Annotated in this window: 61 protein-coding genes and 1 pseudogene (2 of these 62 only partly in view); 11 read left to right on the forward strand and 51 right to left on the reverse strand. The window is 60.0% G+C overall.

Going from position 1 to position 56,299, the window contains the following annotated elements:
• The 4 genes from pyk to IB246_RS17820 form a co-directional block, all read left to right on the forward strand.
• On the forward strand, positions 1–546 hold the final stretch of the coding sequence (gene pyk, locus IB246_RS17805; RefSeq protein ID WP_008039869.1) for a pyruvate kinase. The gene continues 870 nt to the left of window position 1, outside the view; 546 of the gene's 1,416 nt are visible here — the last part of the coding sequence; its start codon lies beyond the left edge, outside the window; the stop codon is at positions 544–546.
• A 152-nt stretch (positions 547–698) separates the two neighbouring features.
• Complete coding sequence (locus IB246_RS17810; RefSeq protein WP_008039867.1) at positions 699–1,613, forward strand: urea transporter; 915 nt, start codon at positions 699–701, stop codon at positions 1,611–1,613.
• Positions 1,614–1,634: 21 nt separating this feature from the next.
• A complete protein-coding gene (locus IB246_RS17815) occupies positions 1,635–2,459 on the forward strand; it encodes an ion transporter (RefSeq protein WP_008039865.1) in 825 nt (274 codons plus the stop codon).
• A gap of 93 nt (positions 2,460–2,552) precedes the next feature.
• Positions 2,553–3,548: a sulfate ABC transporter substrate-binding protein gene (locus IB246_RS17820; RefSeq protein ID WP_008039863.1), complete on the forward strand. Its 996-nt coding sequence runs from the start codon at positions 2,553–2,555 to the stop codon at positions 3,546–3,548.
• A 178-nt stretch (positions 3,549–3,726) separates the two neighbouring features.
• Here the strand turns inward: IB246_RS17820 and IB246_RS17825 are convergent, their stop codons facing one another.
• On the reverse strand, positions 3,727–4,344 hold the full coding sequence (locus tag IB246_RS17825) for a hypothetical protein (protein ID WP_008039861.1): 618 nt from the start codon (positions 4,342–4,344) through the stop codon (positions 3,727–3,729).
• Between the two features lie 214 nt (positions 4,345–4,558).
• Between IB246_RS17825 and IB246_RS17830 the strand changes: the two genes are divergently transcribed.
• From IB246_RS17830 to IB246_RS17850, 5 genes and pseudogenes are all read left to right on the forward strand, one after another.
• Positions 4,559–5,764, forward strand: a complete 1,206-nt coding sequence (locus IB246_RS17830; RefSeq protein ID WP_008039859.1) for an MFS transporter — start codon at positions 4,559–4,561, stop codon at positions 5,762–5,764.
• Between the two features lie 186 nt (positions 5,765–5,950).
• Positions 5,951–6,670, forward strand: a complete 720-nt coding sequence (locus IB246_RS17835) for an SDR family oxidoreductase (RefSeq protein WP_008039857.1) — start codon at positions 5,951–5,953, stop codon at positions 6,668–6,670.
• 39 nt (positions 6,671–6,709) lie between these two features.
• Positions 6,710–6,979: pseudogene (locus tag IB246_RS17840) on the forward strand (LysR substrate-binding domain-containing protein); the annotation flags it as partial.
• 81 nt (positions 6,980–7,060) lie between these two features.
• Entirely contained in the window at positions 7,061–7,528 is a 468-nt protein-coding gene (locus IB246_RS17845; protein ID WP_008026802.1) for a helix-turn-helix domain-containing protein, read from the forward strand.
• Complete coding sequence (locus tag IB246_RS17850; RefSeq protein WP_032832516.1) at positions 7,525–8,100, forward strand: PIN domain-containing protein; 576 nt, start codon at positions 7,525–7,527, stop codon at positions 8,098–8,100. The genes IB246_RS17845 and IB246_RS17850 overlap by 4 nt, the downstream gene beginning before the upstream one ends.
• A 56-nt stretch (positions 8,101–8,156) precedes the next feature.
• Here the strand turns inward: IB246_RS17850 and IB246_RS17855 are convergent, their stop codons facing one another.
• The 10 genes from IB246_RS17855 to ccmA all read right to left on the reverse strand — a co-directional run bounded on the left by IB246_RS17855 (position 8,157) and on the right by ccmA (position 15,525).
• Positions 8,157–8,561, reverse strand: coding sequence for a hypothetical protein (locus IB246_RS17855; RefSeq protein WP_008039842.1), 405 nt, complete (start codon positions 8,559–8,561; stop codon positions 8,157–8,159).
• 14 nt (positions 8,562–8,575) lie between these two features.
• Positions 8,576–9,778 carry a c-type cytochrome biogenesis protein CcmI gene (gene ccmI, locus IB246_RS17860; RefSeq protein WP_008039841.1) on the reverse strand — a complete coding sequence of 401 codons (1,203 nt, stop codon included), beginning with the start codon at positions 9,776–9,778 and terminating at the stop codon, positions 8,576–8,578.
• Positions 9,771–10,244, reverse strand: coding sequence for a cytochrome c-type biogenesis protein (locus IB246_RS17865; RefSeq protein ID WP_008026812.1), 474 nt, complete (start codon positions 10,242–10,244; stop codon positions 9,771–9,773). Before IB246_RS17865 ends, ccmI begins: the two co-directional genes overlap by 8 nt.
• The gene (locus IB246_RS17870; protein ID WP_008039840.1) at positions 10,241–10,777 is read right to left on the reverse strand and encodes a DsbE family thiol:disulfide interchange protein; all 537 of its coding nucleotides are present in this window, start codon (positions 10,775–10,777) and stop codon (positions 10,241–10,243) included. Before IB246_RS17870 ends, IB246_RS17865 begins: the two co-directional genes overlap by 4 nt.
• Positions 10,774–12,762, reverse strand: a complete 1,989-nt coding sequence (locus IB246_RS17875; protein WP_008039839.1) for a heme lyase CcmF/NrfE family subunit — start codon at positions 12,760–12,762, stop codon at positions 10,774–10,776. The genes IB246_RS17870 and IB246_RS17875 overlap by 4 nt, the downstream gene beginning before the upstream one ends.
• 3 nt (positions 12,763–12,765) lie before the next feature.
• Positions 12,766–13,221: a cytochrome c maturation protein CcmE gene (ccmE, locus tag IB246_RS17880; RefSeq protein WP_008026817.1), complete on the reverse strand. Its 456-nt coding sequence runs from the start codon at positions 13,219–13,221 to the stop codon at positions 12,766–12,768.
• Positions 13,218–13,394: a heme exporter protein CcmD gene (gene ccmD / locus IB246_RS17885; RefSeq protein WP_008026820.1), complete on the reverse strand. Its 177-nt coding sequence runs from the start codon at positions 13,392–13,394 to the stop codon at positions 13,218–13,220. Before ccmD ends, ccmE begins: the two co-directional genes overlap by 4 nt.
• Positions 13,391–14,146, reverse strand: a complete 756-nt coding sequence (locus tag IB246_RS17890) for a heme ABC transporter permease (RefSeq protein WP_008026821.1) — start codon at positions 14,144–14,146, stop codon at positions 13,391–13,393. Before IB246_RS17890 ends, ccmD begins: the two co-directional genes overlap by 4 nt.
• 78 nt (positions 14,147–14,224) lie before the next feature.
• Positions 14,225–14,893 (reverse strand): heme exporter protein CcmB, encoded by a 669-nt coding sequence (ccmB, locus tag IB246_RS17895; RefSeq protein WP_008026823.1) that lies wholly within the window; start codon positions 14,891–14,893, stop codon positions 14,225–14,227.
• Positions 14,890–15,525, reverse strand: a complete 636-nt coding sequence (ccmA, locus tag IB246_RS17900; RefSeq protein WP_008026825.1) for a cytochrome c biogenesis heme-transporting ATPase CcmA — start codon at positions 15,523–15,525, stop codon at positions 14,890–14,892. The genes ccmB and ccmA overlap by 4 nt, the downstream gene beginning before the upstream one ends.
• A 196-nt stretch (positions 15,526–15,721) precedes the next feature.
• Here ccmA and IB246_RS17905 point away from each other — a divergent pair, with 196 nt between their 5' ends.
• A complete protein-coding gene (locus IB246_RS17905; protein WP_008039838.1) occupies positions 15,722–17,296 on the forward strand; it encodes a flagellar hook-length control protein FliK in 1,575 nt (524 codons plus the stop codon).
• Positions 17,293–17,622: an EscU/YscU/HrcU family type III secretion system export apparatus switch protein gene (locus IB246_RS17910; protein WP_008026830.1), complete on the forward strand. Its 330-nt coding sequence runs from the start codon at positions 17,293–17,295 to the stop codon at positions 17,620–17,622. Before IB246_RS17905 ends, IB246_RS17910 begins: the two co-directional genes overlap by 4 nt.
• 421 nt (positions 17,623–18,043) lie before the next feature.
• On the opposite strand, the gene IB246_RS17915 is transcribed toward IB246_RS17910, so the two are convergent.
• The 40 genes from IB246_RS17915 to IB246_RS18110 form a co-directional block, all read right to left on the reverse strand.
• Positions 18,044–18,436 carry a DUF2802 domain-containing protein gene (locus IB246_RS17915; RefSeq protein ID WP_008039837.1) on the reverse strand — a complete coding sequence of 131 codons (393 nt, stop codon included), beginning with the start codon at positions 18,434–18,436 and terminating at the stop codon, positions 18,044–18,046.
• Positions 18,437–18,922 (reverse strand): chemotaxis protein CheW, encoded by a 486-nt coding sequence (locus tag IB246_RS17920; RefSeq protein WP_008024622.1) that lies wholly within the window; start codon positions 18,920–18,922, stop codon positions 18,437–18,439. It abuts the gene before it with no gap.
• A gap of 74 nt (positions 18,923–18,996) precedes the next feature.
• A complete protein-coding gene (locus IB246_RS17925; protein ID WP_008039836.1) occupies positions 18,997–19,941 on the reverse strand; it encodes a CheW domain-containing protein in 945 nt (314 codons plus the stop codon).
• A 1-nt stretch (position 19,942) separates the two neighbouring features.
• The gene (locus IB246_RS17930) at positions 19,943–20,731 is read right to left on the reverse strand and encodes a ParA family protein (RefSeq protein ID WP_008039835.1); all 789 of its coding nucleotides are present in this window, start codon (positions 20,729–20,731) and stop codon (positions 19,943–19,945) included.
• A gap of 39 nt (positions 20,732–20,770) precedes the next feature.
• A complete protein-coding gene (gene motD / locus IB246_RS17935) occupies positions 20,771–21,661 on the reverse strand; it encodes a flagellar motor protein MotD (RefSeq protein WP_008024618.1) in 891 nt (296 codons plus the stop codon).
• A 15-nt stretch (positions 21,662–21,676) separates the two neighbouring features.
• Positions 21,677–22,417, reverse strand: a complete 741-nt coding sequence (locus tag IB246_RS17940) for a flagellar motor protein (RefSeq protein ID WP_008039834.1) — start codon at positions 22,415–22,417, stop codon at positions 21,677–21,679.
• Positions 22,417–23,547 carry a protein-glutamate methylesterase/protein-glutamine glutaminase gene (locus IB246_RS17945; RefSeq protein ID WP_008039820.1) on the reverse strand — a complete coding sequence of 377 codons (1,131 nt, stop codon included), beginning with the start codon at positions 23,545–23,547 and terminating at the stop codon, positions 22,417–22,419. Before IB246_RS17945 ends, IB246_RS17940 begins: the two co-directional genes overlap by 1 nt.
• 50 nt (positions 23,548–23,597) lie before the next feature.
• Complete coding sequence (locus tag IB246_RS17950) at positions 23,598–25,871, reverse strand: chemotaxis protein CheA (RefSeq protein WP_008039818.1); 2,274 nt, start codon at positions 25,869–25,871, stop codon at positions 23,598–23,600.
• A 55-nt stretch (positions 25,872–25,926) separates the two neighbouring features.
• On the reverse strand, positions 25,927–26,715 hold the full coding sequence (locus IB246_RS17955) for a protein phosphatase CheZ (RefSeq protein WP_008039817.1): 789 nt from the start codon (positions 26,713–26,715) through the stop codon (positions 25,927–25,929).
• A gap of 22 nt (positions 26,716–26,737) precedes the next feature.
• The gene (locus IB246_RS17960) at positions 26,738–27,109 is read right to left on the reverse strand and encodes a chemotaxis response regulator CheY (protein ID WP_008006721.1); all 372 of its coding nucleotides are present in this window, start codon (positions 27,107–27,109) and stop codon (positions 26,738–26,740) included.
• A gap of 167 nt (positions 27,110–27,276) precedes the next feature.
• On the reverse strand, positions 27,277–28,017 hold the full coding sequence (gene fliA, locus IB246_RS17965) for an RNA polymerase sigma factor FliA (protein ID WP_007894214.1): 741 nt from the start codon (positions 28,015–28,017) through the stop codon (positions 27,277–27,279).
• Positions 28,014–28,844 carry a flagellar synthesis regulator FleN gene (gene fleN / locus IB246_RS17970; RefSeq protein WP_008001746.1) on the reverse strand — a complete coding sequence of 277 codons (831 nt, stop codon included), beginning with the start codon at positions 28,842–28,844 and terminating at the stop codon, positions 28,014–28,016. The genes fliA and fleN overlap by 4 nt, the downstream gene beginning before the upstream one ends.
• 116 nt (positions 28,845–28,960) lie before the next feature.
• Entirely contained in the window at positions 28,961–30,289 is a 1,329-nt protein-coding gene (flhF, locus tag IB246_RS17975) for a flagellar biosynthesis protein FlhF (protein WP_008024604.1), read from the reverse strand.
• 11 nt (positions 30,290–30,300) lie between these two features.
• Positions 30,301–32,430: a flagellar biosynthesis protein FlhA gene (gene flhA, locus IB246_RS17980; protein ID WP_008039816.1), complete on the reverse strand. Its 2,130-nt coding sequence runs from the start codon at positions 32,428–32,430 to the stop codon at positions 30,301–30,303.
• 257 nt (positions 32,431–32,687) lie between these two features.
• Positions 32,688–33,827: a flagellar biosynthesis protein FlhB gene (flhB, locus tag IB246_RS17985; RefSeq protein ID WP_008039815.1), complete on the reverse strand. Its 1,140-nt coding sequence runs from the start codon at positions 33,825–33,827 to the stop codon at positions 32,688–32,690.
• Between the two features lie 3 nt (positions 33,828–33,830).
• A complete protein-coding gene (gene fliR / locus IB246_RS17990) occupies positions 33,831–34,616 on the reverse strand; it encodes a flagellar biosynthetic protein FliR (protein WP_008039814.1) in 786 nt (261 codons plus the stop codon).
• Positions 34,617–34,619: 3 nt separating this feature from the next.
• Positions 34,620–34,889 (reverse strand): flagellar biosynthesis protein FliQ, encoded by a 270-nt coding sequence (gene fliQ, locus IB246_RS17995; protein ID WP_008024593.1) that lies wholly within the window; start codon positions 34,887–34,889, stop codon positions 34,620–34,622.
• A complete protein-coding gene (gene fliP / locus IB246_RS18000; RefSeq protein ID WP_008039813.1) occupies positions 34,886–35,644 on the reverse strand; it encodes a flagellar type III secretion system pore protein FliP in 759 nt (252 codons plus the stop codon). Before fliP ends, fliQ begins: the two co-directional genes overlap by 4 nt.
• A complete protein-coding gene (gene fliO / locus IB246_RS18005; protein WP_008039812.1) occupies positions 35,644–36,087 on the reverse strand; it encodes a flagellar biosynthetic protein FliO in 444 nt (147 codons plus the stop codon). Before fliO ends, fliP begins: the two co-directional genes overlap by 1 nt.
• A complete protein-coding gene (gene fliN, locus IB246_RS18010; RefSeq protein WP_008039811.1) occupies positions 36,088–36,546 on the reverse strand; it encodes a flagellar motor switch protein FliN in 459 nt (152 codons plus the stop codon).
• A 69-nt stretch (positions 36,547–36,615) separates the two neighbouring features.
• Positions 36,616–37,584, reverse strand: a complete 969-nt coding sequence (gene fliM / locus IB246_RS18015; RefSeq protein ID WP_008024584.1) for a flagellar motor switch protein FliM — start codon at positions 37,582–37,584, stop codon at positions 36,616–36,618.
• A 9-nt stretch (positions 37,585–37,593) separates the two neighbouring features.
• Positions 37,594–38,094: a flagellar basal body-associated protein FliL gene (gene fliL / locus IB246_RS18020; protein WP_008039807.1), complete on the reverse strand. Its 501-nt coding sequence runs from the start codon at positions 38,092–38,094 to the stop codon at positions 37,594–37,596.
• Between the two features lie 237 nt (positions 38,095–38,331).
• Positions 38,332–39,711 (reverse strand): flagellar hook-length control protein FliK, encoded by a 1,380-nt coding sequence (locus tag IB246_RS18025; protein ID WP_008039805.1) that lies wholly within the window; start codon positions 39,709–39,711, stop codon positions 38,332–38,334.
• Positions 39,712–39,793: 82 nt separating this feature from the next.
• Positions 39,794–40,162: an Hpt domain-containing protein gene (locus tag IB246_RS18030; protein ID WP_008039803.1), complete on the reverse strand. Its 369-nt coding sequence runs from the start codon at positions 40,160–40,162 to the stop codon at positions 39,794–39,796.
• Between the two features lie 30 nt (positions 40,163–40,192).
• Positions 40,193–41,896, reverse strand: coding sequence for a fused response regulator/phosphatase (locus IB246_RS18035; protein ID WP_032832517.1), 1,704 nt, complete (start codon positions 41,894–41,896; stop codon positions 40,193–40,195).
• Between the two features lie 5 nt (positions 41,897–41,901).
• Positions 41,902–42,207, reverse strand: a complete 306-nt coding sequence (locus IB246_RS18040; protein WP_008039800.1) for an STAS domain-containing protein — start codon at positions 42,205–42,207, stop codon at positions 41,902–41,904.
• Positions 42,208–42,421: 214 nt separating this feature from the next.
• Positions 42,422–42,871, reverse strand: a complete 450-nt coding sequence (gene fliJ / locus IB246_RS18045; RefSeq protein WP_008024572.1) for a flagellar export protein FliJ — start codon at positions 42,869–42,871, stop codon at positions 42,422–42,424.
• Positions 42,872–42,877: 6 nt separating this feature from the next.
• The gene (gene fliI / locus IB246_RS18050) at positions 42,878–44,236 is read right to left on the reverse strand and encodes a flagellar protein export ATPase FliI (RefSeq protein WP_192226042.1); all 1,359 of its coding nucleotides are present in this window, start codon (positions 44,234–44,236) and stop codon (positions 42,878–42,880) included.
• The gene (gene fliH, locus IB246_RS18055; RefSeq protein ID WP_008035210.1) at positions 44,226–45,026 is read right to left on the reverse strand and encodes a flagellar assembly protein FliH; all 801 of its coding nucleotides are present in this window, start codon (positions 45,024–45,026) and stop codon (positions 44,226–44,228) included. Before fliH ends, fliI begins: the two co-directional genes overlap by 11 nt.
• Positions 45,027–45,033: 7 nt before the next feature.
• Positions 45,034–46,053 (reverse strand): flagellar motor switch protein FliG, encoded by a 1,020-nt coding sequence (fliG, locus tag IB246_RS18060; RefSeq protein WP_003184041.1) that lies wholly within the window; start codon positions 46,051–46,053, stop codon positions 45,034–45,036.
• On the reverse strand, positions 46,046–47,833 hold the full coding sequence (gene fliF, locus IB246_RS18065; protein WP_008044586.1) for a flagellar basal-body MS-ring/collar protein FliF: 1,788 nt from the start codon (positions 47,831–47,833) through the stop codon (positions 46,046–46,048). The genes fliG and fliF overlap by 8 nt, the downstream gene beginning before the upstream one ends.
• 15 nt (positions 47,834–47,848) lie before the next feature.
• Positions 47,849–48,178 (reverse strand): flagellar hook-basal body complex protein FliE, encoded by a 330-nt coding sequence (fliE, locus tag IB246_RS18070; RefSeq protein WP_008044594.1) that lies wholly within the window; start codon positions 48,176–48,178, stop codon positions 47,849–47,851.
• Positions 48,179–48,392: 214 nt separating this feature from the next.
• Positions 48,393–49,778, reverse strand: coding sequence for a sigma-54-dependent transcriptional regulator (locus IB246_RS18075; RefSeq protein ID WP_008044596.1), 1,386 nt, complete (start codon positions 49,776–49,778; stop codon positions 48,393–48,395).
• Positions 49,779–49,783: 5 nt separating this feature from the next.
• A complete protein-coding gene (locus IB246_RS18080; protein ID WP_008044598.1) occupies positions 49,784–51,007 on the reverse strand; it encodes a sensor histidine kinase in 1,224 nt (407 codons plus the stop codon).
• Positions 51,008–51,117: 110 nt separating this feature from the next.
• Positions 51,118–52,593 carry a sigma-54 dependent transcriptional regulator gene (locus tag IB246_RS18085; protein WP_008044600.1) on the reverse strand — a complete coding sequence of 492 codons (1,476 nt, stop codon included), beginning with the start codon at positions 52,591–52,593 and terminating at the stop codon, positions 51,118–51,120.
• 173 nt (positions 52,594–52,766) lie between these two features.
• Positions 52,767–53,063, reverse strand: coding sequence for a hypothetical protein (locus tag IB246_RS18090; RefSeq protein ID WP_008044601.1), 297 nt, complete (start codon positions 53,061–53,063; stop codon positions 52,767–52,769).
• Between the two features lie 10 nt (positions 53,064–53,073).
• Positions 53,074–53,469: a flagellar export chaperone FliS gene (gene fliS / locus IB246_RS18095; RefSeq protein ID WP_008044602.1), complete on the reverse strand. Its 396-nt coding sequence runs from the start codon at positions 53,467–53,469 to the stop codon at positions 53,074–53,076.
• 129 nt (positions 53,470–53,598) lie between these two features.
• Positions 53,599–55,032, reverse strand: a complete 1,434-nt coding sequence (fliD, locus tag IB246_RS18100; RefSeq protein WP_192230097.1) for a flagellar filament capping protein FliD — start codon at positions 55,030–55,032, stop codon at positions 53,599–53,601.
• An 82-nt stretch (positions 55,033–55,114) separates the two neighbouring features.
• Positions 55,115–55,480 carry a flagellar protein FlaG gene (locus tag IB246_RS18105; RefSeq protein WP_008044605.1) on the reverse strand — a complete coding sequence of 122 codons (366 nt, stop codon included), beginning with the start codon at positions 55,478–55,480 and terminating at the stop codon, positions 55,115–55,117.
• A gap of 72 nt (positions 55,481–55,552) precedes the next feature.
• Positions 55,553–56,299, reverse strand: the 3' portion of a protein-coding gene (locus IB246_RS18110; RefSeq protein WP_008044606.1) for a flagellin domain-containing protein. It continues 99 nt past the right edge of the window; 747 of the gene's 846 nt are visible here — the last part of the coding sequence; its start codon lies beyond the right edge, outside the window; its stop codon occupies positions 55,553–55,555.

Genomic DNA, 56,299 nt, shown 5'->3' on the forward strand with positions numbered 1-56,299 from the left:
GAAGTCACCGATGTGGCCAACGCCGTGGCCGAAGGCGCCGATGCGGTGATGCTGTCAGCGGAAACCGCGTCCGGCGAATACCCGATAGAAGCTGTGCAGATGATGAGCAAGATCATCCGCCAGGTGGAAAACGGTCCGGACTATCAGACGCAACTGGACGTCAGCCGGCCGAAAGCCGAGGCGACCGTTTCCGATGCGATCAGCTGTGCGATTCGTCGCATCAGTAACGTGTTGCCGGTGGCGGTGCTGGTGAACTACAGCGAGTCCGGCACGTCGAGTCTGCGAGCGGCGCGGGAACGGCCGACGGTGCCGATTCTGAACCTGACGCCGAACCTGCAAACCGCCCGCCGCTTGACCGTGGCGTGGGGGGTGCATTCGGTGGTCAATGATCGTCTGCGCCAGGTGGATGAGGTGTGTTCGACAGCGCTGGAGATTGCGCAGGCGCAGGGCATGGCGCAGCGCGGGGACACTTTATTGATCACGGCGGGTGTGCCGTTTGGGCAGCCTGGGTCGACTAACTCTTTGCGTATCGAGACGTTGATCTAGAGCGCCCATACCGGCCTCATCGCCAGCAGGCTGGCTCCCACATTGGTTTTGTGTCGATAACGAAATCAAGACTGAACGCAGATTCAGTGTGGGAGCCAGCCTGCTGGCGATGCTGGCGACTCGGTTTCACTGAAACACCCACAGACTTCATCATGCCTGCCAACCACTTCAACACCCACTGCCCCGATTGGGCGACTGCCCTGCTCAACGGCTTCAGCCAGATTTTCCTCCAGCGCCATCCGCTGTTTGGTCTGTTGTGCCTGCTCGCCATTCTATTCACCGCACCGGCCCTGCTCGGCGGTGCGCTGCTGGGCGGTGTCGCCGGTTTGCTCACCGCGCAACGTCGCCACTACGCCAAGGCCGATCGTCAGGCCGGGCTGTTCAGTTACAACGGTGTCCTGCTCGGTTTGCTGCTGAGCCTGTATTTCCCCTGGTCCGCGCTGTTGCCACCGCTGATCATTGCTGCGGGCGGATTGAGCGCGATGCTCACTCAGCAGTGGCTCAAACGCATCCGGGTCAGCCAATACCTGCCGGCCTATACGGCGCCTTTCGTGGGATTGGGCTGGTTGCTGCTGTGCTTCGCCACCCCCTCGACCGAAGCTCATTTGATCGAAGTCAGTGCGTTGAACATGCTCCTCGCCCCCCTGAAAGGCCTCGGCCAGGTGATGTTCCTCGGTCATCCGCTGGCCGGTGCGATGATTGCCGTGGGTTTGCTGATCGCTGATCGCCGCGCATTCTGCTGGGCGATGCTGGCGTCTGTCGCGGGCATGGGCTGGAGCCTGCTGCATCAAGACGTCTATAGCGCATTGATCGGCCTCGGTGGCTATAACGCCGTACTCGCCGCCCTCGCCCTCAGCTCGCTGCGCCAGCAACCGTGGCTGCCGCTCATCGGCATCGCAGCGGCGCTGTTGCTGACGCCGGTGTTTGCCGCCATCGGTCTGCCAACGCTGACCGCGCCGTTTATCCTCGCCTGCTGGCTGATCCGCACGGTTATGCAAATGTTCGGCAAAACCACCGTCGCCGGTACGCCTTGCACTCTGGAGGAGAATCACCCTAGGCTGCGCTGATTCTCGATTCAGGCGTTATCCATGGACAGCAGCAAAAACTGGCGTGAAGACCTTTACGTCATGGTTTTCCAGAGCGACACCAAGGCCGGGCGGCGCTTCGACGGCATTCTGCTGTTGATCATCCTCGCCAGCATCGTCATCGTGATGCTCGACAGCATCGACACGATTCATCAGAACTACGCCAACGTGTTGGCGTACATCGAGTGGGGCTTCACGGTCATTTTCGCCATCGAATATGGCCTGCGCCTGTACTGTTCGCCCAAGCCGCTGCGTTATGCGTTCAGCTTCTATGGGCTGGTGGATTTGCTGGCGATCGTGCCCGGCATCCTCGCGCTGTATTACGCCGATGCGCAGTACCTGCTGATTATCCGGATCATCCGGATGCTGCGGATTTTCCGTGTGCTCAAGCTCAGTCCGTACCTCAAGCAAGCCAATTACCTGATGTTGGCGCTGCGTGGCAGCAAGCAGAAGATCGTGGTGTTTCTGGTCAGCGTCTGCACGCTCGTCACGGTGTTCGGCACGCTGATGTACGTGATCGAAGGCCCGGAGCATGGCTTCACCAGCATTCCAAAAGGCATCTACTGGGCTATCGTGACGCTGACCACCGTCGGCTTCGGCGACATCGTGCCGAAGACGCCCCTGGGCCAGGTGATTTCGTCGCTGGTGATGATCACCGGTTACTCGATCATCGCCGTGCCCACCGGGATTTTCACCGCCGAACTGGCCAACGCCATGCGTGGCGAACAGTTGCAACACGACTGCCCGGTGTGTAAGAAAAACAGCCACGAGCACGGCGCTGCATTTTGCTCGCGGTGCGGCAATGTGTTGTTCAAAAAACTGGAATAAGCAAAGTGCTTTTTAATCTTTAAAGGACTATACGAGCCCGGTTATAGTCGCTGGCAAATTGCCTCATATTTAAATTAGAACAAGGAATGCGCAGTGAAAAAACTCTTTGGCGCCTCACTTCTGGCCGCTGGCCTGGCATTGACCAGCGTGGCTCAGGCTGCACCGACCCTGCTCAACGTTTCCTACGACGTGATGCGCGATTTCTACAAGGACTACAACGCTGCCTTCCAGAAACACTGGCAAGCCGAGCACAACGAAAACATCACCCTGCAGATGTCTTTCGGCGGTTCGAGCAAACAGGCGCGCTCCGTGATCGACGGCCTGCCGGCTGACGTCATCACCATGAACATGGCCACCGACATCAACGCCCTGGCGGACAACGGCAAACTGGTGCCGGACAACTGGGTCACCCTGCTGCCGAACCACAGCGCGCCGTTCACCTCGGCCACGGTTTTCATCGTCCGCAAAGGCAACCCGAAAGCCCTGAAAGACTGGCCGGATCTGCTCAAGGACGGTGTGCAGGTGATCGTGCCGAACCCGAAAACCTCGGGCAACGGCCGCTACACCTACCTTTCGGCCTGGGGTTATGTGCTGAAGAACGGCGGTGACGAGAACAAGGCCAAGGCCTTCGTCGGCAAGCTGTTCAAGCAAGCACCGGTGCTGGATACCGGTGGTCGTGCGGCTACCACTACCTTCATGACCAACCAGCTCGGCGACGTGCTGGTGACCTTCGAAAACGAAGCGGAAATGATTGCCCGCGAATTTGGCCGTGATCAGTTCGAAGTGATCTACCCGAGCGTCTCCGCTGAAGCCGAGCCGCCAGTGGCCGTGGTCGACAAAGTGGTCGAGAAGAAAGGCACCCGCGCGGCGGCCGAGGAATACCTGAAGTACCTGTGGTCGCCGGAAGGCCAGGAAATTGCTGCGGCAAACTACCTGCGTCCGCGTGACCCGGCGGTACTGGCCAAGTACACCGACCGCTTCCCGAAAGTGGATTTCCTGTCGGTAGAGAAAACCTTCGGTGACTGGCGCACCGTGCAGAAGACGCACTTCAATGATGGTGGGATCTTTGATCAGATTTATGCTCAGTAAACGCTGATAGCCCAATGAAAAAGGCGACCTGAGAAGGTCGCCTTTTTTGTTTTTGTGTTCGCTGAAGTTCCCTGTGGGAGCGAGCCTGCTCGCGATGGCGGTGGGTCAATCACATTGATGGTGACTGATACACCGCCATCGCGAGCAGGCTCGCTCCCACAGGGAACTTCACCTGTCATCACATCGGCGGCGTGACACCGTCCTTGCCAGCCGAGATGGATTGGGCGGTCAGCGTTCCATCGGCACTCTGGGTCACAAACGTCACGATCTTCACACCCACCTTCAGCAAGCTGCGATCCCCCGGCACCAGGTTCACGATCGGCACATCCTCCGGCACCAGAATCTTCTGCTGTCCGCCCTTGTAGTTGACGGTCAACACCCGACCATTACTGACCACCAGATCACCGACGCTGCCGTTGGTCATGCTGCTGCCCTTGACCAGGTCGAAGGGTCGATGGCCGTCGCCACTGCCGGCCAGCTCCGGCGGAAAGGCGTGGACTTCCAGCGCTTTGAGGGAGCCATCTTCCTGCGCAATGGCCGCCGAGCCGATGTAGCTGCCCGGTTTGATGTCTTCGATATTGGCCAGCGTGACGGCGCGGATTTTGGTGTCCTTGGTCAGGTTGATGACCACGTTTTCGCCGCTGTTGACGTGGACTTTCAACACGTCGGGGCTGACCCCGGTGATCTCGCCACGTACGCCGATGCGCATGCCCGGTGCGTCCGCAGCCTGGGCGAGGCTTGCCATGAACAATCCGATCAAAGTGCCGCGAATCAGGTAACGGAACATCGCGTTCATGAAAGTGCCTTCCGGTGATGGGTCGTAAGAGAGAACATAAGCACGCTATCGAACAAGATGTAAGTGAATGTATCATCGGATCTTGAAATTCAGGCGCAGGTTCCAGCGCCACTCATTCCGCAAAGGAATGATTGCTATCACTCCAATCCCTCTTCCGCCGACTCGGCCTGCCACTTAGCCTTCACGCATTCCTTTCTGTTCAGCGAGACACGTTATGAACTCAGCGACTCAGGTGCCCCACGGTGCCGCGACAATGACCAAAGGCATGGTGCTGCTGTTTGCCTTCTGCTGCGGCGCCATCGTTGCCAACATTTACTACGCGCAACCGATCATCGGCCTGATCGCGCCCGACATCGGCCTGACCAGCACCATGGCCAGCCTGATCGTTTCGCTGACCCAGATTGGCTACGCGCTGGGCCTGTTCTTCCTGGTGCCGCTGGGTGACCTGCTGGAAAACCGCCGACTGATGATCATCACCACCGTGGTGGCGATTGCCAGTCTGTTGGGCGCCGCGTTCACCGATCAGCCGAATGTGTTTCTGCTGATCTCGTTGCTGGTGGGTTTCAGCTCGGTGTCGGTACAGATCCTGATTCCACTGGCCGCGCACCTGGCACCGGAGGAATCTCGCGGTCGAGTGGTCGGCGGGATCATGGGCGGTTTGCTGCTGGGGATCCTGTTGGCGCGACCGGTGTCCAGCGTCGTGGCTGACCACTTCGGCTGGCGTGCGATGTTTGTGATTGCGGCGGTGTTAATGGCGGCCATCAGCATCGTGCTGGCCGTGACCATTCCCAAGCGCCAGCCTGATCACAGCGCCTCTTATGGCCAGTTGCTCGGTTCGCTGTGGACGCTGCTGCGCCAGCAACCGGTATTGCGCCAGCGCGCGTTTTATCAGGGCTGCATGTTCGCCACGTTCAGCCTGTTCTGGACCGCCGTGCCACTGGAGTTGGCACGTAATCATGGCTTGTCGCAAACCCAGATCGCGATTTTCGCCCTGGTCGGCGCCATCGGAGCCATCGCCGCGCCCATCGCCGGTCGACTCGCCGATGCTGGCCACACCCGCATCGCTTCGCTGCTGGCGCTGCTGTTCGCCAGCCTGAGCTTCCTGCCAGCATTCATCCATCCGGCCTACAGCGTCATCGGCCTCGCCGTCACCGGCGTGGTGCTCGACTTCTGCGTACAGATGAACATGGTCCTCGGCCAACGGGCGGTCTACGCCCTCGACGCCAAAAGCCGCAGTCGCCTGAACGCGTTGTACATGACCAGCATCTTCATCGGCGGCGCGTTTGGCTCCTCGGTAGCCAGTGCGGTGTACGAACACGGCGGCTGGTTGTGGATCGTGATTGTGGGTAGTGCGTTTCCACTGTTGGCGTTGTTGCGGTTTTTGAGTGTTTCGCAGGAGCGTTCGCTGGCAACGGCATAGATATCCAAAAGCTTCGCGGGCAAGCCTCCCCGAGAATGAATGCTTTCGCTCTGCGTCAGCAATCACCCCGAGGTATTCCCGGTTTACACTCAGCGTCCGGAGCCTGAAGCGATGCGGGATGTGGTTCGCGGTTGACCGGTTCAAATGCCGCCTGACCTGCGGCATGTTTTGTTCAAGGAGTGTGCAATGACCCGACGTACTTTTCTCATCACCGGCGCCAGCAAAGGTATTGGCCGCGCGGTGGCCGAACACCTGGACCGCGCCGGACACCGGGTGGTCGGCATTGCCCGCACGCCTGACCTGAGTTTTCCCGGCATCCTGTTTCCGCTGGATTTGAGCGACAGGGCACTCACTCAGGAAGTGCTGGCGGACCTGGCCGGGACTTACGAGTTCGATGGGCTGGTCAACAACGTCGGCCTGGTACGCCCGCAAGTGTTGGGAGAAATCGACCTCGATACGTTCGATGACGTAATGCGGGTCAACCTGCATTCAGCGTTGCAGGCCACCCAGGCGCTGCTGCCGAACATGCGCGCCAAGGGTTGGGGTCGGGTGGTGAACATTTCCAGCCTGACGGTGCTCGGGATTACCCAGCGCACGGCGTATGCCGCGGCAAAAGCGGCGTTGATCAGCTTCACCCGCTCCTGGGCGCTGGAACTGGCGCAAACCGGCGTGACGGTGAACGCCGTGGCACCGGGACCGACGGAAACGGAACTGTTCCGCGCCAACAACCCGCCGGGAAGCGAGGACGAGGCGCGTTATCTGGCCGGTGTGCCGATGGGGCGCCTGGGACAACCGCAAGAGATTGCCGCGGCGATTGCATTTTTGCTGTCAGAACAGAGCGGGTTCATCACCGGCCAGACGCTGTTTGTAGACGGTGGTTCTTCAATAGGCAAAGCGGCGTTCTGACCCACAACACAGGTCCCTGTAGGAGCGGTCCGGCTGCTTGAAGAACAAACCGTCACCGTCAGCGGCAGGATTCGTGTCAGCGCCGCGCAAGGTCTGCGTGAAGCGGCGCTGGCCCATCAAGGGCTGACCATGGCGTCGGCATGGATGTTTGCACCGGAGCTGGCCAGCGGAGTGGTCAGGGAGGTGATGACGAAGTGGACGCTGCCGGTTCAGGAGCTGTGGGCGGTGTTTCCAACCGGGCGGATGGCCAGCGCCAAGGCTCGGGCGTTTGTGGAGTATGTGCAGGGGTTGTTGGTAAAAAGGGTCTGAGAGCACCTGTTTCGTTTATTGCGATTTTCGATTATTTCGAATAGCCTGCCAGCTTCGCTTACTCAGAAGGCTGGAACCATCATGTCACCCACCCTCCATCCGACGATAAACCTCCCGCTGGAGCGCGAAGTGCAGGCTGCTATTGAAGGTCAGCGCGCATTGGCGGCCTACCTTGCCACTCAATTCGAAACACAGCGCATCCAGATTTTCGACGAACAGAATGAGGCTCACAGCGTCGAATTACCCACTTCGGCTCTTCGTTTGCTAGTCGATATCCTGGAAGCGCTCGCTGCGGGCAATGCTGTCAAAGTAGTCCCGGTTCACGCTGAACTGACGACGCAGGAAGCGGCTGATCTGCTTAACGTCTCACGCCCGCACCTGATCAAACTGCTCGAATCCGGCGACTTGTCCTACCACAAAACCGGCAAGCACCGACGTGTGCGCTTTGCCGATTTGATGGACTATAAAAACCGGCGCGATACCGCCAGCGAGCAAGCAATGATGCTGCTCGCCGAGCAGGCACAAGCGTTAAGGACAGGATACGAGTGAGGCACTCCTCTTTTACCGCTGTATATGACGCATGTGTGCTGTACCCCGCGCCCCTGAGAGATTTTTTGATGTGGCTTGCACTCTCCGGACGTTTTAGAGCGAAATGGACAATGGAGATACACAACGAATGGAAACGCAATTTGCTCAAAAACCGTCCGGATCTGACCACAGGACAACTGAACCGCACGTCCGAACTGATGGATCAGGCATTACCCGACGCTTGCGTGTCCGGTTACGAAGAGCTTATTGAAGGATTGACGCTACCCGACGTCGATGATCGACACGTCCTGGCTGTTGCCATTCACTGTAATGCCAGCGTCATCGTCACCTTCAACCAGAAAGATTTCCCCTGCACCGCCCTGAGCCCCTTCGGTATTGAGGCTCAGCATCCTGACGAGTTCGTCGATAACCTTTTTGATCTCGATCCGGCGGCAGTAATCGAGGCGGCACAACGGCAGCGCAAGCAGCTGAAGCTGCCGCCAATGGATGTCAGTAGTTACCTTGAACTTCTGCTGCGTCAGGGCCTGGTTCAATCGAGCAAGGCATTGACCGAGTACCGCGCCATTCTCTGAACGTCCTTCACAGACTCCAGACAGCAAAACGGCGATCCGTAGATCGCCGTTTCCATTTACTGCCCGAATTGCCGTCCCAACCCACCCGGCACGCCATGGATGTCCGTGTCTTCCCATGGCCCGTTCGGGCTGATCGAGCGGCTCCAGCCGTTGTTCCAGCGGTAGTACGTGCGCTGGCGGTAGAAGGTGTTGGTCTGGTCATCGAGCACATATACGCCGAGCTTCTGATCCCAATGGCTGTTACCGCCCGGTGGCGGTGCGAAGCTGGCCGAGGTGCGTGGCATCGGTTTGGCGGGCTTGGCCGGAATACTTGGCTTGCCTGGCGTCGGTGTCGTTGACGGCGTCGGGCGGGGCTGCGACGGCGGGATCGGTGGCAGCGACGTCGGCTCGGGGCGCTGGACCGCACACGCGCTTAACCCCAAAACCAGACTGAGCAGGGTAATACGAGCAATGGCGGTCATGGCGGTGGTTCCTGTTATTTGTCTGGGCTGTCGATGGTCAGTTTTTGCGCCGCGGTGGTGCTGCTGGCCAGAGGCTGGCTGCGACCGATCCATTCGCCGGCAGTCGGTTGGCCGGCCCGTGAGATTCGCGCAACCAGTTGGACTTCAGGAAAGTTCGACAGTTTCAACTGCGGCATCATTGCGTCGGCATCGCCCAGTTCCACGGTCGCCGGCAAGTCAGCCACGGTCAGGCGTTTGGCGGCCAATGGTGCTGGAGGCCCCGAGGTGGCGCGGGCGAAAATGAACACGCTGTCACCCGGCTGAACCTTGGCCTTGAGCTCTGGCGCCAGATCGACGCTGACCTTGAGCAGCGCCGCAACCTTGGGCGCAGGTGCCTGGGCAACCTTGCCGCCGCTGGCTTCGAGTTTCTCGGTAGCCCGGGCAATACCGCCTTGCAGTGCAGCGCGGGAGCCGTCTTCCGGTGGCAGTTGCACCAACAGGCGATTCCAGTAATCGATGGCGTCCTGATAATGCGCGCTTTCAAACGCGGCGATACCGAGCAGGCCAAGGCTGGTGACTTCCTTCGGATCGGCTTTCAGCGCTTCGTCGGTGAGGGCCTGAACCTTGTCCGACCACTTCTTGCCATCGGCGAAGTACTGGGCTTGCGCCCATTGGCCGAGCAGTTCCGGCTGACGACCGGCCAGGTTCACCGTGCGCTCGAAGATCTTCGCCGCGTCGGCGGGACGATCCTGCGCCATGTAAGTACGACCCAGGAAGTACAGGCCTTCGGCCGAATCCGGTTGAGCGGCGACGGCGCGTTCCAGACGGCGGGTCATCTCTTCCATCGACTGCGGTGCCTGGGAGAATTCGCGGGTCAGTTCGACCTTGTCGCTCGCGCCGAAATGCAGGTAGAGCCCAAGCCCCAACACCGGCACCAGAATCGCCGCTAGCAATGGCAACGGTTTGCCCAGACGTGCCGCGCGCGGTGCATCGGCGCCTTCGGTGTCGGCGAGCAACTCACGAGCAGCTTCGGCGCGGCCGGTTTCCAGTTGCGCAGCGTTGAGCACGCCCTCTTCCTGCTCGGTTTGCAACTCAGCCACGCGCTCTTGATACAGCGCGACGTTCAGGGCAGTACGATCCTCTTCCAGCTGGGCGCGGCGGCCACGCAGAACGGGAATCAGCAGAAAACTCAGGGCAACCAGAAGCAGCAGACCTGCAGCGAGCCAGAAATCAATCATTCTTGGTTTTATCCAACAGTTGATCGAGGCGCTCGCGCTCCTCGGCAGAAAGCTCATCCTTGGCATCAGCGCGTTGGACGCGACGACGGCGGACGATCACGGCGATGATCACAAAACCGCCCAACAGCAGGCCGGCGGGGCCGAACCAGAGCAAGGCAGTCTTGGCGTTGAGTGCGGGTTTGTAGCGGACGAAATCACCGTAGCGATCGACCATGAAATCGATGATCTGCTGATTGTCCTTGCCCTCGCCCAGCATGCGGAAAATCTCTTTGCGCAGGTCGGCGGCGATCGGTGCGTTGGAATCGGCGATGTCCTGATTCTGGCACTTGGGGCAACGAAGCTCTTTGGTCAGCTCGCGAAAACGCTCGCGATCACCTTCTTTGGCGAACTCATAGGTGTCGATGGCCGCGTGCGCCACGCCGGCCATGCTCAAGCCCAATACAGCGGCAGCTATCCAGCGCTTCATGGCTTGGCCTCGTCCACCAGCGCCTGATACTTGGCCGCCAGTTTTTCGCGCCAGACCTGCTCGTCGATCACGCCGACGAATTTGTCGCGGATGATGCCCTTGGCGTCGATGAAGAAGGTTTCCGGAGCGCCGTATACGCCGAGGTTCAGGCCCAACGTGCCTTCGTCGTCACGGATGTCCAGTTGATAGGGGTTGTGGAACTCCACCAGCCACTTCAAGGCATCCGCATTGATGTCCTTGTAGTTGATGCCGTAGATCACCACGCCCTTCTCGGCCAGCTTGTTCAACACCGGGTGCTCGACCCGGCAGGAAATGCACCAGGTGCCCCACACGTTGACCAGCGCCGGTTTACCGAGAATATCTGCCTTGGTCAGGGTCTTGTCGCCCTGCACCGCGGGCAGGGAAAACTCCGGGAACGGCTTGCCGATCATTGCCGAAGGCAGCTCGGCCGGGTCCAGATAGAGCCCGCGATAAAGGAAAACAGCCACCACCAGAAAAACCGCCAGCGGCAACAGCATCAACCAACGTCTCATGCAGTCGCTCCCGTCATGCCCAATGCTTCACGCACGCGGCTTTTCACCTTGACCCGATAACGACGATCCAGCGCCGCCAACAGCCCGCCCAAACCGGTCAGCAGACCGCCAAACCAGATCCAGCGCACGAACGGTTTGACGTGCACGCGCACGGCCCAGGCGCCATCCCCCAGCGGTTCGCCGAGTGCGACATAGAGGTCGCGGGTGAACCCGGCGTCGATCCCGGCTTCGGTCATCACCGAGTTCTGCACGGTGTACAGGCGTTTTTCCGGGTGCAATACGCTGATTTCCTTGCCGTCGCGGATCACCCGTACGGTGCCTTTGTCGGAGGTGAAGTTCGGGCCTTCAAAGTGCTTGGCGCCTTCGAACACGAACTGATAACCACCCAGGTCCATGGACTCGCCCGGTGCCAGGCGCAGGTCACGTTCGGCGCTGTTCTGGCTCGACAGCACAACACCGAGCGCGCACACGGCGATACCCAAATGCGCTAGCTGCATGCCCCAATAGCTGCGAGTCAGGGTCGGCAGGCCTTTGATCAGGCCTTTGTGGCGGGTCTTGTCGAAGATGTCGCGGATACCGGCCAGCAACACCCAGGCGGCCAGCATGAAAGTCGCGATCACGGCCCAGTTGAAATCGCCATAAGCGACGCCAGCCACCATGGCCAGCGCGGCGCTGCCGAGCAACACCGGGGTCAGCATGCTCATCAGCCATTTGACCGGAGTGTCTTTCCAGCGCACCAGCATGCCAACTGCCATCACCACCATCAGCAAAGCCATCAACGGAATGAACAGCGCGTTGAAGTACGGCGGGCCGACCGACAGCTTGGCGCCGGTCATTGCATCGAGAATCAGCGGGTACAAGGTGCCGAGCAGGATCATCGACGCCGCTACCACCAGCACCAGGTTGTTGCCCAGCAGCAAGGTTTCACGAGACCAGAGGTTGAAGCCGACATGGCTCTTCACCACCGGCGCGCGCAGGGCAAACAGCGTCAGCGAGCCGCCCACCACGAACAGCAGGAAAATCAGGATGAACACGCCGCGCTCGGGATCGGAGGCAAAGGCGTGAACCGAGGTCAGCACGCCAGAACGCACCAGGAACGTACCCAGCAAGCTCAACGAGAACGCAGCGATGGCCAGCAACACGGTCCAGCTCTTGAACACGCCACGTTTTTCCGTGACCGCCAACGAGTGGATCAACGCAGTGCCCACCAGCCAAGGCATGAAGGAGGCGTTTTCCACCGGGTCCCAGAACCACCAGCCGCCCCAGCCGAGTTCGTAGTAAGCCCACCACGAACCGAGGGTGATGCCGATGCCGAGGAAGGCCCAGGCGACGATGGTCCATGGACGCGACCAACGCGCCCACGCTGCATCGAGTCGACCGCCGAGCAATGCCGCGATGGCGAACGCGAAGGCCACGGAGAAACCGACGTAGCCCATGTACAGCATCGGCGGGTGAACGATCAGGCCGATGTCTTGCAGCAGCGGGTTGAGGTCACGACCGTCCGCCGGAATCTGCGGCAGGATCCGTGCGAACGGGTTGGAGGTGAGGATCAGGAACAGCAGGAAACCGGTGCTGATCATGCCCATCACCGCCAGCACCCGCGCCAGCATGACTTGCGGCAACTGCCGGGAGAACACCGACACGGCGAAGGTCCAGCCGCCGAGGATCAATGCCCACAACAGCAACGAACCCTCATGCGCGCCCCACACTGCACTGAACTTGTAGTACCACGGCAAGGCGCTGTTGGAGTTGCTGGCGACGTAGGCGACGGAGAAGTCGTCGGCCATGAACGCATAGGTCAGGCAACCGAAAGCGAACAGCAGAAACGCGAACTGCCCCCAGGCGGCCGGCTGGGCCAGGCTCATCCACAAACGATCACCGCGCCAGGCACCGAGCAACGGCACCACCGCCTGAACCAGCGCGAAACACAGCGCCAGAATCATGGCCAGATGGCCGAGTTCAGGAATAAAGATTCCAGACGTCATCGATCAACCCTCCTTCGCGGGCGTTGGAGCAGATTGACCACTGTCTTTCAAAGCCTTGGTCACTTCCGGCGGCATGTATTTCTCATCGTGCTTGGCCAGCACTTCGTCAGCCACCACCACGCCATCGGCGTTCAATTTGCCCAGCGCAACGATGCCCTGCCCTTCGCGGAACAGGTCCGGGAGGATGCCGCGGTAACTGATGGTCACGGACTTGTTGAAGTCGGTAACGATGAATTTCACGTCCAGCGAATCGCCGGAGCGTTGCAGCGACCCCTTCTCGACCATGCCGCCCGCACGGATACGCGTGTCTTGCGGCGCTTCGCCGTTGGCGATTTGCGTCGGGGTGTAAAACAGATTGATGTTCTGCTGCAGGGCGCTCAGGGCCAGACCGACGGCAGCGCCGACACCGACCAGGATCGCGAGAATGATGATAAGACGCTTTTTGCGCAGCGGATTCACTTGCCGTTCTCCCGGCGCAGACGACGCGCCTCTTGTTGCAGATACCGCTTGCGGGCCAGGATCGGCGCCGCCACGTTGAGGGCCAGCACTGCCAGGCTGATGCCGTAGGCTGACCAGACATACAGGCCGTGATGGCCCATGGCGAGGAAGTCGCCAAATGAAGCAAAAGTCATCGAGCGGCCTCCAGGCTGTTCTGCACTTCGGCTTTCACCCAACTGGCGCGGGCCTCGCGCTTGAGCACTTCAAGGCGCATGCGCAGCAGCAAGACCGCGCCGAAGAAACAGTAGAAACCCAGCACCGTCAGCAGCAATGGCAGCCACATTTCGACCGGCATCGCCGGTTTTTCGGTGAGGGTGAAGGTCGCGCCCTGGTGCAGGGTGTTCCACCACTCCACCGAGTATTTGATGATCGGGATGTTGATCACGCCGACAATCGCCAGCACCGCGCAGGCCTTGGCCGCGCTGTCACGATTGCTGATGGCGTTGCCCAGCGCAATGAGACCGAAGTACAGAAACAGCAGAATCAACATGGACGTAAGTCGTGCATCCCAGACCCACCACGAACCCCAGGTCGGCTTGCCCCAGATCGCGCCGGTGACCAGCGCCACGGCGGTCATCCAGGCACCGATGGGCGCCGCGCATTGCAGGGCGACGTCGGCCAGTTTCATTTTCCACACCAGCCCGACGATGCCGCACACCGCCAGCATCACGTAGACCGACTGCGCCAGCATGGCGGCGGGAACGTGAATATAGATGATGCGAAAGCTGTTGCCTTGCTGGTAGTCCGGCGGCGCGAAGGCCAGGCCCCAAACGACACCAATGCTGATCAGCAGCAACGCTCCGATGCTCAGCCACGGCAGCAGTTTGCCGCTGATGCCATAAAACCATTTGGGTGAGCCGAGCTTATGAAACCAGGTCCAGTTCATTACTGTTTCCATCACGGTTGCTGCTCGTTATCACAAGCAGCCTAGGGTCTTTACTGGTTAAAATTTAACCAGACCTCATTATTCGCCGACGCTGATCTTCAGGCCAGCAGCTATTGCAAAAGGTGTCAGGGTTATCGCCAGGGCGGTCAGGCTACCAAGCCACAGGAGATAACCGATCGCCGGCATGCCCTGCAATGCCGCCTGCAAGGCGCCACTGCCGAGAATCAACACCGGGATGTACAACGGCAGAATCAGCAGCGCCAGCAACAAGCCGCCCCGCTTCAAGCCTACCGTCAGGGCCGCGCCCACCGCACCGAGCAGGCTCAGCACCGGTGTACCCAGCAACAGGGAAAGCAGCAACACGGGCAGACAGGCGGTGGGTAAACCGAGCATCAACGCCAGCAGTGGAGCGAGCAAAACCAGTGCCAGACCAGAGAAGGCCCAGTGTGCCAGTACCTTGGCCAAAACCAGAAGAGGCAGGGGGTGCGGCGAAAGGACCCACTGCTCAAGGGAACCGTCTTCGAAATCACTGCGGAAAAGCCCGTCCAGCGAGAGCAAAACCGATAAAAGGGCTGCCACCCAGACCAGTCCCGGAGACAAGGTTTGCAACAATTGAGACTCGGGACCGACCGCCAACGGGAACAGCGAAACCACGATCGCGAAGAACACCAACGGATTGGCCAATTCCGCCGGACGGCGGAACAACAAGCGAGCCTCACGGGCGACCAACAGGCCGAAAACACTCATACGGCCCAATTCCCCAGATCAATGTCGCGATAGCCGGTCGGCATTCGACTCAGCGTGTGGTGCGTGGTCAGTACCACCATGCCGCCACGCTCACAGTGCGCGGCCAGGTGTTCTTCGAGTTGCGCCACGCCTTGCTTGTCGAGCGCAGTGAACGGCTCGTCGAGGATCCACAGCGGCGGGCTGTCCAGATACAACCGTGCCAGGGCCACGCGGCGTTGCTGACCGGCGGACAGGGTGTGGCACGGAACATCTTCGAAACCGCGCAGTCCGACAGCAGCAAGCGCTGCCCAAATGGCTTCATGGGAGGCCGGTTGATGCAGCGCGCAGAGCCAGCTGAGGTTTTCTTCGGGGGTCAGCAGATCCTTGATGCCCGCGGCATGACCGATCCACAGCAGATTGCGCGCCAGTTCGCTGCGTTGTTCGTTCAGCGGCTGGCCATTGAGCAGCACTTGACCGGCGGTCGGTTGCATCAGGCCCGAAAGCAAACGCAAAAGGCTGGTTTTGCCACTGCCGTTGGGGCCGCTGATTTGCAACATTTCGCCACTGGCCAGTCTCAATTCGAGATTTTCGAAGAGCAGTCGAAGGTCTCGCTCACAAGCAAGGGCAACGGTTTGCAGGACAGGACTGGTCAAGAGATCACGGGCCTTTACGGTTCAAGTCGGCGGCGGAACGGCCGCTAAAGAGATGCAGCATAGATGCATTGGCGGCCTGTTCTAGAGAGCTGCGTCAAACAAATGCAATGTTTTCGCCACTCTGTGAAAGACGGGCGGCATTATACATGCCATGCCCCACTCTAAAGAGGGCAATTTCCTCAGGTTGTGACCGCGTATGACAGGCGAAATGAACATCCTCCCGCTACCACCGACCACGCCCGCGACGTCGCGCCCGCAGGTGGTGAGTGGCGAACTGCTCAAGCTGCTGACGCCGATGGAGGGCCTGATTACCGTCGGGCAGACCGCCAAAGCCGAAGTGCTGTCGCTGAAGCAGGCGGATCAGTCCTTTCAACTGCTGCTCAAGGTCACCCTTGAAAACGGCCGTCAGACCACGGTTCAGGCCACCAGCAGCCAACCGTTGCCACAGGGCACGAACCTGGCAATTACCCAGCCATCGGCCGGCAACCTCGCCGTGACGGTGCAACAAGCCATTGCCTCCAGCGTCGCCACCCTCACCCGCATCGACACCACACAACTGCCGGTGGGCACCCTGCTGCAAGGCAAAGTGCTGACCTCCCAGGTGCTGCCGCAAGTGCCGGGCCAGCCGACGGTGTTTCGTTCGATGGTGAGCTTGCTCAATACGGCGCTGAGCGGCAGCACCCTGAACATCGACAGCCCGACGCCGCTACGCATCGGCACTTTGCTGAGCGCGCTGGTGCAAGACACCCAGACCCTGAAATTCGTCCCGCTGAGCAGCCGCCAGGAACAACTGGCCGTCACCCAACAACTGGTCAGCCAACAGAGCCGCCAGGGCTCGCTGGACGGATTACTGAAACTGCTGCAAAACCTGCCAGTCTCGAATCAGACGTCCAGCGACCTGCGGGCCGCCGTGGACAAGTTGCTCGCCGGCCTGCCGGACGTGCAGCAACTCAGCACGCCAAAAGGCCTGGCCCAGGCGCTGGCCAATAGCGGGCTGTTCCTTGAAGCGAAACTGCTCGCCGGGACGAATCCGACGCTGGCACCGGACATGAAAGGTGATTTGCTGAAGTTGATCGCGCAACTGACACCGGGGTTGCCGGCCAACACCAACCTCAATGCGATCATCGCTGCCAACACGCTGGCCCAGACCATGCCTAGCTTTGTGCGTAGCGCCCTGGGCATGCTCGGGCAGGTCAGTGCCAAACCGCAGCCGACCAGTTTTCCTCTGCCGGAACGCTTCCTGCAGAGCGCGGACGGCGAAGGTGATCTGGAGCACTTGCTGCGTCTGGCGGCAGCGGCGGTTTCACGCCTGCAAAGCCATCAACTGTCGAGCCTGGAGCAAACCGGCGTCACAGACGACGGTCGGCTGATGAGCACCTGGCAGCTGGAAATCCCGATGCGCAATATGCAAGACATCGTGCCGTTGCAGGTCAAGTTCCAGCGCGAGGAAGCACCGGAGAAAGAACAACCCAATGAACGCCGTGACGAACGCGAGCCCAAGCAACAACTGTGGCGCGTCGAGTTGGCGTTCGACATGGAGCCGTTGGGGCCGTTGCAGATTCAGGCGCAGTTGATCAACGGCAGTCTGTCCAGCCAGCTGTGGGCCGAGCGGCCGTACACCGCGAGTCTGATCGAGAGCAATCTTGTCGGGCTGCGCGAACGCTTGCTGGCATCTGGCCTGAATGTCGGCGATCTCGATTGCCACCTTGGCACACCGCCGCAAGGTCCTCAAACCCGTCTGGAACAACGCTGGGTCGACGAAACCGCATGAGAAATCCCGATACTCCACGCCAGGCCATCGCCCTCAAGTACGACGGTACCCACGCCCCTACCCTCACGGCCAAGGGCGACGAGGAACTGGCGGAAGAAATCCTCAAGATTGCCCGCGATTATGAAGTACCGATCTACGAAAACGCCGAGCTGGTGAAATTGCTCGCGAGGATGGAGCTTGGGGACAGTATTCCGGAGGAGTTGTATCGCACGATCGCCGAGATCATTGCGTTTGCCTGGAATCTGAAAGGCAAGTTTCCGGCGGGACATGACCCGAGTGCGCCGATGATCGAGAAGGACATCACCGATCGCGGGGATGATTACTGAGGTTTCAAAGACGCCATCGCTGGCAAGCCAGCTCCTACAGTTTTTTGTGGTGTAGCACGAACCTGTGAACACCACTGACCTGTAGGAGCCGGCTTGCTGGCGAGGTGGCCCTGAGGCTTGCACCGCCCTTTCGGACGCCATCGCTGGCAAGCCAGCTCCTACAGTTTTTTGTGGTGTAGCACGAACCTGTGAACACCACTGACCTGTAGGAGCCGGCTTGCTGGCGAGGCGGCCCTGAGGCTTGCACCGCCCTTTCGGACGCCATCGCTGGCAAGCCAGCTCCTACAAGTGCGCCGTCGTGTGAAAAATCCGGGAACACACCAAACTCTGTAGGAGCCGGCTTGCCGGCGAAGCGGCCTTGAGTCTTGCAGCGCCCTTTTTGGCCACCATCGCCAGCAAGCCGGCTCCTACAAAAGCTATGTCAGTTCTTGTGCAGCTTGCTCATCAACTCCGCCTCAGCCTGGGTCAAGCCGCAGGACTGAGTCAGTTCATCGACGCTCGCGCCCATTCCGACCAGGCGCGCTGCCTGGGCAAACGACAGGCTCGACGGGTCGCGCTGTTCAAGCTGAGCCAGCTTGTCCGGCAACGGCCCGACCACCGCGCGCAGCTCGTGCAGGTCTTCCCCCATGCGCACGCTGCCGTTCTGGTAGTTGTCAACGCGTTTGCCCAGGTCCTTGATGCGCTGATCGCGCAGCGCATCGCCCTCGGCCTGTTGCGCAGCGATCCGCCGCTGACCGCGAATGTACGCCAGAAACATTGCCAGCGTGCCTGCCCAGAAGAGGAACAGGACAATGACCGCAACCTCAAGAATCAATCAGATACTCTCCAGTTCCGACCATTCTTCTTCGCTCATCATCTTGTCCAGCTCGACCAGGATCAGCAATTCGTTGTTCTTGTTGCACACGCCTTGAATGAACTTGGCGGACTCTTCGTTACCCACGTTCGGCGCGGTTTCGATTTCCGACTGACGCAGGTAAACCACTTCAGCCACGCTGTCGACCATGATCCCGACCACTTGCTTGTCGGCTTCGATGATGACAATCCGGGTGTTGTCGCTGATCTCGGCATTCATCAGGCCGAAGCGCTGACGGGTGTCGATTACGGTAACCACATTGCCGCGCAGGTTGATGATGCCCAGCACGTAGCTCGGGGCACCCGGGACCGGGGCGATTTCGGTGTAACGCAGGACTTCCTGAACGCGCATCACGTTGATGCCGTAGGTTTCATTGTCCAGCTTGAAGGTTACCCATTGCAGGATCGGATCTTCGGAACCTTTTGCAGACGACGCCTTATCATTCATACCCTGACCCCTCGAAAAACCGCCCTAGCGGTGTGTGTTCAGTGCGATGGCAAGTCACTTGCCCCGCGTGTTTTTTATGTCGGTTTGTGAGACGGCTTGCCGCCGCCCATGTGCTTCGCCCCACCGCTGGCGATCAGCTCGGCCAGTTCGGAAACGTCGAGCAACGCACACATGTGTTCAATCACCGTGCCCGCCAGCCATGGCCGTTGACCCCGGTGGGTGCGCCATTTGATTTCGTTCGGGTCCAGGCGCAACGAGCGGCTGACCTGATGCACTGCAAGCCCCCACTCGTAGCCCTGAACCGAAATAACGTATTGCAGGCCCTGACGGAAGTCATCGCGATAGCGGTCGGGCATGACCCAACGGGCGGTATCGAGCACTTTCAGGTTGCCGGCCTGGCTCGGCAGGATTCCGAGGAACCATTCCGGCTGACCGAACAGCGGTGTCAGTTCCTGACCGGCCAGGGAATAAATCGAGCCGAGGCACACCAGCGGCACCGCCAGGGTCAACCCGGCGACATCGAACAACAGGCATTCGAACGGCTCGGCGGCCCACGCAGGACGGCCGTTGGTTTCCACTGGCGGCGGCGTGTTGCTCGGCGGCAGATGGACTTCGACGATCGGCGGCACGAGCGCTTGCAACTGCGGTGCGGTCGGCGGGACCAGCTCTTGTAGCAGCGGAGCGGTCGGCGGAACCAGCGCTTGCAGCAGCGGTGCGATGGTAGATACCGGCGCCAGGGCCGGGACCGGCGCCTCCATCAGCGCCACCGGGGCTTTCACCACAGGTGCGGTGACCGGCGCGGCAACGGCTGGCGGTTTCTCGGCCGGCTTCTGCGCATCGCGCGCCTGCTCTTCAAGCACCGCGGCCTGGAATTCGTCCAGCGCCGCTTCAACCTCGACCACCTCGGGAATCGCTTCGATTTCCGGCGGCAACTCTTCGGTTGCGTCCATCAACAAGCTGTCCAGATAGGACTGGAGCGCAAGTTGCGGACGGGAAGTGATTTTTACCGGGCGATTCATCTCACGCCACCTGCGCAACGGATTGCTGCGTCAGCAAGTGCTTGAGCAGCGCGCGATAGGCCAGCACGCCGCGGCTCTTGCCGTCGAATTGCGAAGGCGTCACGCCGGCACGGCTGGCGTCGCGCAAACGCGTATCGACCGGGATGTAGCCTTGCCAGATTTCTTCCGGATACTTGTCGCGCAACACCCGCAAGGTCCCGAGCGACGCCTGCGTGCGCCGGTCGAACAGGGTCGGCACGATGTTGAATGCCAATGGCTGCTTACGCGAACGGTTGATCATCGCCAGCGTATTGACCATGCGCTCCAGGCCTTTGACCGCCAGGTGCTCGGTCTGCACCGGAATCACCAATTGCTGACTGGCCGCCAAGGCATTGACCATCAGCACGCCGAGCAACGGCGGGCTGTCGATCACCGCGTAATCGAAGTCCTGCCACAATTGCGCCAGGCTCTTGGCAATCACCAGCCCCAAACCACTCTGCCCCGGCGACTGGCGCTCAAGCGTCGCCAGCGCGGTGCTGGACGGCAACAGGGAAATACTCGCGTGACTGGTGGGCAACAGCAATTGACCGGGCAAGCCTTGCGGCACGCTGCCCCGGTGCAGGAACAGGTCGTAGCTGCTGTGTTCCAGGCTGTCGGGGTCGTAACCGAAGTAGCTGGTCATCGAGCCGTGGGGATCGAGATCGACCACGACCACGCGCTTGCCCGCCTCAGCCAGCAACCCGGCTAAAGCGATAGAGGAAGTGGTTTTACCAACACCACCCTTTTGATTGGCAACGGCCCAGACTCTCATTCGGATTGTTCCTCCCGGTCGATTCGACCGGGAAATAGCTCAACGTGTTAATGCGGGTGACGGAGAATTGACGGCGCTCTCTCGTCCCGGCGACTTGACTGGTGCAGGTGCAGTTTGTGTGCCAGCACGCTTCAACGCGGCATCCGGTTGCGCATGAGCGGTTCCGGTGCCGGTAAGGCTGCGACGGACATCAAGATTTCGTGACACCACCAACACCACACGACGGTTGCGCGCACGGCCTTCGGCGGTCGCGTTGTTGGCCACCGGCTGGAATTCGCCGTAACCCACCGACGCCAAACGACCAGGATTTACCCCCTGCATCGCCAGCATCCGCACGATGCTCGCCGAACGGGCCGAGGACAGCTCCCAGTTGGTCGGGTATTGCGCGGTGCGGATCGGTTGATCGTCGGTGAAACCTTCGACGTGAATCGGGTTGTCGAACGGCCTCAGGATCACTGCGACTTTATCGATGATGTTGAATGCCATGTCGCTGGGCATGGCATCGCCGCTGCCGAACAACAGGCTGGAATTGAGTTCGATCTCGACCCACAGCTCGTTGCCGCGAACGGTCATCTGGTTGGAGCTGATCAAGTCGCCGAACGCGGCGCTGATGTCATCGGCAATGCTTTTCAGCGGATCGCTGGCACCGGCGATGCCGGCGTCGACCTGTTCGCTGTCCTTGACCAGCGGCTTGGCCGGGGTCACGGTTTTCGGACGCTCTTCACCGATGGGGATCGGCTGGAGCGAACGATCCGAATCGGTGAACACGCCGATCAACGCTTGCGAGATGATCTTGTACTTGCCTTCGTTGATCGAAGAGATCGAGTACATCACCACGAAAAAGGCGAACAGCAACGTAATGAAGTCGGCATAGGAAACGAGCCAGCGTTCATGGTTTACATGTTCTTCAGGTTGTCGACGGCGTGCCATAGTCCATGTCTCCCATCAATCCATGAAGCCCTGAAGCTTCAACTCAATAGAGCGAGGGTTTTCACCTTCGGCGATCGACAGGATGCCTTCCAGCAACATTTCGCGATAACGCGACTGACGCATTGCAACGGATTTGAGTTTGGCGGCAATCGGCAACAGCACCAGGTTGGCACTGGCGACGCCGTAGATGGTGGCGACGAAGGCCACGGCGATGCCGCTGCCCAGTTGCGACGGATCGGCCAGGTTGCCCATGACGTGGATCAGGCCCATCACCGCACCGATGATGCCGATGGTCGGCGCGTAGCCGCCCATGCTTTCGAAGACTTTGGCGGCTTCGATGTCGCGGCTTTCCTGTGTGTAGAAATCCACTTCCAGAATGCTGCGAATCGCTTCCGGCTCAGCGCCGTCCACCAACAGTTGCAGGCCTTTGCGCGAGTAGGCGTCAGGCTCGGCGTCGGCGATACCTTCCAGACCGAGCAGACCTTCCTTGCGGGCGGTCAGGCTCCAGTTCACCACGCGGTCAACACCGCCGGCCAGGTCCACGCGCGGCGGGAACAGGATCCAGCCAACAATCTGCATGGCGCGCTTGAACGCGCTCATCGGCGATTGCAGCAGCGCCGCGCCGACGGTCCCGCCGAGCACGATCAACGCTGCCGGACCGTTGGCCAGCGCGCCGAGATGGCCGCCTTCAAGGAAGTTGCCACCGATGATGGCGACGAACGCCATGATGATCCCGATAAGGCTGAGTACGTCCATCAGATGCACGCCTCGACCAGGTGCTTGCCAATGTCGTCGAGACCGTACACCGCATCGGCGAGTTCGGCTTTGACGATGGCCATCGGCATGCCGTAGATCACGCAGCTGGCTTCATCCTGAGCCCAGATCGAGCTGCCGCCCTGCTTGAGCAGGCGCGCGCCTTCACGACCGTCGGCGCCCATGCCGGTCAGTACCACCGCCAGAACTTTGTCACCGTAGGACTTGGCAGCCGAACCGAACGTAATGTCCACGCACGGCTTGTAGTTCAGACGTTCGTCGCCCGGCAGGATTTTCACCGCGCCACGGCCGTCGATCATCATTTGCTTGCCACCCGGCGCCAGCAGCGCCAGGCCCGGACGCAGGATGTCGCCATCCTCGGCTTCCTTGACGCTGATGCGGCAGAGCTTGTCCAGGCGCTCGGCGAACGCCTTGGTGAAGGCGGCCGGCATGTGCTGGATCAACACGATCGGGGCCGGGAAATTGGCCGGCAGCTGGGTCAGAACCCGTTGCAGGGCAACCGGGCCGCCCGTGGACGTACCGATGGCAACCAGTTTGTAGGCTTTGCGTTTCGGCGCTGGCGACGATGGGCTGGCTGCGAATGTGCGAGCCGGGGTCGGTGCCGGTGCCGGACGAGCAGGTGCGCTGCTGCCATAACTGCCGATGCTGGAAGGCGCAGGTGTCGGCGCGGGTGCAGCGACCGGTGCCGGCGCGCTGTAGGCGCTGACACGACGGTTACTGCGCGAGATGCTGAGAATCTTCTCGCACAGCAGTTGCTTGACCTTCTCGGGATTGCGCGAGATGTCTTCGAAATTCTTCGGCAGGAAATCCACCGCGCCGGCATCCAGCGCGTCCAGGGTGACCCGGGCGCCTTCGTGCGTCAGCGAGGAGAACATCAACACCGGGGTCGGGCAGCGCTGCATGATGTGCCGCACTGCCGTGATGCCATCCATCATCGGCATCTCGTAGTCCATGGTGATCACGTCCGGCTTGAGGGCCAGGGCCTGATCGATCGCCTCTTTTCCGTTGGTCGCCGTACCGACGACCTGGATATTCGAATCCGCTGAAAGAATTTCCGAGACGCGGCGGCGGAAAAACCCCGAATCGTCCACCACCAGGACTTTGACTACCATAAACACTCCGTTAGGCGGGGGCGAGGCTTCGTCGCCCCGCTCCCCCAGAATCAAATACGCCGTGCGGCGTAACGCTTGAGCATGCTCGGAACATCGAGAATCAGCGCAATGCGACCGTCACCGGTGATGGTGGCGCCCGACATGCCCGGGGTTCCCTGGAGCATTTTGCCCAATGGCTTGATGACCACTTCTTCCTGGCCGACCAGTTGATCGACAACGAAGCCGATCCGCTGGGTGCCCACCGAAAGGATCACCACATGGCCTTCACGCTGCTCTTCGTGAGCGGCGGAGCTGACCAGCCAGCGCTTGAGGTAGAACAGTGGCAGCGCCTTGTCCCGCACGATCACCACTTCCTGGCCGTCCACCACGTTGGTGGTCGACAGGTCGAGGTGGAAGATCTCGTTGACGTTCACCAGAGGGAACGCGAACGCCTGGTTGCCGAGCATGACCATCAGCGTCGGCATGATCGCCAGGGTCAACGGGACCTTGATGACGATCTTCGAGCCCTTGCCCTTGGTCGAGTAGATATTGATGGTGCCGTTGAGCTGGGCGATCTTGGTTTTCACCACGTCCATGCCCACGCCACGACCCGACACGTCGGAAATCTCGGTCTTGGTCGAGAAACCCGGTGCGAAGATCAGGTTGAAGCAGTCGGATTCGCTGAGGCGGTCTGCCGCATCCTTGTCCATCAAACCTTTCTTCACCGCGATGCCGCGCAACACGTCGGCGTCCATGCCCTTGCCGTCATCGGAGATGGACAGCAGGATGTGGTCGCCTTCCTGTTCAGCGGACAAAATCACTTTGCCGCTGCGCGGTTTGCCCATCGCTTCGCGATCGGCCGGCTCTTCGATACCGTGGTCGACCGAGTTGCGCACCAAGTGGACCAGCGGGTCGGCCAGGGCCTCGACAAGGTTTTTGTCGAGGTCGGTTTCTTCGCCGACCAGTTCCAGGTTGATCTCTTTCTTGAGCTGGCGAGCCAGGTCGCGAACCAGACGCGGGAAGCGCCCGAAGACTTTCTTGATCGGTTGCATCCGGGTCTTCATGACCGCGGTTTGCAAGTCGGCCGTGACCACGTCGAGGTTCGACACGGCTTTGGACATGGCTTCATCGGCGCTGTTGGCACCCAGGCGAACCAGGCGGTTACGCACCAGTACCAACTCGCCGACCATGTTCATGATTTCGTCGAGACGCGCGGTGTCGACCCGCACGGTGGTCTCGGCTTCGCTGGCCGGTTTTTCCGCAGGCGGCGCGGCCGCTGCACGGGCAGGCGCCGGTGCAGCAGCAGCGGCGGCAGGTTTCGGTGCAGCGGCGGCAGCAGGCTTCGCTGCTTCGGCTTTTGGCTCGGGCGCCTTGGCGACAGGTGCCGGGGCCTTGGCGACGGGCGTAGCTACCGAAGAGGCGGCGGAACCGGTGCCGACTTCAGTGAACTTGCCTTTGCCATGCAATTCGTCGAGCAGTGATTCGAACTCGTGATCCGAGATCAGATCGCCGCCAGCCGCTGCTGCGGTTGGCGCAGCCGGGGTCGGTACCGAGGCAATGGCCGATTCCAGCGCGTCGACGGCAAAGTTGCCCTTGCCGTGCAGCTGATCGAGCAGTGCTTCGAACTCATCGTCAGTAATGTCGGAACTGTCACCTGGCGCTTTCGGCGCAGCCGGTGCGGCAGGCGCAGCGGGTGTTGCCACCGCGTCGACGGCGAACTGGCCTTTGCCGTGCAACTGATCGAGCAACGACTCGAACTCGGCATCGGTGATTTCATCGCTGGTCGCGGCATCGCCGGCCGGCAGCGCAACAGCGGCCGGGGCCTCAGCCTGAGCCTTGACGGCGTTCAGCGAGTCCAGCAGTTGTTCGAATTCGTTATCGGTGATGTCGCCTGATTCGGCTTCGGCAGCCGGCTCTTCCACCACTTCAGCCACAGGTGCGGCTTGATCGGCGGTTTGCGGCTCGGCCAGACGGGCCAGGGCTGCAAGCAATTCAGGCGTGGCGGCCGTTATCGGGCCGCGCTCGCGGACTTCGCTGAACATGCCGTTCACCGCGTCCAGCGCTTCGAGAACCACGTCCATCAATTCCGAATCGACGCGACGTTCACCCTTGCGCAGGATGTCAAACACGTTCTCGGCGATGTGACAGCACTCCACCAGCTCGTTGAGCTGGAGGAAGCCGGCGCCCCCTTTTACAGTGTGAAAACCGCGAAAAATTGCATTGAGCAAGTCCGCATCATCCGGTCGGCTTTCAAGCTCGACCAGCTGTTCGGACAGTTGCTCTAGAATCTCGCCGGCCTCAACCAGGAAATCCTGAAGGATCTCTTCATCGGCGCCGAAGCTCATTAAGGGGGTGCTCCTAAAGGTCTAAAAACCTAAAAAACCTAAAATGCTAAAAAATCTAAAATCCTAGGCTGGATAACAAATCGTCCACATCGTCCTGACCGGACACAACGTCTTCTCTTTTATCGGCATGAATCTGCGGACCTTCACCCTGAGAGAGATGTTTTTGCGGATCTTTTTCTGCAAGCATCGCTTCACGGTCATGTTCGATGCCCGCAAAGCGGTCCACCTGACTGGCCATAAGCACGAGCTTGAGCAGGTTGCTTTCAACTTCAGTGACCAATTGGGTCACACGCTTGATCACCTGACCGGTGAGGTCCTGGTAATCCTGAGCGAGCAGAATGTCGTTGAGGTTGCTCGACACCGCGCGGTTGTCCGCGCTGCTACGTGCCAGGAAACCATCGACACGCCGTGCCAGTTCACGAAACTCCTCAGCCCCGACTTCGCGACGCATGAACCGCCCCCAGTCCGTGCTCAGCGCCTGAGCTTCATCGCTCAGGCTGTTGACCAGCGGCGTGGAGTTTTCGACCAGATCCATGGTGCGGTTGGCTGCGGCCTCTGTCAGCTTGACAACGTAACCCAGACGCTCGGTGGCATCTGTGATCTGGGACACTTCCTCGGCTTGCGGCATGTGCGGGTCAATCTGAAAATTGACTATCGCACTGTGCAGCTCGCGGGTGAGCTTGCCCACTTCCTGATACAGGCCGCGGTCACGGGTCTGGTTGAGCTCATGGATCAGTTGCACAGCGTCGCCGAACTTGCCTTTTTCAAGGCTTTCGACCAGTTCGACCGCGTGTTTTTTCAGGGTCGATTCAAAATCGCCCTGTGAAGATTCGTTTTGGTCCATAGCTTCCCCGTGGCGCAGTTTCTCAACCGATGCGTTCGAAAATCTTCTCGATTTTTTCTTTCAACGCCTGGGCCGTGAAGGGTTTGACCACATAGCCGTTTACGCCGGCCTGGGCCGCTTCGATGATCTGCTCGCGCTTGGCCTCAGCGGTCACCATCAGCACTGGCAGGTGCTTGAGCTTTTCATCGGCGCGCACGTGGCGCAGCAGATCGATACCGGTCATGCCAGGCATGTTCCAGTCCGTTACCAGAAAGTCGATGCTTCCGCTGTTGAGAACCGGAATGGCGGTGATGCCATCGTCAGCCTCGACCGTGTTGGTGAACCCAAGGTCACGCAACAGGTTTTTTATGATCCGCCGCATCGTTGAGAAGTCATCAACGATGAGGATTTTCATGTTCTTGTCCAATTCGACCTCCAAGCAGTCTTAAACGCGCCCAGCACCTGGACGCGCCATTTCAATCAATCCGGCAAAGCACTCAATGACTGTCTGGAGCACAACAGATCGAGACCGGCGCAGTTCAACACCACACCAGCCAAGTTCGCAGTGTCCCCACACTGCCTTCAGCGCGCTCGCCACTCCCCCAAACGCCCCCGCAAACGGGCCGCGCACTGGCTGTGTAACTGGCTGACCCGAGATTCGCTGACCCCCAGGACCTCACCGATTTCCTTGAGATTCAACTCTTCGTCGTAGTACAGCGCCAACACCAGTCGCTCACGCTCCGGCAAATTGGCAATCGCGTCCGCCAGCGCTGCCTGGAAGCGTTCATCTTCCAGATCGCGCGACGGCTCGAGATGAGCACTCGCGCCATCCTCATGCAGCCCTTCGTGTTCGCCGTCCTGCAACAGGTCGTCGAAACTGAACAAGCGGCTGCCCAGGGTGTCGTTCAAAATCCCGTAGTAATCGTCGAGACTCAATTGGAGTTCGGCCGCAACTTCGTGATCTTTAGCGTCACGACCGGTTTTAGCTTCAATCGAGCGAATTGCGTCGCTGACCATGCGGGTATTGCGGTGGACCGAACGTGGCGCCCAGTCCCCTTTGCGCACTTCATCAAGCATGGCGCCGCGGATCCGGATGCCCGCGTACGTCTCGAAACTCGCGCCTTTGCTGGCGTCATATTTGGTGGATACTTCAAGCAGGCCGATCATCCCGGCCTGGATCAGGTCTTCGACCTGGACACTGGCTGGCAGTCGCGCCAGCAGGTGGTAAGCAATGCGTTTGACCAGTGGCGCGTAACGCTCGATCAGCTCGTACTGCGCGTCACGCGCCGACTTCTTGTAGAGGTTGTAACCGCTGGCTGTCATAGCACGGGTCCTGCCGTTTGTTGCACGAGGCGCTCGACGAAAAACTCCAGGTGCCCACGCGGGTTGGCAGGCAGCGGCCAGGTATCGACCTTTTGTGCGATGGCCTTGAAAGCCAGGGAGCACTTGGAACGAGGGAAGGCTTCATAGACCGCGCGCTGCTTCTGCACAGCCTTGCGCACGCTTTCGTCGTACGGCACCGCACCAACGTATTGTAAGGCGACGTCGAGGAAGCGGTCCGTGACCTTGGTCAACTTGGCGAACAGGTTGCGGCCTTCCTGCGGGCTCTGGGCCATGTTGGCCAGGACGCGGAAGCGGTTCATGCCGTAGTCGCGGTTGAGCAGTTTGATCAGGGCGTAGGCATCCGTGATCGAAGTCGGCTCATCGCAGACCACCAGCAAGACTTCTTGCGCGGCGCGAACAAAACTGACTACCGAGTCACCAATACCCGCAGCGGTGTCGATCACGAGCACGTCGAGGTTGTCGCCGATATCGCTGAACGCCTGGATCAGGCCGGCATGCTGGGCCGGACTCAGATGAACCATGCTTTGTGTACCGGACGCGGCCGGGACGATGCGGATGCCGCCTGGCCCCTGCAACAACACGTCGCGCAGCTCACAGCGGCCTTCGATGACGTCGGCCAGGGTACGTTTGGGTGTCAGTCCCAACAGGACGTCGACATTCGCCAGCCCCAGATCGGCGTCCAGCAGCATGACGCGCCGGCCGAGCTCAGCTAGAGCCAGGGACAAGTTCACTGACACATTAGTCTTCCCGACGCCACCTTTGCCGCCGGTCACCGCGATCACCTGTACGGGATGCATGCTGCCCATGTTATTTCTTTACCTTGTCTTGCATAGACGGAGGCCACATTACTGGCTGCGCGTTCATCAACTGAACAATGCATGGCAGACCATCGATGTAGGTACAAAAACTGTTCATTAATACCTCAGCCAACCTGCTTGGTCGGGCTGTGATAAATATCAGCGAACATGTCAGCCATGGCTTCTTCGCTGGGTTCTTCCTGCATTTGCACGCTAACGGCGCGACTGACCAACTGATGACGACGCGGCAGATGCAGATCATCCGGAATACGCGGTCCATCAGTCAGGTAAGCCACCGGCAATTCATGACTGATCGCCAGGCTCAACACCTCGCCCAAGCTTGCCGTCTCATCCAGTTTAGTCAGGATGCAGCCAGCCAGCCCGCAGCGCTTGTAACTGTGATAAGCGGCGGTTAGAACCTGTTTTTGGCTGGTGGTTGCCAGAACCAGATAATTTTTTGATTTGATGCCACGACCGGCCAGGCTTTCGAGCTGCATGCGCAATGCCGGATCGCTGGCCTGAAGGCCCGCGGTATCGATCAGCACCACGCGCTTGCGCAGCAAAGGATCCAGCGCCTGCACCAGGGACTGGCCCGGATCGACGTGCGTCACCGACACATTGAGGATCCGGCCGAGGGTCTTGAGTTGTTCCTGAGCACCGATGCGGTAGCTGTCCATGCTCACCAGCGCGATGTTCTGCGCGCCGTACTTGAGCACGTAACGGGCCGCGAGCTTGGCCAGGGTGGTGGTCTTGCCCATGCCGGCCGGGCCGACCATGGCAATCACGCCGCCCTCTTCCAGTGGCTCGACTTCCGGTGTGGCGATCATCCGCGCCAGGTGCGCCAGCAACATGCGCCAGGCCTGACGAGGTTCATCAATGTCGGTAATCAGCTCCAGCAGATCGCGGGACAACGGACCGGACAAACCGATGCGTTGCAGGCGGCGCCAAAGGTTGGCCTGGGCCGGGCGGCTGCCTTGCAACTGATTCCAGGCCAGCGAACCGAGTTGTACTTCCATCAGTTCGCGCAGGCTGTTGAGTTCGAAACGCATCGAGTCGAAGGCACGCGGGTCAACACCGGTCGCGGCAGGCGCGGGGGCCGGTGCCGGACGACGAGGTTCAGCGTAGGTCGGCTCGATCAGCGGCTCGGCGGCAGTCAGCGGCAGGCCGGCGAACAACTGGCGATTGGTGGACTTGTCGCTCTCGCCATCGCTGCGCAGGCTCAGTTCGGCCTGGGCGGTGACGATCCGCGACTGGGTCTTGCGCAGCTCATCCTCGAGTTCCATGTTCGGAACACGCGGGGCCAGCGCCGACAGTTTGTAATCCAGAGCGGCCGTCAGCTCGACACCACCGGCGATCCGGCGGTTGCCAATGATGGCGGCATCAGCGCCCAGCTCATCACGAACCAGCTTCATGGCCTGACGCATATCGGCGGCGAAAAAACGCTTAACTTGCATAAACCACTACCTCAGCCGTTGGGCCCTACTGTCGCAACGATGGTCACTTGCTTGTTGTCAGGGATTTCCTGGTAAGCCAACACATGCAAACCCGGGACTGCCAGTCGGCCGAATCGCGACAGCATCGCGCGAACCGGGCCGGCCACCAGCAGAATCACCGGCTGACCTTGCATTTCCTGACGCTGCGCCGCATCGATCAACGAGCGCTGCAGTTTTTCAGCCATGCTTGGCTCCAGCAGAACGCCCTCTTCCGAGCCTTGTCCTGCCTTCTGAAGACTATTGAGCAATATTTGTTCCAACCTTGGCTCCAAGGTGATAACTGGCAGCTCCGACTCAGTCCCCACAATGCTTTGGACGATTGCACGAGATACGCCGACGCGGACGGCGGCCACCAGCGCGGCAGTATCTTGACTCTTGGCGGCATTGTTCGCGATCGCTTCGGCGATGCTGCGAATGTCCCGTACAGGCACTTGTTCGGCCAGCAACGCCTGGAGCACCTTGAGTAGCTGCGACAACGAAACCACGCCCGGCACCAGCTCTTCCGCCAGTTTTGGCGAGCTTTTGGCCAGCAATTGCATGAGTTGCTGCACTTCTTCGTGGCCAATCAGCTCACTGGAGTGCTTGTACAAAATCTGGTTCAAATGGGTTGCCACTACCGTACTGGCATCGACCACGGTGTAACCGAGGGATTGTGCCTGTGCGCGCTGACTCACTTCGATCCAGACCGCCTCCAGCCCGAAAGCCGGATCTTTGGCGGTAATACCGTTGAGCGAACCGTAGACCTGACCAGGGTTGATCGCCAGTTCGCGGTCCGGATAAATCTCCGCTTCGGCCAGGATCACCCCCATCAGGGTGAGGCGATAGGCGCTCGGCGCGAGGTCGAGGTTGTCACGGATATGCACAGTCGGCATCAGGAAGCCCAGATCTTGGGACAGTTTTTTACGCACACCCTTGATCCGCGCCAGCAGCTGACCACCCTGATTGCGGTCCACCAGCGGAATCAGACGATAGCCGACTTCCAGGCCAATCATGTCGATCGGCGTCACATCGTCCCAGCCAAGCTCCTTGGTTTCCTGAGCGCGAGCCGGCGATGGCAGCAATTCCTGCTGACGCTTGACCTCTTGCAGGGCCTGAACCTTGACGATGTTCTGCTTCTTCCAGAACAGGTACGCGCCACCGGCCGCCAGGGCCGCCATGGTCAGAAAGGAAAAGTGCGGCATGCCGGGCACCAGGCCCATCACTGCCATCAGGCCCGCTGCCACGGCCAGCGCCTTGGGCGAGGCGAACATCTGGCGATTGATCTGTTTGCCCATGTCTTCCGAACCGGAAGCACGGGTCACCATGATCGCTGCAGCTGTAGATAACAACAGTGATGGCAATTGCGCCACCAAACCGTCACCGATGGTCAGCAACGCGTAAACCCTGCCCGCATCACCGAAGGTCATGCCGTGCTGGAAGATACCGACCGCCATGCCGCCGATCAGGTTGATGAACAGAATCAGCAAACCGGCGATGGCGTCGCCACGCACGAACTTGCTGGCACCGTCCATGGAACCATAGAACTCGGCCTCCTGGGCCACTTCCATCCGGCGCATCTTGGCCTGGTTCTGATCGATCAGGCCGGCGTTCAAATCGGCGTCGATCGCCATTTGTTTGCCGGGCATCGCATCGAGGGTGAAACGTGCGCTCACCTCGGAAATCCGCCCGGCACCCTTGGTTACCACGACGAAGTTGATGATCATCAAAATCGCGAAAACCACGATACCGACCACGTAGTTACCGCCGATCACCACCTCACCGAACGCCTGGATCACCTTACCGGCGGCGGCGTGGCCGTCCTGCCCGTGAAGCATCACCACTCGCGTGGAGGCCACGTTCAGCGCCAGTCGCAACAACGTTGCCACCAGCAGAATGGTCGGGAACACCGCGAAATCCAGCGGCCGCAACGCGTAGACGCAGACCAGCAGCACGACGATCGACAGCGCGATGTTGAACGTGAAGAACACGTCCAGCAGGAACGGTGGCACCGGCAGCATCATCATGGCCAGCATGACCAGCAGCAACAACGGCACGCCCAGATTGCCCCGACTTAAGTCGGCAACGTTTGTGCGGGCACTGTTGAGTAACTGAGAGCGATCCACCGGTTTTCCCCGTTCCTTTAAAGCAAACTTTTGACGCCTGAAGCAGACGCAGGGCGGCTACTGCAAGAAGCCTTCCAACTTTTGCCGGGAGCTTGGAACAGAGGGGTTTATCAGGGGGATTTGTGCTGTTCGGGCTGACGCTTTCGCGGGCAAGCCACGCTCCTACAGGACGGATGGCACAGATGTTTTTGTGGTCGACGCAAAACCTGTAGGAGCGAGGCTTGCCCGCGAAGGCGTCGGCACGACTAGCGCAAAACTCAGGAATCGCGGCGCAGATCCGGTGGAATCGGCAAGTCATCCTTAAGCGGATCCGGCCGCTTGCCCTTGCCCGCGCGGTGCTGTCGGATCTGGTAGACGTAGGCCAATACCTGAGCGACGGCCAGATAAAGTCCGCCAGGAATTTCCTGCTCCAGCTCCGTGGAGTAATAGATCGAACGCGCCAGGGCCGGAGACTCCAGCAGCAGCACTTCGTTGGCCACGGCGATTTCACGGATTTTCAGGGCCAGGAAATCACTGCCCTTGGCAATCAGCATCGGCGCCGAGCCCTTGTCCGGGTCGTATTTGAGCGCCACGGCATAGTGAGTCGGGTTGGTAATGACCACATCGGCCTCAGGGATGGCCGCCATCATCCGGCGCTGGGACATCTCGCGCTGCAGCTGGCGAATGCGCTGCTTGACCTCCGGCCTCCCCTCCTGATCCTTGTGCTCGTCGCGCACTTCCTGCTTGGTCATCAGCAGCTTCTTGTGGCTTTCCCAGAGCTGCACCGGCACGTCGACGGCGGCGATGATGATCAAGCCGCACGCCATCCACAGGGTGCTCCAGCCGACCACTTGCAGGCTGTGAATGATCGCCATTTCCAACGGCTCGTGCGCAATGCGCATCAGGTCATCGATGTCGGAATTCAACACCGCCAGCGCGACGAACAGCACAATGAAAAACTTCGCCAGGGCCTTGAGCAGTTCCACCAGCGCCTTGGCCGAGAACATCCGCTTCAGCCCCGCGCCGGGGTTCATGCGACTGAATTTCGGCGCCATCGAGCCTGCTGCGAACAGCCAGCCACCGAGGGAAATCGGGCCGAGAAATGCCGCCAGCAGCAAGGTGATCATCACCGGCTGAATCGCCAACAGGGCAATCTGCCCCGAGTGCAGGAGGAAGGTGCCCATGCTGCGCTGATCCAGAATCACTTCCCGCGACAGCGTGAAGTTCATGCGCATCAACTCCATCATGTCCTGCGCCAAAGCCCCGCCGAAAATCAGCAGCGCACCGGCACCGGCAAGCATGATCGCCAAGGTATTGAGCTCTTTGGAGCGCGCAATTTCGCCCTTGTCCCTGGAGTCCTTTTTACGTTTCTCCGTGGGGTCTTCTGTTTTGTCCTGACCGCTTTCGCTCTCAGCCATGACTCAGCGCGCCCGTGCCAGTTCGCGCAACCACTGCAAGGCCTCGGTAGCCAGCGGTTGGTACTGATTGATGATGTCCGCCAGCCCGACCCAGACAATGAACAGCCCGAGCACCAGGGTCAGCGGGAAGCCGATGGAAAAGATGTTCAGTTGCGGCGCGGCGCGGGTCATCACGCCAAACGCGATGTTGACCACCAGCAGCGCCGTGATCGCCGGCAACACCAGCAACAATGCCGCACCCAGCACCCAACCGAGCTTGCCGGCCAGGTCCCAGAATTGCGAAACCATAAAGCCGCTACCGACCGGGAGCGTGGTGAAACTTTCAGTGAGAATTTCGAAGACCACCAAGTGGCCATTCATGGCCAGGAACAACAGCGTCACCAGCATGGTGAAGAACTGCCCGATCACCGCCACCGACACGCCGTTGGTGGGGTCGACCATCGACGCGAAGCCCATGCCCATCTGAATCGAAACGATCTGCCCGGCGACCACGAAGGCCTGGAAGAACAGTTGCAGGGCGAACCCCATCACCGCGCCGATGAGGATCTGCTCGGCAATCAGCAGCAACCCGCTCAAGTCCAGCGCATTGACCGGCGGCATTGGTGGCAACCCGGGCGCAATCACGAGCGTGATCGCGAGGGCGAAATACAGACGCACCCGCTGGGGCACCAGGGTCGTACCAAAAACCGGCATGACCATCAGCAAGCCACCGATGCGAAACAGGGGCAACATGAACGTCGCCACCCAGGTGCTGATCTGGGTATCGGTCAGTTGCAGCAGTGACTGCATGGCTTAGCCGATGACCCGAGGAATATTGCCGTACAACTGCAGGATGTATTCCATGAACGTCTGCACCAGCCACGGACCGGCAACGATCAGCGTCACCAGCATGACCAGCAGGCGCGGCAAGAAGCTCAGGGTTTGTTCGTTGATCTGCGTGGCCGCCTGGAACATCGCGACCAGCAGACCCACCAGCAGACTCGGAATCACCAGCACGGCGACCATCATGGTGGTCAGCCAGAGCGCTTCACGAAAGATGTCTACCGCGACTTCCGGCGTCATGGCGAAACACCGCCGAAGCTACTCGCCAATGTCCCGATGATCAGCGCCCAGCCATCCACCAGCACGAACAGCATGATCTTGAACGGCAGGGAAATGATCAGCGGCGAGAGCATCATCATACCCATGGCCATCAGCACACTGGCGACGACCAGGTCGATGATCAGGAACGGAATGAAGATCATGAAGCCGATCTGGAACGCGGTTTTCAGCTCGGACGTGACGAAGGCCGGCACCAGAATGGTCAGCGGCGCCTGATCCGGCGTGGCGATGTCCGTGCGCTTGGACAGGCGCATGAACAATTCCAGATCACTGCTGCGCGTCTGCGCCAGCATGAAGTCCTTGATCGGCACCTGAGCCTTGGCCACGGCATCCTGCGCGGTGAGTTTTTCCGCCAGATACGGCTGCAAGGCATCCTGATTCACCCGGTCAAACACCGGCGCCATGATGAACAGGGTCAGAAACAGCGCCATGCCCGTGAGGATCTGGTTCGACGGCGTCTGCTGCAGGCCCAGAGCCTGACGCAGGATCGAGAAGACGATGATGATCCGCGTGAAGCTGGTCATCAGCATGACGAACGCCGGAATGAAACTCAGCGCGGTCATGATCAACAGGATTTGCAGGCTGACCGAGTATTCCTGAGCACCCTGGGCGTTGGTGCCCAGGGTGATCGCCGGGATCGACAACGGATCGGCGGCGAAGGCCAGCGGCGCGGCCAGCATCAGGGCCAGCGTCAAGATGATGCGTAGCGCACCCATTACTTCTTATCCTTCTGATCCTTGCCCATCAGTTCCATCAGGCGCAGGGCAAATTCCGGGGTCGCTTTCTCGGTGACCGGTACGTGCACCGGCTCCTTGAGCACATGCAGCGCGGTGATGGTGCCGGGGCTCAAACCGAGCAGGATCTGCTCATTGCCGACCTGCACCAGCATCAATCGGTCACGCGGACCCAGCGCCCGGGAACCGATCAACTCGATCACCTGCGCCTTGCCCGCCGGTCCGGCCTGCTGGACCCGGCGCAGCAGCCAGGCGAGGAAGAAGATCAACCCCAGCACCAACAGCAGACCGAGCACCAACTGCGTCAACTGGCCCGCCACACCGCTACTGACAGCAGGTGCGGCAGCCACCGCAGCATTAGCAACCGGTTCGGCCGCCAACGCACTGAACGGCAAGGCCAGTAACAACCCCAAAAGCTTTTTCACTCAGCGCAGCTTCTTGATGCGTTCGCTTGGGCTGATCACGTCAGTCAGGCGGATGCCGAACTTCTCGTTGACCACCACCACTTCACCGTGAGCGATCAACGTACCGTTGACCAGCACGTCCAGCGGCTCACCGGCCAGGCGATCGAGCTCGATCACCGAACCCTGGTTGAGCTGCAGCAGGTTACGGATGTTGATGTCGGTGCTGCCGACTTCCATGGAAATCGACACCGGGATGTCGAGGATCACGTCCAGGTTCGGACCGTCCAGGGTTACCGGATCGTTGTTTTTCGGCACGCTGCCGAATTCTTCCATCGGCAGACGGTTCGACGACGAACCAGCAGCGTCAGCCGCCAGCAAGGCGTCAATGTCGTCCTGCCCGGCATCACCGGTTTCTTCCAGGGCCGCAGCCCATTCGTCAGCCAGCGCCTGGTCGTCCTGGGTATTCATATCGTCAGCCATCATGTGTCCTCGGCGGGCAACCCATCAGAGGGCAGCCGTCAGTTAAAAGCGAATATGTAGAGGCGCCGGTCAACGGCGCTCGATCGGCTCGATCACTTGCAACGCAAGGTTGCCTTTGTGCGAGCCCATCTTGACCTTGAACGCAGGCACGCCGTTGGCGCGCATGATCATTTCTTCCGGCATTTCGACCGGGATAATGTCCCCCGGCTGCATGTGCAGAATGTCGCGCAGGCGCAACTGGCGACGGGCAACCGTAGCGCCGATCGGCACGTCGACGTCGAGCACGTCCTGGCGCAGGGCATTGACCCAACGCTCGTCCTGATCGTCGAGGTCCGACTGGAAGCCGGCGTCGAGCATTTCGCGGACCGGCTCGATCATCGAGTACGGCATGGTCACGTGCAGGTCGCCGCCACCGCCATCGAGTTCGATGTGGAAGGTCGACACCACAATGGCTTCGCTCGGGCCGACGATGTTGGCCATGGCCGGGTTCACTTCCGAGTTGATGTACTCGAAGTTCACTTCCATGATCGCCTGCCAGGCTTCCTTCAGATCGACGAAGGCCTGCTCCAGCACCATGCGCACCACACGCAGTTCGGTCGGGGTGAATTCACGCCCTTCGATCTTCGCGTGACGGCCGTCGCCGCCGAAGAAGTTGTCCACCAGTTTGAACACCAGTTTGGCGTCGAGGATGAACAGCGCCGTGCCGCGCAACGGCTTGATCTTGACCAGGTTGAGGCTGGTCGGCACGTACAGCGAGTGCACGTATTCGCCAAACTTCATCACCTGCACACCACCGACGGCAACGTCCGCCGAGCGGCGCAGCATGTTGAACATGCTGATGCGGGTGTAGCGGGCGAAACGCTCGTTGATCATTTCCAGGGTCGGCATGCGTCCACGGACGATGCGATCCTGGCTGGTCAGGTCGTAGCTTTTGACACTGCCGGGTTCGGCAGCGGTATCGGTCTGTACCAGACCATCGTCGACACCATGCAACAGCGCATCGATCTCATCCTGGGACAGCAGGTCCTGCACGGCCATGTCGTGTTCCTACTGCAGTACGAAATTAGTGAAAAGCAACTGTTCGATGACCACTTTGCCGAGCTCTTTCTGCGCCACTTCCTGGACGCTGGCCGTGGCTTTCTGGCGCAGCATTTCCTGACCGACCGGCGACGCCAGGGTCGCGAAATCCTGCCCGGAGAACAGCATGACAAGGTTGTTGCGGATGACCGGCATGTGGACTTTCAGGGCTTCCAGGTCAGCCTGATTGCGGCCCTGCATGGTGATGCTCACCTGCATGAAGCGCTGGCGGCCGTTCTGGTTGTAGTTGGCCACGAAGGCCGGCGCCATTTGCTCGAAAACCGCTGGTTGCTTGCCGGCCGGGGCAGTTTCAACCACGGCGGCAGGTTTGCTCTGAGCGCTGTGCATGAAGAACCAGGTCGCTCCCACGGACAAGCCGATCGCCAGCAGCAGGGCCACCACGATCACAATGATCAGCTTGATTTTGCCTTTGGTTGCGGGGTCTTTTACTACTGCTTCGCTCTTCGCCATGCCAATAATCCGTCACTATTCGGGTTTTCACAGTCGCACGGCAAGGCAAGAGCAAGTGTTATGCCAGAAGTGTCGGGAGGTATTGGAGACAGCGAATGATCGGCGAATACCGCACTTGTAGGAGCGAGGCTTGCCCGCGAAGAACGATGACGCGGTTTGTCAGTTAAACCGCAACATCGCTCTTCGCGGGCAAGTCGGAACGCCGAACCGCTCGCTCCTACAAGGGATTGCGTTTGATCAGGCGTAGTAGTCGACGGCGCTGGAACCGATGACACTGGTGGTACTCGCCGCGACTTCGGCAACGGTCGGCGCGAGCTCTTCATCCACGCCATCGAGGCGACCACCGCTGGCGTTACTGCGCCCGCCCTGCCCCTGCTGAGCCTGTTGTTCCTGACCCTGCCCCTGCCAGCCACGCGACTGATCGGACACGTTGACATCGACCTGCCCCATGCCCTGCTGCGCGAACATGTCACGCAAGCGGTGCATCTGACCATCGAGCGCTTCGCGAACGCTTGGATGCGCGCTCATGAAGGTCACTTGGGTCTGCTGGTCCGGCACCATGTTCACCCGAATGTCGAGACGACCCAGTTCGGCCGGTTGCAACTGGATATCGGCCGCCTTGAGATTGGCGCTGGACAGGTACATGACCCGGTTCACGATTTCTTCGGTCCAGCCGCTTTGATTCATCGTGATCGGCTGATTCACCGGTACCGCGTTGGCGGTTTTCGGTGTAGCTGCCTGAGTCAGTGCCGCCAGACGGTTGGCGAAGTCGTCGACGCGGGTATCGCTGCTCGCCGACTTCAAATCCTTGAGGCCGTCATCGATCAACCCACTGAAGGTTTTCTCACCGCCCTGGCTGGTACTGTCCTTGTCCGCCTGCACATCGAGCATGCCCGCCATGCCGGCGGCAAAGTTCTGTGCCGAGGTGGGTTCGCCATCAGCCTGGGCCTGAGCAGCCGTCGGCGCTGCCTTGGGTTGCGCCTGACTGGCAGCGGAAATATGACCGCCCTGCTCCATGGCCATACGCACGGCCGGCAGCGCATCCAGCGGATCGGCTTCAGGATCGAACGCGTCATCCGCCGGTGCGGCAACCTGTACCGCCGCCACTGGCGCAGCAACAGGAGGCGCCTGCACTTGCGGCTGCTCAGTGACCACCACTGGCGGTGCTTGCGGAACCGGAGCTGCCACCACGGCTTGCAACGCTGGCAGCAATGACGGATCGAGAGCCGGATCAACCGGCGCCGTGTCGACGACTACCGGGGTTTCTGCGGTATCCGCGGCAGCTGCGGCATCATCGCTGGCAGCCTTGTCGTCGTCCGGCGCCGGTTTATCGGCGGGCAAGGTTTTGCCGCTATCGGCAACCGTCGGTTCCGGGGCGGCAGCATTGTCGTTGCCGACGCTCTTTTTATCGGGGCTGTCCGGGGCTTTATCGCGCACCGGCTTCGGCGTTCCATCGGTGGCCGCCGAGGGCTTGTTCTGGGCTTGATTGGCGTAGACCTGAGCGAAGCTGGAGGCTTTGTCCCCGGGCTCAGCGGCCAGCGCCGGTGGATTGGCGGAGGCGGCTTGAGTCTTGGCCTGAGCGGCGGCCTGAAGAAGAATATTGGGGGTAACGGGCATGAAACGGTCTCCGCTGCACTGGGATCGTAGGTACAGTTGCGGAGATTGCTGCAAGGGTTGCGCCAGTTTTGTTCGAACGGTGCTAAAAACGCCGGACGGTCGCACTGCCAGCGAGAGAGCGCTGGCGCTCTGCTTCGTAGAGGGTGCGGATAATCGCGAATTCACTATCGATTTCGCTGATCAGTTTCTCGATGCCTTCCAGCGACTCCTGCTTGCTTCGCTGCTCAAGCTCATTGCACAACTGCGCAAGGCGAATGGCGCCCATGTTGCTGCAACTGCCCTTGAAACTGTGCGCAGTGGCACCGAGCGTCTCGGCATCGTCAGCCTTGTGCAGCTGACTCAAGCGCTCTATGGAATCGGCAAGAAAAGTACCCAGCAACATCGGATACTCATCCTCCATGACTTCTTGCAACGCGCTCAGCACGTCGCGATCCAGATGTGTGTCAGCCACTTGCTCACTCCTTGATCAAGAATGCGCGGATTATGCCAGAGCCTCCCAGAAAAATTCCACGCGGGCACTACGACCATCGTCGGACCAGTTGGCGTTACGGCTCAACTGGCGGATCAGACTGACCCCGCGTCCCGACAGACGGGCACCATCGAGGGGGCGCGCCATCACCCTGTCGACATCAAAACCCTTGCCACTGTCTTCGACACGAATTGTCAGGCAACCACCCTCGCCTTTGGGCGCGACCTGCAAATGCAGCCGCACATAGCCGTCCTGCAGCTCGTCCAGACGTGCATTGCGTTGTTGATAATAGCGGGCAAAACCCGAGGCATCGCGTTTCAGGCTTGAGTCCAGCCCCAGCACGCCGTGCTCCAGTGCATTGGAGTACAACTCCGCGAGCACACTGTAAAGCGCACCGCTCTGGGCGCGCAAACCATGCACTTCCAGCAGCAACTGCAAAAGATACGGCAATGGATTGAAGCGCTTGAGGGTGGCCGCACGAAACTCGAAACTCACCGACCAGTCCAGCGGGCAGGACTGACCGCTGTCGGAATACACCAGGGCCGGCGGACTCAGCTGCGCAGCCTCCACCAGGCTGACTTCGACCATGCTGACATCGTCGCGGGCCTCACCGCGAAAATCCCGCAGCGCCTGCTCGATCTCCTCGAACAGCTGATCGGGCCGACGATTGGCCGCAAACACCCGCTGCAATCGCTCGACGCCGAACAACTGCTCATTGGCATCGCACGTATCAATCACCCCGTCAGACAACAGGAACACCCGATCCCCGACCGCCATCGGAAACACTTCGGTGCGGTCGTCGAACGTCTGCGGGCTCAGCACGCCCAGCGGCAAATGCCGAGCGGTCAGCTGTGTGCGCTCGCCGCTGGCAATACTGTGCAGGTAACCGTCCGGCATCCCACCGTTCCAGACCTCCACCGAGCGCCGCTGAAAACTCAGGCACAGCAGCGTCGCACAACAGAACATGTCCACCGGCAGGATGCGCTTGAGCTTGGCGTTCATCTCGCGCAGGGTTTCCGACAGGCCGTAACCCTTGGCGGTCATGCCGTAGAAGACCTCGGCCAGCGGCATCGCCCCGACGGCGGCCGGCAAGCCATGGCCGGTAAAATCGCCGAGCAGCACGTGCATGTCGCCGGCCGGAGTGAACGCCGCGAGCAGCAAATCACCATTGAACAGCGCATAAGGCGATTGCAGGTAGCGGATGTTGGGGGCGTTCAGGCAGCCGGAATGGGCGACCTTGTCGAACACGGCCTTGGCCACACGCTGCTCGTTGAGCAGGTAATCGTGGTGCCTGGCAATTTGGTCGCGCTGCTCCAGCACGGTGGCCTGCAACCGGCGCAAGCGGTCCATTGCCTTGATTTTGGCGGCGAGGATCACCTGGTTATAGGGTTTTGCCAGAAAGTCGTCACCGCCAGCCTCCAGACAGCGCGCCAAGGCTTCGCTTTCGCTCAGCGACGTCAGGAAGATGATCGGCACCAGGGTTTCCCCGGCCAGCGCCTTGATCTGCCGTGCCGCCTCGAAACCGTCCATCACCGGCATCATGGCGTCCATCAAGACCAGTTGCGGTCGTTGTAAGCGAAACGCTTCAACCGCTTCGGCACCGTTGGCCGCCGTCAGGACTTCATGACCCTGGCGACGGACGATACTCGACAGCAGCATGCGGTCGGCCGCGCTGTCTTCGGCAATCAGGATCGTCAGCGACTCGAGCGGCTGCACGTTGGTCAACTGATGTCGAACAGTTTGTCGAAGTTGGAGATGGCGAGAATCTTTCGAACATCCGAATTACTGTTGATCACCCGCACATCGGAATCGTCGCCACCCGCGTGATCGCGCAACAGCAACAACATGCCTAGCGCCGAACTATCAAGATAAGTGGCGTCTTTAAGATCTACGACTATGGAGTCGGGCTTCTTGTTGAGTCGCTCGTAGGACTCGCGAAACTCTTGATGCCGACCGAAATCGAATCGTCCTCTGATCGATATCGTCAGTTTTTGCCCATCCGGAGAGACTTCTGTAACGACTGACATTGAACGGCATCCTTGTCATTGGTGAACATACTTGTACAAGGTTTAGCACTTGACGGAGATGGGGGCAAGGCTGGAAAGGGGCGGAGTTTTTGAGGACGCCTTCGCGGGCAAGCCTCGCGCCTACGGGATTTGTGCCGTTCACGAAATCATGGACGATGCGAAACCTGTAGGAGCGAGGCTTGCTCGCGAAAAACGATAACGCGGCCTGACTGATTCAGTACGGACTCTCACGCGGCAACCGCTGGGACAACTCGTCCATCAGCTTCTGTTCGCGCCTGTCTTCCAGCTGTCGCGCCTCGTCTGCGTAACGCTGAACCAGTTTGCGCAAGCCTTCGACCCGGGCAAATGCCTGCTGCCAGGTTTCCCGTGCCTTGTTCAGATTGTTCTGATGCCACGCCAGGCTTTGTCGCTGCTGATCGATGGCGGTGCCCAGTTGCGCGAGGAAGCCCTGATAACCCAGCAGCCACTGGCCCGAGACGCCGCTGCTGCCGCGCACGATCCATTGCTCCTGATAGTCGAGTCGAAAGGCTTCAAGGTCGGCGAGCTTGCTTTCTGCCACGCGAACCTGGCCCTGAAAATGGCCTAACCGCTGAGCGGCGGTTTTCTCGGCCTTTTCGGCCATTTCGACCACCGGCGCCAGACGCCCTGCCCGACTCTGGGCCATGATCGATTAACCGCCAGCCGCAGGCGCGAAGATCGAGCCCAGATAGGATTCGCTTTCGCCCAGGCTGATGCTGTCGTTCAACCCTTGGCGCAGGTATTTGGCCAGCTGCGGCTGCAGGGAAATCGCCAGGTCGGTCTCGCGATCACCGCCAGCGACGTAGGCGCCGACACTGATCAGATCGCGGCTCTGCTGATAACGCGACCACAGCTGTTTGAAATACTGGGCGCGGGCCATGTGTTCCGGCGACACCACCGACGGCATGACCCGGCTGATCGACGCTTCGATGTCGATGGCCGGGTAATGCCCTTCCTCAGCCAGACGTCGGGACAGGACGATGTGCCCGTCAAGCACACCCCGCGCCGAGTCGGCGATCGGATCCTGCTGGTCATCGCCTTCGGACAACACGGTATAAAACGCGGTGATCGAACCGCCGCCCTTTTCAGCGTTACCCGCCCGCTCCACCAGTTTCGGCAACTTGGCGAACACCGATGGCGGATAACCCTTGGTCGCCGGCGGCTCGCCAATGGCCAGGGCGATTTCCCGCTGGGCCTGGGCGAAGCGAGTCAGCGAGTCCATCAGCAACAGGACATTCTTGCCCTTGTCGCGGAAATACTCGGCGATCCGCGTGCAATACATCGCGGCGCGCAGACGCATCAGCGGCGCATCGTCCGCCGGGGACGCCACGACCACCGAACGCTTGAGCCCTTCTTCACCGAGGATGTGCTCGATGAACTCCTTAACTTCTCGACCCCGTTCACCGATCAGCCCGACGACGATAATGTCGGCCTCGGTGAAGCGGGTCATCATGCCCAGCAGCACACTCTTGCCGACACCGGTACCGGCGAACAGCCCGAGCCGCTGACCGCGACCGACCGTCAACAAACCGTTGATGGAGCGAATGCCCACGTCCAGCGGCTCGCTGATCGGGTGACGCTTGAGCGGGTTGATCGTCGGGCCGTCCATCGGCACCCAGTCTTCAGCCTTCATGCCACCCTTGCCGTCCAGCGCACGACCGGCGCCATCGAGCACCCGTCCGAGCATGCTCATGCCCATCGGCAGACGACCGGTATCGGCCAACGGCACCACACGGGCGCCGGGCGCGATGCCGGCGACACTGCCAACCGGCATCAGAAAGACTTTGCTGCCGGAGAAGCCCATGACTTCGGCTTCGACCTGCACCGGATGGTAACTGTCGTCGTTGATGACCATGCAGCGGCTGCCCATGGCGGCGCGCAAGCCTTCAGCTTCGAGGGTCAGGCCGACCATGCGCAGCAAGCGGCCTTCGAGGATCGGTGCGCCGGCCAGTTCCGTGGCCTCGGCGTAACTGCCCAGGCGCTTGGCGAAGCTGGTGCGATCAAGGCGCATCGGGAACGTCCGGCTCGGCTTCGACGGCAGGTTTGGCGTCGATCGGCAGCTCCAGGCTCAGGTCCGGCGCGGCCGGGTGCAGGGCCTGCTCGTGCAATTGATCGAACAGCTTGTCCATGACCCGGGCGATGCGCGTTTCAACGGTGGCGTCGATGCGACTGTGCTCCGTCTCGACCCGGCAACCACCAGGCAACAAGGCTTCGTCCTCGACGATGCGCCAGGTTTCTTCATGGCGTTCGCGCAGGGCTTTGACCTGTTCGAAATCCTGCGGATTGATGTACAGCCGCACATTGCCCACGCCCAGCGGCAACAGCTTGAGGGCGTCGCGCATGACGTGTTCGATCTGCGTCGAGTCGATGGCCAGTTCGCGCTGAATCACCTGTTTGGTGATGTGCTGAACGAGATCGACCAGCGACTTTTCGATCTGGGTGTCTTGCTCGGCGATAGGCTCGAACAGGTTGGCCATCAGTTGCTCAAGCGCGGCGACTTTCGGCGCCAGGACCGCCTCTGCTTCCTGACGGACCTTGAGCGTGGTGCTGTGAAAACCTTCTTTCTCGCCCGTGGCGAAGCCTTCGTTGTAGGCCTCCTGGCGAATGCTTTCGAGTTCTTCGAGGGTCAGTGGCTGGACTTCTTCCAGCGGCACTTCCTCCATTTCCGGCGGCTCGGGCTCTGGTTCCGGCTCGGGCTCCGGTGCAGGCGGGTCGAAACTGGGCAGCGACCAGGTGTCGAAACCCGCGACGTCCTTGGCGCGGATCAGGTCGGTCTGGGACTCATCATGTTTGGACGACATAGTGACCTTAGATCATCTCTTCGCCGCCCTTCCCGCCGAGAACGATTTCTCCGGCTTCGGCCATACGGCGAGCAATGGTGAGGATTTCTTTCTGTGCGGTTTCCACGTCGCTGACACGCACCGGGCCTTTGGCCTCGAGGTCGTCGCGCAACAGTTCGGCCGCCCGTTTGGACATGTTCTTGAAGATCTTTTCCTTGACGCCTTCGTCCGAGCCTTTGAGGGCCAGTACCAGTACATCGGAGGAGACTTCGCGCAGCAACGCCTGAATCCCGCGGTCGTCGACATCGGACAGGTTGTTGAACACGAACATGAGGTCTTCGATCTGACCGGACAGGTCTTCGTCGACTTCGCGGATCGAGTCCATCAGCTGACCTTCGATCGAGCTGTCGAGGAAGTTCATGATGTCGGCCGCGCGCTTGATGCCACCCAAGGTGGTGCGCGAGGCATTCGAGTTGCCGGAGAACTGCTTCTCGAGAATCTGGTTGAGCTCTTTCAGGGCGGCTGGCTGCACGGTATTCAGCGAGGAAACCCGCAGAATGATGTCCAGTCGCACCTTGTGGTCGAAGTTGCCCAGCACTTCGCCGGCCTGGTCCGGGTCGAGATACGCCACGACGATCGCCTGGATCTGCGGGTGCTCGTAACGGATCACGTCGGCGACGGCGCGCGGTTCCATCCACTTCAGGCTGTCGAGGCCACTGGTGTTGCCGCCCAGCAGGATCCGGTCGATCAGGCCGTTGGCCTTGTCCTCGCCCAGCGCCTGAGTCAGCATTTTGCGCACGTAGTCGTCGGAGCCGACGCCCAGGCTGGTCTGATCGCCGACAATGTCGACGAACTCGCTCATCACCTGCTCGACCTGCTCGCGGTGCACGTTACCCATCTGCGCCATGGCCACACCCACACGCTGGACCTCTTTGGGCCCCATGTGGCGCAACACCTGGGCGGCATCGGTAGAACCGAGAGACAGCAGCAGGATTGCGGCTTTATCGACCCGGGACAGTTTGGCGACGGCGGCTCGGTTATCACTCATCTGCGTTAATCCACTCTTTCACGACCTGGGCCACGCGACCCGGATCTTCTGCCACCAGACTCTTGATTGCGTTCAACTGTGCATCATAGCCTTCGCTCGGGCTTGGCAGCAGGATGCTGGTCGGACCGCCGAGGCTGACGCGGTCGTTGGCCAGTTCGCCGTCCAGGCCGCCCATGCCACCGAGTTCCACGTCGCCGCCAAAGCCGGCCAGCTGTTTGCCTTTGCCGCCATTGGTGATGTTGTTGAGCACCGGACGCAGCACACCGAACACCAGTATCAGGATGAACAAGACACCCAGTACTTGCTTGACGATGTCCCAGAACCACGGCTGGGAGTAGAACGGAATATCGGCAATCACTTCACCGCGCTCGGCGGAGAACGGCATGTTGATCACGCTGACGCTGTCGCCACGACTGGCGTCGAAACCGACGGCGTCCTGTACCAGACGAGTGAAGCGCGCCAATTCGTCGGCGCTCCACGGTGCACGGGTGGTTTCGCCGTTGGCTGCGTTGATCTTGACCTGATCGTCCACCACTACCGACACCGACAGGCGATTCAAACGCCCTTGCTGTTGTTTGGTGTGGCTGATGGAACGGTCGAGCTCGAAGTTCTTGGTGGATTGTTGACGCTTGTCCGCCGGGTACGGTGCCAGCATCGGCTGACCGGTGGCCGGGTCCATGATCTGCTGACCGTTGGCATCCAGCAGTGGCTGGCCTGGCTGCACCATGCCGGCCGACGCGGTAGCGCCGCCCGTGGTTTGCGGCGCCGAGGCAGGCGATGGCGGCTGGTTGCTCAGAGCACCCGGTACGCCTTGCGGGCCATTGCTGGCGGTGCGTTGCTCGTTGACCGACTGCTCGCTGCGCAACGCCGGTTGATCCGGATTGAATTGCTCGGAGGTCGACTCGACAGCACTGAAATCCACGTCCGCCGAGACTTCGGCTTTATAGCGGTCGTTGCCCAGCACCGGTTGCAGGATGTTGTGCACACGCTGAGTGAGCATACTTTCCATGCGACGGCTGTAATCGAATTGCTTGCCGGCCATGGTCAGTTCGGAGTTCTCCGCCTGATCCGAGAGCAGGTTGCCCTTCTGATCGACGACGGTGATCTGCGATTTGCTGAGTTCTGGAACGCTGGTCGCGACCAGGTTGATGATCGCCACCACCTGACCCGGCTCAAGCGAGCGACCGGAATACAGCTCTACCAGCACCGAAGCGCTCGGCTTGCGCTCGTCACGTACGAACACCGAGCTTTTCGGAATCGCCAGGTGCACGCGGGCACCCTTGACGTTGTTCAGGCTGGAGATGGTCCGGGCCAGTTCGCCTTCGAGGCCGCGACGATAACGGGTCGCTTCCATGAACTGGCTGGTGCCGAGCCCCTGGTCCTTGTCGAGAATCTCGAAACCGATATTGCCGTCGCTGGGAGTGACACCAGCGCCCGCGAGCTTCAGTCGCGCACGGGACAGGTCATCGGCCTTGACCAGCAAGGCACCGGAGTTCGGTTCAACGGTATAGGGAATGTCTGCGGCAGCCAGGGTATCCATGACTTGCTTGGCGTCCATACCGGCAAGGCTGCCGTACAGAGGCCGGTAGTCCGGCTGTTGGGACCACAACACCACGGCGAAGCCAATCGCCACGCTCGCAGCCAGGCCGACCAACAGGCCCACCTGACGCAACATGGTCATCTCGGAGAGGTTTTCCAGGAAGGACAAGCCGAACAGCGGCGGTTTGCCGTCTATCGGAGTGGCCTTGGCCGGAACATTATCGGCGACTGCTTCTGCCATGACTCAATCTCGTCCTTAAACCGGCATCTGCATGATGTCTTGGTATGCCTGAACCAGCTTGTTACGCACTTGGGTCAACGCCTGGAAAGACACGCTGGCCTTCTGCGAGGAAATCATCACGTCCGTCAGGTCGACACCACTCTTGCCGATCTCGAAGGCACTGGCCAACTGACTGGAAGCCTGCTGGGTGTCGCTCACTTTATTGACGGCCTGACCGAGCATGTCGGAAAAGCTGCTGCCGCTCAATTCAGGGACGGCGGCAGTCGATTTCGGCGCAGACATGGCATCCATTTGCATGGAACGCATGTCCAGCATCAACCGATTGAATTCAATACCTTGGCTCATGGTCTACTCTCATTGACGACCCGCAATTTTTTGACACTCACTCGGCGGGTAGTGAGGTGTTAGCAACAAGGGTGCCATCTCCGTGGCCGCCCAGAACAAAAGCCCTTTATCAGCTCACAATTTTCTATAGGAGCGAGCCTGCTCGCGATGGTCGTGAACGATAACGCGTCGCTCCTGACTCCATCGCGAGCAGGCTCGCTCCCACAAAGTAAAATCAGGTGGCGAACAGGTACGCTTCCACATCCATTCCGGCATCACGCATTTGCGCCAGTTTGTAGCGCAGGGTGCGAGGACTGATGCCCAGACGCTCTGCCGCTTCTTTGCGACGCCCCCGCTCAGAGCGCAAGGTATCGATGATCATCTGGAATTCGCGGCGACGCAGGTCGTCACCCAGCGCACCGGCAGACTCGGACTCGACTTCCACACCTCGCACCGGCACGGCGGCCAATGCCGGCAACGGCGCACAGGCAACCGGCCCGGCCAGGCAGAAATCCTGCGGCTGGATCACACCGCCCTGCTGCAGGATCAATGCACGCTGAATCGCGTTATCCAGCTCCCGCACATTGCCCGGCCACGGATAGCCGATCAGGCACGCCTGCGCCTCGGGCGACAGTCGCGCCGCCGCGTGCTTCATTTTATTGACGTGCTTGGTCAGCAGCCGCTCGGCCAGCGGCAGGATGTCGGCGGTGCGTTCGCGCAACGGACGCCAGGCCAAAGGAAATACGGACAGGCGATAGTAAAGGTCTTCGCGGAAACGCCCTGCTGCCACTTCACCGGCAAGGTCACGGTTGGTGGTGGCGACGACCCGAATATCCAGCGTGATCGGTTTGCGCGCGCCGACCCGCTCAACTTCGCGCTCCTGTAACACGCGCAGCAACTTGGCTTGAAGACCCAGGGGCATTTCGGAAATTTCGTCGAGCAGAATGGTTCCGCCGTCGGCCTGCTCGAACTTGCCGGCCTGCGCCGCGATGGCGCCAGTGAACGAACCCTTTTCGTGACCGAACAGCGTTGCCTCGAGCATGTTGTCGGGAATCGCCGCGCAATTGATCGCAATGAACGGCTGGCTGGCGCGATGAGAATGCTGATGGATGTAACGCGCCAGCACTTCTTTACCGGTCCCGGACTCACCGGAGATCAACACCGTCGAATCACTGCGCGCCACCCGTGCGGCCAATTCCAGCAACTGCGCACTGGCCGGCTCGAACGCTACAGGCCCCTCACTGTCGGCAGCGCCGAGGCTGCCCAGCGCATGCCGCGCAACCAGATCCAGCAAAGCCTTGGGCTCGAACGGCTTGACCAGATAATCCGCCGCGCCCTGACGCATCGCATCCACCGCGCGCTCTACGGCGCCGTGCGCCGTCATCAGCAGCACCGGCAACTGCGGCTGGCGAGCGCGCAGCAATCCGAGCAGTTGATGGCCGTCCATGCCCGGCATGTTGACGTCACTGAGCACCAGGTTGAACGCCTCGGCTTCAACGGCGTCCAGCGCTTCTTCGGCCGACCCCACGGCTGTGTAGTCATGCCCTGCGAGCAACAGCGTATCGGTCAGTGCTTCGCGTAATGCGCGGTCATCCTCGACCAGTAAAACCTTGATCCCCATGTCGTTCACTCCACTCCCCGGGCACTGCGCTTCTCATCAGAAAACAGCGGCAGAATCACCTGCGCGCAGGTGCCGCGACCCAACCGCGAGTGCAGCTGCAATTCTCCCTGATGGGCACGAGCCACGGCCTTGACCACGGTCAGGCCAAGGCCGGTCCCGGTGGTTTTAGTGGTAAAAAATGGCTCACCCAAACGCGCCAGCACTTTCGTATCGATGCCGCTGCCGCTGTCACTGACGCAGACACGCAGGTTGTTGTCGCGGGTGTAGAGATGGACTTTCAAGCGAACGTCGCCGGCACTGGCCTGGATCGCGTTCTCGATCAGATTGAGAATCGCCCCGACCAACGTGTCGCGATTGCAAAGCAACTCACCCGCATGGCTGTCGCACTGCCAGCGAACCGGCAAATCCTGCACATGGGTCAGCGCCGCTGCCTGCAAGGATTGCATCAGCATTTTCGGCGTAACGCGATCGGTCAGCGGCAGCTCGCCACGAGCGAACACCAGCATGTCGCGCACTTGATGCTCCAGCTCATGCAAACGCTCTTTAAGGCGCCCGGCAAAACGTTGCTGCGTGGCAACCGGCAGTTCTTGCTCGGTCAAATGACTGGCGTAAAGCAATGCGGCGGACAACGGCGTACGAATCTGGTGAGCCAGCGACGCGACCATTCGACCGAGGGAAGACAGGCGTTCGTGGCGAGCCAGTTGATCTTGCAGATGACGGGTTTCGGTCAGGTCGTTTAGCAACACCAACTGGCCGGGCTCGGCATCCAGCGAGCGGGTGGCAATCGACAGACGCCGACCGTCCTTGAGCGAGATTTCGTGACCGTCGTCTTCGCGCGGCGCGAAGCATCGGGCGATGACATGACGCCACAGCTCGCCCTCGAGAGGCAGGCCGAGCAACTCATAAGCAGCGGGGTTGGCTTCACGCACGATGCCCTGGGCGTCGATGACGATAACGCCGCCGGGCAATAGATCGAGGAGGTTTTGCAGGCGGTTGGCCAGGCGTTCTTTTTCCGCCAGTTCCTGCATGCGCTGAGCACTGACCACCGCCAGCTCGCCCTTGAGCTCGGTGACCCGGGCTTCGAGCATGCTGTAGGAGTCGGTCAACTGGCTGGACATCTGGTTGAACAACGCGAAAGCCTGCTCAAGGCCAAGCCGGCTTGCCTGCTCTACGGACGACGTTTGTCCCGAAGCATCAGGGACAGGAGACATCTGGGCGGCTTGGGGCATCGGGCTCTCTCGCTTGGCTGACCGTCAGTTAAACGGAACGTTGCGAGGGATGTAGCAATACCCGTGCCTAAAAAAAACCGCCTACAAATGAACGACTTGAAAAACAGGCGTCAATCATCCGCCTGTTCATCACCGTCGCGACGGCTCATGCCGTACTTGCGCATCTTCTCTACCAGCGTGGTACGACGGATCCGCAACCGCTCGGCAGCACGCGCCACGATGCCATTGGCATCATCCAGCGCCTGCTGGATCAGGCCCTGCTCCAGACCACCAAGGTAGTCTTTCAGGTCCAGGCCTTCCGGCGGCAGCATGGCGTTGGCGGTGAAGTCCGGAGTGTGACCGTTGATGGCCACGCGCTCTTCAAGATCGCTGCGCAAGCTATCGACCAGTTGCTCGTCTTCGTCATCGACGTAACGGAATTTCTTCGGCAACTCGACCACACCGATCACCCCGTACGGGTGCATGATCGCCATGCGCTCCACCAGGTTGGCCAGTTCGCGAACGTTGCCCGGCCAGCCGTGACGGCACAGCGACATGATCGCTGCGGAGTTGAAACGGATCGAACCGCGCTTCTCGTGCTCCATGCGCGAGATCAACTCGTTCATCAGCAGCGGAATGTCTTCGACACGTTCGCGCAGCGGTGCCATCTCGATCGGGAACACGTTCAGGCGGTAGTACAAGTCTTCGCGGAAAGTGCCGATCTCGATCATGCTTTCGAGATTCTTGTGAGTCGCCGCGATGATGCGCACATCGACGCTTTGGGTCTTGTTGCTGCCCACGCGCTCGAAAGTGCGTTCCTGCAGCACGCGCAACAGCTTGACCTGCATCGGCAGCGGCATGTCGCCGATTTCGTCGAGGAACAGCGTACCGCCGTTGGCCAGCTCAAAGCGCCCGGCGCGACTGGTGATCGCCCCGGTGAAGGCGCCTTTCTCATGACCGAACAATTCGCTTTCCAGCAACTCGGCCGGGATCGCCCCGCAGTTGACCGGGACGAACGGCGCGTCACGACGCTTGGAATGGTAGTGCAGGTTGCGCGCGACCACTTCCTTGCCAGTCCCCGACTCGCCAAGGATCAGCACGCTGGCGTCGGTGTCGGCAACTTGCTGCATCATCTGACGGACGTGTTGAATCGCCCGGCTGGTGCCGACAAGACTGCGGAAAAGGTTGGGCTCGCGATGACGACCGCGCTCGCGGGCCTGGTCGTACATCTCGCGATAGACCTGGGCACGGTGCAGCGAATCGAGCAGTTTGCTGTAGCTGGGTGGCATTTCGAGGGTCGAAAGCACTCGACGACGCTGGTCTTCTGGCAAGTCAACGGAAGAATTATCGCCCATTAACAAAACCGGAAGGAACTCATCCCAGGTAGAGAGTGTCTTTAACAAGCCCGGAAGTGCACCAGGAGCATTGACCGTCCCGATGAGGACACAGATCACTTCACGACTTGATGACAAAGAGCCGACAGCCTGCTGCCAGTCATGGCTACCGCAGGGTAAATTTTCTTCGCCAAGAAAATTTAAAATCACCGCCAGGTCGCGGCGGCGGACGCTATCGTCATCAATCAGCAGAATTTTGGTTTCACGCCACATGCAATAGCAACTTCCCTAGTCAACTCAATGCCCGAAATGATGGGGCAAGCTAGACGCTTGCAGACACGTTATGCCTGTAGACGCCTGAAATCTGGAACCAGCCACTAGTTAAGTCAAAAAACCGTGCACAGTCAAATTTATGGCGCACTATGTTTGGATTAACTGAGGATTAATTAACCAAACAGATGGTAAACCTTTGCAGCGTTCTGTGCTTGATGGATCTGCGACATCTCATCAACTATTGCTTGTCGCTCCCCTGTCGCCGCCTCCAGAAGCTGCTTATACACCCCCAGCAACTCTTCAAGATTGTCACGCAAGGCGGCCTCGTCTACCGAAGCTTCACTCAAGACGTCTTCCATGCAGGAACGACAAGCCAGATCCAACTCACCGATGGCTTCCCAATTGCGCTCGGCCAAGGCACCGACGAGGGCATCACGGGTGTGTTCGATACGCTGCAATACAAGACTCATGGTGATCTCCTTAAAACTGCGGACCCGGCGCGGCGATAGCATCCCAGCCTTCTTTGACTGTGCGAAGCAAATCGGCGACTTCGTCGAGAATCTTTGGATCGGTTTTGACGTTGGCTTCTGCCAGGCGCTTCATCATGTAGGTGTACAGCTTGTCCAGCTCACCTACAGACTCAATCGAATTTTCCAGGTCCAGGCCTTCACGCAAGCCACCGACGATCGCGATCGCCTTGCCGATGAAAATGCCTTTGTTGGGAATATCCTTGCGCTCCATGGCACCCTTGGCCTGAGCGATGCGATCCAGCCCACCTTCCATGAGCATTTGCACCAGGCGATGGGGGCTGGCTTCGGAAGTCTGGGCCTGAGCACCAATCTTCTGGTACTGCCGAAGGGCTAACATCGGGTTCATGCTGTACCTCATCAAAACTTTGTGATTCGTATAGCCAGTGTATCGACACCGCGTCAAAAATCTTTAGATCGAAACAAAAAAAGCCCGACAAGCGGAATTCGCTGCCGGGCTTTTGGCGCCTACGCGCTATCAGCCTTTTTTCTGTGCGTTCATCGCCTCAAACATCGAGGTAATGTTGCTCGCCGTTGCCTTGAGCTTGCCGACAAGAGTGTCCATGTCGTTGTACTTCTTGGTCAGCACGGTTGTCAGAGTCGCGACCCGACGATCCAGTGCTTCCTGCTGGCTGGCCAGGTTGGTTTTAACCTTCGCCAGGCTGGCCGAACGCGCATCAAGGATGCCTTCGTTGCCAGTAACGGTATAAGGCGTAATCGCCGAATTCATTCGCTCCAGCAGCCCCTTGGCCGCATCGCCGGTCGCCGCTGGATCACCCAGGAACAGCTTCTGAATTTCACCACCCAGTTTCTGCGTATCCATCGCCGCAGAGAACTTGGTGCTGTCAAAATCGAGCGCACCGGTTTTCTGGTTAGTGGTAATACCCAACTGCGAAAGCACGGTCAGTTTGTCGCCAGCACCGGTACTTGCCAACGGCTCACGGATCGACGCCAGAACACTGCGACCCAGCGAGTCACCGGTCAATGCCGCGGGAATGGTTGGCTTGCCATCTTTATCCAGGGAAGGCTTGCTCAGCGTACTGACAGTGCTGACCACCTGGTTGAAAGCGTCGACAAAAGCCTGGATCGATTTTTTCAAACCGTCACTGTTCGGCCCGACCGTCACAGTGGAAGTACCCGTCGTCACCAGATTCAGCGTCAGGCCGGAAATGGCGCCATCCACGGTGTTGGATTTGCTGGAGATAGCCAGCCCGTCAACCGTGAAGCTGGCATTCGCAGCGAGTTCGCCGATGGCACCCGCCGAAGTCCCATCAGGCGTGGGACCCATTTTCTGGCCCGCGGTAATTTCCAGGCCAGGAATACCACTGAGCGTGATATCGGAATTCAAACCGGTCGCGGTAGAGCCCAGGACCAGACGCGAACCGAAGGAGTCAGTGACAATGTTGGCACTGAAGCCATTGGCGCCTTGCTGGGTGTTGATCGCATCCCGCACCGTCTGCAACGTAGCACCAGGAGGAATGGTGACCGGTCGGGCAATGCCATTTTGAGTGATATTGAGCGTACCGTCCTGAATGGCACTGGTAGGGCCAAGGGGAAACGCAGCGGTCGCCACCTTGGATGAAGTCGCAAGGGAGTTGACCTTGATGACATACGTGCCGTTGACCGCCGAGTTGCTGGCGACAGAGGTCAGCACTTTGGGATCGGAACTCGTGGCGTTGTAACCCAGGAACTGCGGGGTCTTGGTATCACCAAGGTTTTTGATCGCGGCCTGGAAATTCGCCAACACACTCTTGAGGGTCCCGACACCGGAAATCTGCGATGTATTGGTGTTCGTCTGCCGGTTGATCTGGGTTTGCTTGGCCGATTTATCAGCATCAACCAAAGCTTTAACGATAGCCGTGGTGTCAAGGCCGGAGCCTAACCCCAGACCCGGTAGAATTGGACTTGCCATGTGGGACTCCCTTCAGTGTGTCGCCGGCCTTTTGACCATTACAACGCCCAAAAGAACATAGCAACAAAATTCGTGCCAGCTGTCAGACTTTAGCGCTGAACAACAGGCTGCTTGCATCATTCAAACTATTGGCCAGTTTGAGCACTTCTTCGTTGGGGATCTGGCGAACCACTTCACCCGACTCACTGGCGATCACTTTAACGATAACCTTGCCTGAAGGTTCATCGATCGAGAACTCCAGATTGCGCTTGATCGATTGAACGAACTTTTCGATTTCCTGAACGGCCATCTTCAGTTTGTCCTGCTCGCTTTGCGCGTCTTTTGATTCATCCTTGACCGTTGCCACGGTGGCAGCATCGGCTCGAGGCTTTTCCACCGATTGTTCAGCAACAGTCGTCGCCGGCTTCGCGGCAGGATAAGACAAGTTCAGCTTCACGCTCATATCCATGTCCATCACCTCTTAAATTGAAAAAGCGAGAGAGCGCGCGTGCGCACTCCCCCGCCAAAACTTACCCAGCTATTACTGAAGCAGTTTCAGTACAGCGGATGGCAGTTGGTTGGCCTGGGCCAGAACCGAAGTGGAAGCTTGTTGCAGGGTGTTTTGCTTGGTCAGCTGTGCAGTTTCAGCAGCGAAGTCGGTATCTTGTACGCGGCTCAGTGCAGCACTGGCGTTTTCGTTGATGTTCTGCAGGTTGGAGATCGTGGTGGAGAAACGGTTCTGAGCAGCACCGAGGTCAGCACGAGTGGAGTTGATTTTGTCCAGGGCAATGTTGATGGCCGAGATCGCGGACAATACAGAGTTGTGGTTACCCGAGTTGGAAGTACCGGAGATGGTAGTACCGGTCATGCCCAGGGCGCTGGCGTCGAAGCTGGTCGACAGGGTCAGAGTGATCTGGTTGTCGGAAGTAGTGTTCGAACCTACCTGGAATTCCATCGCGCCAGCAGTACCGTCGATCAGCGCTTTGCCGTTCAGGTTGGTGGACTGAGCAATACGGGTCAGTTCTGCAACCGACTGTTGGTATTCTTTGTCCAGAGCGGTACGGTCAGCAGTGCCGTTGGAGTCGTTTCGCGATTGCAGTGCAATTTCACGCATACGTTGCAGAATGTTGGTCGACTCTTGCAGAGCGCCTTCAGCGGTCTGAGCGATCGAAACACCGTCGTTGGCGTTTTTGATAGCCATGGTCTGACCACGGATCTGCGAGGTCATACGGTTAGCGATTTGCAGGCCGGCGGCGTCGTCTTTGGCGCTGTTGATTTTCAGGCCGGA

The sequence above is a fragment of the Pseudomonas sp. PDM01 genome (assembly GCF_014852325.1).
GTDB classification, from domain to species: Bacteria; Pseudomonadota; Gammaproteobacteria; order Pseudomonadales; family Pseudomonadaceae; genus Aquipseudomonas; species Aquipseudomonas migulae.

Excerpts from the sequence above, each read along its gene's own strand:
- IB246_RS17810 (WP_008039867.1), top strand. The coding sequence starts at position 699 with ATGCCTGCCAACCACTTCAACACCCACTGCCCCGATTGGGCGACTGCC.
- IB246_RS17815 (WP_008039865.1), top strand. The coding sequence starts at position 1,635 with ATGGACAGCAGCAAAAACTGGCGTGAAGACCTTTACGTCATGGTTTTC.
- IB246_RS17825 (WP_008039861.1), bottom strand. The coding sequence starts at position 4,344 with ATGAACGCGATGTTCCGTTACCTGATTCGCGGCACTTTGATCGGATTG.
- IB246_RS17830 (WP_008039859.1), top strand. The coding sequence starts at position 4,559 with ATGAACTCAGCGACTCAGGTGCCCCACGGTGCCGCGACAATGACCAAA.
- IB246_RS17835 (WP_008039857.1), top strand. The coding sequence starts at position 5,951 with ATGACCCGACGTACTTTTCTCATCACCGGCGCCAGCAAAGGTATTGGC.
- IB246_RS17845 (WP_008026802.1), top strand. The coding sequence starts at position 7,061 with ATGTCACCCACCCTCCATCCGACGATAAACCTCCCGCTGGAGCGCGAA.
- IB246_RS17855 (WP_008039842.1), bottom strand. The coding sequence starts at position 8,561 with ATGACCGCCATTGCTCGTATTACCCTGCTCAGTCTGGTTTTGGGGTTA.
- ccmI (WP_008039841.1), bottom strand. The coding sequence starts at position 9,778 with ATGATTGATTTCTGGCTCGCTGCAGGTCTGCTGCTTCTGGTTGCCCTG.
- IB246_RS17865 (WP_008026812.1), bottom strand. The coding sequence starts at position 10,244 with ATGAAGCGCTGGATAGCTGCCGCTGTATTGGGCTTGAGCATGGCCGGC.
- IB246_RS17870 (WP_008039840.1), bottom strand. The coding sequence starts at position 10,777 with ATGAGACGTTGGTTGATGCTGTTGCCGCTGGCGGTTTTTCTGGTGGTG.
- IB246_RS17875 (WP_008039839.1), bottom strand. The coding sequence starts at position 12,762 with ATGACGTCTGGAATCTTTATTCCTGAACTCGGCCATCTGGCCATGATT.
- ccmD (WP_008026820.1), bottom strand. The coding sequence starts at position 13,394 with ATGACTTTTGCTTCATTTGGCGACTTCCTCGCCATGGGCCATCACGGC.
- IB246_RS17890 (WP_008026821.1), bottom strand. The coding sequence starts at position 14,146 with ATGAACTGGACCTGGTTTCATAAGCTCGGCTCACCCAAATGGTTTTAT.
- ccmB (WP_008026823.1), bottom strand. The coding sequence starts at position 14,893 with ATGAGTGTTTTCGGCCTGTTGGTCGCCCGTGAGGCTCGCTTGTTGTTC.
- IB246_RS17905 (WP_008039838.1), top strand. The coding sequence starts at position 15,722 with ATGACAGGCGAAATGAACATCCTCCCGCTACCACCGACCACGCCCGCG.
- IB246_RS17910 (WP_008026830.1), top strand. The coding sequence starts at position 17,293 with ATGAGAAATCCCGATACTCCACGCCAGGCCATCGCCCTCAAGTACGAC.
- IB246_RS17920 (WP_008024622.1), bottom strand. The coding sequence starts at position 18,922 with ATGAATGATAAGGCGTCGTCTGCAAAAGGTTCCGAAGATCCGATCCTG.
- IB246_RS17925 (WP_008039836.1), bottom strand. The coding sequence starts at position 19,941 with ATGAATCGCCCGGTAAAAATCACTTCCCGTCCGCAACTTGCGCTCCAG.
- IB246_RS17930 (WP_008039835.1), bottom strand. The coding sequence starts at position 20,731 with ATGAGAGTCTGGGCCGTTGCCAATCAAAAGGGTGGTGTTGGTAAAACC.
- motD (WP_008024618.1), bottom strand. The coding sequence starts at position 21,661 with ATGGCACGCCGTCGACAACCTGAAGAACATGTAAACCATGAACGCTGG.
- IB246_RS17940 (WP_008039834.1), bottom strand. The coding sequence starts at position 22,417 with ATGGACGTACTCAGCCTTATCGGGATCATCATGGCGTTCGTCGCCATC.
- IB246_RS17945 (WP_008039820.1), bottom strand. The coding sequence starts at position 23,547 with ATGGTAGTCAAAGTCCTGGTGGTGGACGATTCGGGGTTTTTCCGCCGC.
- IB246_RS17950 (WP_008039818.1), bottom strand. The coding sequence starts at position 25,871 with ATGAGCTTCGGCGCCGATGAAGAGATCCTTCAGGATTTCCTGGTTGAG.
- IB246_RS17955 (WP_008039817.1), bottom strand. The coding sequence starts at position 26,715 with ATGGACCAAAACGAATCTTCACAGGGCGATTTTGAATCGACCCTGAAA.
- IB246_RS17960 (WP_008006721.1), bottom strand. The coding sequence starts at position 27,109 with ATGAAAATCCTCATCGTTGATGACTTCTCAACGATGCGGCGGATCATA.
- fliA (WP_007894214.1), bottom strand. The coding sequence starts at position 28,017 with ATGACAGCCAGCGGTTACAACCTCTACAAGAAGTCGGCGCGTGACGCG.
- fleN (WP_008001746.1), bottom strand. The coding sequence starts at position 28,844 with ATGGGCAGCATGCATCCCGTACAGGTGATCGCGGTGACCGGCGGCAAA.
- flhF (WP_008024604.1), bottom strand. The coding sequence starts at position 30,289 with ATGCAAGTTAAGCGTTTTTTCGCCGCCGATATGCGTCAGGCCATGAAG.
- flhB (WP_008039815.1), bottom strand. The coding sequence starts at position 33,827 with ATGGCTGAGAGCGAAAGCGGTCAGGACAAAACAGAAGACCCCACGGAG.
- fliR (WP_008039814.1), bottom strand. The coding sequence starts at position 34,616 with ATGCAGTCACTGCTGCAACTGACCGATACCCAGATCAGCACCTGGGTG.
- fliQ (WP_008024593.1), bottom strand. The coding sequence starts at position 34,889 with ATGACGCCGGAAGTCGCGGTAGACATCTTTCGTGAAGCGCTCTGGCTG.
- fliP (WP_008039813.1), bottom strand. The coding sequence starts at position 35,644 with ATGGGTGCGCTACGCATCATCTTGACGCTGGCCCTGATGCTGGCCGCG.
- fliN (WP_008039811.1), bottom strand. The coding sequence starts at position 36,546 with ATGGCTGACGATATGAATACCCAGGACGACCAGGCGCTGGCTGACGAA.
- fliM (WP_008024584.1), bottom strand. The coding sequence starts at position 37,584 with ATGGCCGTGCAGGACCTGCTGTCCCAGGATGAGATCGATGCGCTGTTG.
- fliL (WP_008039807.1), bottom strand. The coding sequence starts at position 38,094 with ATGGCGAAGAGCGAAGCAGTAGTAAAAGACCCCGCAACCAAAGGCAAA.
- IB246_RS18025 (WP_008039805.1), bottom strand. The coding sequence starts at position 39,711 with ATGCCCGTTACCCCCAATATTCTTCTTCAGGCCGCCGCTCAGGCCAAG.
- IB246_RS18040 (WP_008039800.1), bottom strand. The coding sequence starts at position 42,207 with ATGTCAGTCGTTACAGAAGTCTCTCCGGATGGGCAAAAACTGACGATA.
- fliJ (WP_008024572.1), bottom strand. The coding sequence starts at position 42,871 with ATGGCCCAGAGTCGGGCAGGGCGTCTGGCGCCGGTGGTCGAAATGGCC.
- fliI (WP_192226042.1), bottom strand. The coding sequence starts at position 44,236 with ATGCGCCTTGATCGCACCAGCTTCGCCAAGCGCCTGGGCAGTTACGCC.
- fliH (WP_008035210.1), bottom strand. The coding sequence starts at position 45,026 with ATGTCGTCCAAACATGATGAGTCCCAGACCGACCTGATCCGCGCCAAG.
- fliG (WP_003184041.1), bottom strand. The coding sequence starts at position 46,053 with ATGAGTGATAACCGAGCCGCCGTCGCCAAACTGTCCCGGGTCGATAAA.
- fliF (WP_008044586.1), bottom strand. The coding sequence starts at position 47,833 with ATGGCAGAAGCAGTCGCCGATAATGTTCCGGCCAAGGCCACTCCGATA.
- fliE (WP_008044594.1), bottom strand. The coding sequence starts at position 48,178 with ATGAGCCAAGGTATTGAATTCAATCGGTTGATGCTGGACATGCGTTCC.
- IB246_RS18075 (WP_008044596.1), bottom strand. The coding sequence starts at position 49,778 with ATGGGGATCAAGGTTTTACTGGTCGAGGATGACCGCGCATTACGCGAA.
- IB246_RS18080 (WP_008044598.1), bottom strand. The coding sequence starts at position 51,007 with ATGCCCCAAGCCGCCCAGATGTCTCCTGTCCCTGATGCTTCGGGACAA.
- IB246_RS18085 (WP_008044600.1), bottom strand. The coding sequence starts at position 52,593 with ATGTGGCGTGAAACCAAAATTCTGCTGATTGATGACGATAGCGTCCGC.
- IB246_RS18090 (WP_008044601.1), bottom strand. The coding sequence starts at position 53,063 with ATGAGTCTTGTATTGCAGCGTATCGAACACACCCGTGATGCCCTCGTC.
- fliS (WP_008044602.1), bottom strand. The coding sequence starts at position 53,469 with ATGAACCCGATGTTAGCCCTTCGGCAGTACCAGAAGATTGGTGCTCAG.
- fliD (WP_192230097.1), bottom strand. The coding sequence starts at position 55,032 with ATGGCAAGTCCAATTCTACCGGGTCTGGGGTTAGGCTCCGGCCTTGAC.
- IB246_RS18105 (WP_008044605.1), bottom strand. The coding sequence starts at position 55,480 with ATGGATATGAGCGTGAAGCTGAACTTGTCTTATCCTGCCGCGAAGCCG.